Source organism: Paraburkholderia largidicola (assembly GCF_013426895.1).
Lineage (GTDB): Bacteria > Pseudomonadota > Gammaproteobacteria > Burkholderiales > Burkholderiaceae > Paraburkholderia > Paraburkholderia largidicola.
Genome location: NZ_AP023175.1, coordinates 1428527 through 1484887, shown reverse-complemented (window position 1 = coordinate 1484887; position 56361 = coordinate 1428527). Strand labels below are relative to the sequence as shown.

Genomic DNA, 56361 nt, shown 5'->3' with positions numbered 1-56361 from the left:
CTGGGATAAGACCTGGGCGTTCCTCAAGCAGCTGAACGACTGCATTCCTTATTATCCGGGCGGCACGTCGGCGGTGATGAAGGAACTCGGCGAAGGCACGCGCGACATGACCGTCACCGTGACGGGCTGGGACATCAACCCGCGTGCGCTCGGCATCGTGCCGGCTGAGTTCAAGGTGCAGGCGTTCGACAACATGACGTGGGTCAACGACGCGCACTTCATGGTGATCCCGAAAGGCGTGCCCAAAGAAAAGCTCGACACGCTCTACAAGCTGATGAATTTCATGCTTGAGCCGGCGCAGCAAGCCCTGACCTATGACGACGGCTACTTCTATCCGGGCCCGGCCATCAAGGGCGTGACGGAAGCACAAGCGCCCGAGCACAGCCAGGACGTGCTGAAGAAGTTCGGCCGTCCGGAATACGCGAAACTGCTTGCCGATCGTCCGCACGTTCAGCCGTTGAGCGCGGCAGCGATGGTCGCAGCGTTCCAGAAGTGGGACCGCGAAGTGGGCGCGCAAAAGACCAAGTAAGTTCATACCAACGCGTACCCATCACCGCGCAAAGCGGAGCAGCCGATGCCGCGCAGGGCCTGCATGACGCCTTGCGCACATCGGCGATATGTGTCGGCGCGTCTTATGAAGTGTCGTCTTATGAAGCGTCATAAGGCGCGGCCATGCAACATCGTAGGGAAGCGATCATGAAGCATCACTTTGAACAGTTGCGCCTCGAGTCCGTCAGCCGCAGTTTCGTGAATGCCGAAGGGCAGTCGGTGGCCGCGTTGCAGGGTCTCGATCTGAATATCCGACGCGGAGAATTCATCGCATTGCTCGGGCCGTCGGGTTGTGGCAAGTCGACGGCGCTCAACTGCATCGCGGGCTTGCAGCCATTGTCCGGCGGCGGCATCTGGCTCGACGACAAACGCATCGATGTGTTGCCGCCCGAAAAGCGCGGCTTCGGCATGGTGTTTCAGAACTACGCGCTGTTTCCGCATATGTCGGTGCTCGACAACGTCGGCTTCGGCCTGAAGATGCGCGGCATGGCGAAGGCGGAAACGGTGAAGCGCGCGCGCGAAGCGCTGCAACTCGTGCAACTGGTCGGCCATGAGAGGAAGCTGCCGGGACAGTTGTCGGGCGGTCAGCAGCAGCGTGTGGCGATTGCGCGCGCCATTGTGATCGAGCCACCACTGATCCTGATGGACGAACCGCTGTCGAATCTCGACACGAAGCTGCGCATCGAAATGCGCGCCGAGATTCGCCGCATTCATAGCCAGCTGGATCGCGCGACCATCTATGTGACGCACGATCAGGACGAAGCGCTGTCGATGGCCGACCGCATCGTCGTGATGAAAGAGGGTGTCGTGCAGCAGGTCGCGACGCCGAAGGAAGTCTACGGGCGGCCGAAAAATCTGCACGTCGCGCGGTTCATGGGTTATCGCAATGTGCTGCCGTTCACGCTCGAAGGCACGCAGGGCGAAGGCGTGGCAGTCGAATCGAACGGCGTGCGCCTGATCGGTATGGCCATGGACGGCTTCAATAGCAAACGTGTTTCCGTCGCATTGCGACCGGAGGACATGGAGCGCGCCGCGCCCGGTGCAGAAAACGCGTTCGACGCACAGGTCACGACGGTCGAATACGGCGGCCGCGATTCGCTGATTCGTGTGAAGAGCGCGTTCGGCGAGTTGTGGGCGCGCGTCGCGGGCGACTTTGCCGAAGGCGAGCGCATCACGCTGCGCGTGCCGTCGTCGCGCACGCTGGTCTACGACGGAGAGCCGTCATGAGCACGCTGACGCCCGCGTCCGCAGCGACACCCGCCGCGCAACGGGACGGCAAGGCGTGGCTCGTATCGCCTGCCTTGCTGTTCATCCTCGCGCTGTTCGTCTATCCGTTCGTCTATGGCCTCGCGCTGTCCTTCAGCCCGATGGAAGGCGGCGGCATGTGGGCGAACTACGCGAAGTTCTTCAGCGACACGTCGATGTGGCCGACCATCCTCGTCACGCTGAAGCTCGCCGTGCCTGCCACATTGATCAACGTCGGCGTATCGGTGCCCGTCGCGTTCGCGCTGCGCCGTCCGTCGCCGTATCAGAAGTTCATCACGACGCTGCTGGTGATTCCCGTCACGCTCGGCACCGTGCTGATCGCGGACGGCATGCTCACGTACTTCGGTCCGAACGGCTGGTTTCCGCAAGCGCTTCAAGGGCTGCATCTCTATACCGACGAAGTGCGTCTCACGCACAATTTCTGGGGTGTGCTGATCTCGCTGGTGGTGTCGGGTTTCCCGTTCGCGTTTCTGTTGACGCTCTCGTACGTGACGGGCATCGATCCGACGCTCGCGAGCGCCGCCGCAACGCTCGGCGCGAACCCGTGGCAGCAGTTCCGACAGATCTATTTGCCGCTGCTCGTGCCGGGGCTGACGATGGCCGCGTGTCTGTCGTTCGTACAGGCGTTTTCGGTGTTTCCATCGGCGGTGCTGCTTGGCGCGCCTGCGGGGCCGACACGCGTGATGTCGATTGCAGCGGCGGAAGCCGCGTTCGAGAGCTACGATTACTCGCTGGCATCGGCGATCGCGATCGTGATGGGTTTCGTGCAACTGGTGATCGTCGCCGCGATGCTCGGCGCGCGCCGCTTCTTCTACAGTGGACCGGCGACGGGAGGTAAAGGCTGATGGCAACCGATCATCAAGTCGCGCATCCGTGGCCCGCTGAGCCGCAAGGGCAAACGGTGAAATCGATGAAACCGCATGTCAGTTTGCGCGACCGCATCTACAAGGCGCTCGTCTGGGGCGCGATGATTTTCTTCCTGCTGAACATCGTGCTGCTGATCGCCACCGTGGCGGTTAATTCGATCGCGACGCGCTGGTTCGGGACGCTGCTGCCGCAGGGCTTCACGCTGCACTGGTATGCGCAGGCGTGGAGCGACTTCCAGCTTGCGGCGGTGCTGTGGGTGACGGTCGAAGTGGTCGGCGCGGTGGTGCTGCTGTCCATCCTGCTCGGCGTGCCCGCCGCGTATGCGCTCGCGCGCGTGCAGTTTCGCGGCAAGCGTTTCGCGATGCTCGTGTTCCTGCTGCCGTTGATGGTGCCGCCCGTGACATACGGCATTCCGATGGCGACCGTGATGTACAAGATCGGGCTGGCGGGTACGCTGTCCGGCGTGATTCTCGCGAACCTGGTGCCCGCGCTGCCGTTCGTCATTCTCGTGATGACACCGTTTATCGAGCAGATCGATCCGAACCTTGAATCGGCGGCGCGCATCTTCGGCGCGAATACGTTCCGCTATTTCCGCTATATTCTGCTGCCCTTGCTGGTGCCCGGCATGCTTGCGGCCGGTCTGCTGGTGCTGGTCCGTACCATCGGCATGTTCGAACTGACGTTCTTTACAGCGGGGCCGGCGACGCAAACGCTCGTCGTCGCGTTGTACTACGCTGTATTTTCAACGGGCGTGCGCGCGCCGCAGTCGATCGACGCAATGGCGATGATCTACATGGCGATCACGCTGATCTGGGTATTGATTGCGCTGCAGTTCGTCAGCCCGACACAGATCGTGTCGCGGGTGAAGGAGCAGCGCCGGTAGGAGTCGAAGTGTCGAACGATCAGACGAAGAAACGTAAGTCCCCCGACGAACTGCGCAGCCACCGCTGGTATGGCGTGAACGATCTGCGCTCGTTCGGCCACCGCTCGCGCACGGCGCAAATGGGCTACAGCCGCGAGGAGTATGCGGGCAAGCCCGTTATCGCGATCCTCAACACGTGGAGCGAGATGAACCCGTGCCACACGCACTTCAAGCAGCGTGTGGAAGAGGTCAAGCGCGGCATCTGGCAGGCGGGTGGCTTTCCGATCGAGTTGCCGGTGCAGACCTTGTCGGAGCCGTTCCAGAAGCCCACGACGATGCTCTACCGCAACTTCCTCGCGATGGAAGCGGAAGAGACGCTACGCTCGTATCCCGCCGACGGCGTCGTGCTGATGGGCGGCTGCGACAAGACCACGCCCGCGCTGCTGATGGGCGCGATCAGCATGGACCTGCCAACCATCTTCCTGCCCGCCGGCCCGATGCTGCGCGGCAACTGGAACGGCGCGACGCTCGGCTCCGGCTCTGACACGTGGAAGTACTGGGCCGACCTGCGCGCAGGCAAGATCACGGAAGAAGACTGGCAGGGCGTCGAAGGCGGCATTGCGCGCTCGCCCGGCCACTGCATGACGATGGGCACGGCGTCCACCATGACGAGCGCCGCCGAAGCACTCGGCTTCACGCTGCCGGGCTTCGCGTCAATCCCCGCGCCGGATTCTCGCCATGCGCAGATGTCCGCGAAAACGGGCATGCGGATCGTCGAGATGGTGTGGGAAGACCTGAAGCCGTCGGACATCCTCACGGTGAAATCGATCGACAACGCGGTCACGACCTGTCTCGCGCTGTCGGGCTCGACCAACGCAATCGTTCACATGATCGCGCTCGCGCGCCGCGCCGGGATCGAACTGACACTCGACCGCTACGACAGCATTTCGCGCAAGACGCCGGTGCTCGCGAACATCCGGCCGACGGGCGCGTATCTGATGGAAGACTTCTATTACGCGGGCGGACTGCAGGCGATGCTCGCGGAACTGGGTGATATGATCGACCGCTCGCAGAAGACGGTGAACGGCAAGACGCTCGGTGAGAACCTCGAAGGCGCGCAGATCTTCAATGACGACGTGATCCGCCGCCGCAGCAAGCCGCTGATGCCGGACAACGGTCTGGCCGTCCTGCGCGGCAACATCGCGCCCGATGGCGCCGTCATCAAGCCGGGCGCAGCCGAGCCGCATCTGCTGGTGCACACGGGCCGCGCGGTGGTGTTCAAGGACTACAACGACATGGCGGCGCGCATCGACGACGATGCGCTCGACATCGACGAGCACTGCGTGATCGTGCTGCAGCACGCGGGGCCTGTGGGCGCGCCGGGCATGCCCGAGTGGGGCCAGTTGCCGCTGCCGAAGAAGGTGCTGCAAAAGGGCGTGCGCGACATGCTGCGCATTTCCGACGCGCGCATGAGCGGCACGAGCTATGGCGCATGCGTGCTGCACGTCGCGCCGGAGTCGTTTATCGGCGGGCCGTTTGCGCTGGTGCGCGACGGCGACATGATCGAACTCGATGTGCCGCAGCGCAAGCTGAATGTGCTGGTATCGGATGAAGAACTCGCGCGCCGCAAGGCCGAGTGGGTCGCGCCAACACCGCGCTTCTCGCGCGGCTACGGCGCGATGCATCAGGTGCATGTGCTGCAGGCCGACAAGGGCTGCGACTTCGACTTCCTGCAACGCGACGGCGCAAGCGCGGCAACGGGAGAGCCGGAGATTCATTGAGCGACAGGCGCCGCGCAATGAAAAACGAGCGCACGACAACGTGCGCTCGCGAACAGACGTCAATTGAACGTTTTAGTAACCGACGCGATACACGCGTCCCGTCTGCGCGCCTTCGACGCTGCGCAGATACGCCTGCGCCGCTTTCTTCGCATCGACAGGCTCGAAGCCGCGGAAGAACGGCGCGTAGCTTTCCATCGATTCCGTCAGCACAGTCGGGCTCACCAGATTGATCCGAATATGGCGCGGCAGTTCGATCGCGGCGCCGCGCACGAAGCCTTCGAGCGCAAGATTCACCGTCGTCGCGCTGACGCCCAGGTTGATCGGCTCGTCGGCGAGAATGCCGCTCGTCAGCGTGAACGAGCCGCCGTCGCTTACATACTTCTGCGCGGCGAGCACGACGTTGATCTGTCCCATCAGCTTGTCGCGCAGGCCAACCCAGAACTGCTCGACGGTCATCTCGGGCAACGGGCCGAAGTGGACCTTGCCCGTCGTCGTGACGACGCCGTCCACCTTGCCGATGGTTTGAAACAGCCGTTCGACGCTCGCCGGGTCCGTGCTGTCGACCTGATGCGCGCCACGCGTCGCGCCGACTTCGATCACTTCATGCCGCGCTTTCAGTTCGGCGGCGACGGCCTGGCCGAGTGTGCCCGTTGCGCCGATCACGACGATTCTGCTCATCTGCTGCTCCGTGGGTGAGATTGCGCCGATTGTGCTGATCGTTTCACACGCGAACAAGATGTGCATGCGACGAAGTCATGAAACCAGCAGTTTCGAATCGCAGCTGCATGCATACGAACGCAAGCTCGCACGACGCGCCATGCAACGACGCGTCGTGCGACGAGGACATCGCGTTCACTTGACGCGTTCGAGCTCGATCACGCGCATCGGCCGCTGATGATTCAGCGCGAAATGCACGCGCCCGCGCGTGCGTTGGCCCGCTTGTGTGCTGGCCTCATGAAAGCGGTCGTCGAAGTGTTCGACGGGCTCGGGCATGGTCATGCCCTTGTCGATCACGCGATAGCCCGGTTCCAGCGCGAGCAGCAGATGATTTCCGCCGATGCGGCTGTCGAATCCCGCCAGCTCCGCATACGGGTTGTCGGGCACGCTATTGACGAGCGATGCGTTGCTCGTCGTGATCTCATCGGGGCCGATCGGCGCGTGGCCTGCGATGCGCGCGGCTTCGTGATTCTTGCTGTCGGTATCCACCGTGCTGTCGTGCGTGCGGTCGTTGTGCATCTCGGCGCTGCGCGCGACGTCGGTTCCCGATTGTGTCGCGGGTATCTTGCGGGTGTTGAGGCTCATTTTTACGCCCTCCTTGACTCGTGCCTTCGAAGCATTAGGAGCGAGCAAAACTCGTTCCGCGTGAGCGCCCAATCACGTTGGAATCCACGCGCGACGGCGCTTAGGGCAACCCGCGAATTTTTACTATTTTTTTTGGTGGACGCCCTTTTCCTACAGAGTATGATTCTGGTTCGAGTGCAGCAACGCACACAAGAGCATGACCGCCGCAGTCCTACGGACTGCCTCGACACACGGCATCGCACTCGCACAAGGACCATCTATGAGGCAGTCAGGGGCGGGTGACTCATGCACGTTGATGCTGCATTCACACATCGTGGCTACTTGCTTAACTGCGCGCCAGCGCGCGCGGGCGATGGGACTTGGCAACCGTATGTGGTTGTGTCGCGCTCCAGCGATGGCGAACTCGTCGCCAACCGTTTCTTCCCCACCGACCTCCGCTTCACTGACGAAGCAGCTGCTATCGCGCATGCCCGCGACTGGGCCGTGCGCTGGATCGATGCAAGCAGTATGACCGTATAGCACGTCATTTGCTACGCACTCCCGCACATGCAACGGCCTGCACTGCATGAGCCGTTCCTTATGCGTTCGTTATGCAATCCGCACCGGCGCCCGGCGGCGCGCGCCGAAACGCGGTAATCTCTGGGGACAATTCACTTTCGTCGCGCTTCACGCGCGACTGCCGTCCTCGCCATGTCAAATGTTTCCTCCCACAACTGGGGCCTCGAACAGATCGTCGCCGAACTGCGCGCGTCGCGTGAAGAACTGCATCGCACGCGCCATCCGCGCGGCATCCGCGAGCTGCCTTCGCGCGACGGCGTGATCAACATCGTCGCAGGATTGCGCGCCGCGCTTTTCCCGACGCACTATGGCGCGCCCGATCTGACCGACGAGAGCGTCGATTATTACGTAGGCCATACGCTCGAAAGCACGCTACGGCTGCTGGCCGAGCAGATCCGCCGCGCGTTGCGCTTCCTGCCGGAGCATGCGGAGACCTCGGATGCCGATCTGGGCACGCTGGCATTCGATGTCGCGCGCCAGTTCGGCAAGCAGTTGCCGGGCATACGCGCGTTGCTGGTCAGCGATATCCAGGCGGCGTACGTCGGCGATCCCGCCGCGCAGCACATTACCGAAATCCTGCTCTGCTATCCGGGCGTATGGGCGATGACGCATCACCGGCTCGCGCATGCGTTGCACCGGCTCGGCGTGCCGCTGCTCGCGCGCTTCATCAACGAGATTGCGCACTCGGCGACGGGTATCGACATTCACCCGGGCGCGCAGATCGGCCCGAGTTTCTTCATCGATCACGGCACGGGTGTCGTGATTGGCGAGACGGCCATCATCGGCGAGCGCGTGCGCGTCTATCAGGCGGTGACGCTCGGCGCGAAGAGCTTTGCCGCGGATGAAGACGGCACGCTCGTGAAGGGCAACGCGCGTCACCCGATCGTCGAAGACGATGTCGTGATCTACGCAGGCGCGACCATTCTGGGCCGTGTGACGATCGGGCGCGGCTCGGTGATCGGCGGCAATGTGTGGCTCACGCATAGCGTGCCGCCGGGCAGCAGCGTGTCGCAGGGCAAGATCCGCGAAGGCGAGCGCGGGCGCAACGACGAAGGGCGCCGTTGATGTGCGACGGCCGCCTCGTCTGCGAGAGGACGTGAGACGATGAAGCCGCGTGGGCGCGTCCAGATGTTGCGTTGCGCGCTCGACGGCGTCGAAGCGACCGTCGCGCATACGACGCACGCGTTCGCGCGTCATTCGCACGATCGCTTCGGCATCGGTATCGTGGTCGCTGGCGGACAGCGATCGGCTAGCGGGCGCGGCCCGGTCGAAGCGCGCGCGAGCGATGTCATCACCGTCAATCCCGGCGAAGTGCATGACGGCAGTCCCCTCGACGAACGCGGACGCGCGTGGCGGATGCTGTATTTCGAGCCTTCGCTGGTGATCGGCACGGTCGCCGAATGCGCGGGTACGCCGTTGCGGGAAGTTGAACTGACGCGCCCCGTGTTGAACGACACGCAACTGTCGCTGCGTTTTGCGCGGCTCTTCTCGGTCGCGGCGGACGAGGCAAACGAAGGTGTACCGCCCGACAATCTCGCTTGCGAAGAAGCATTGATCGCGTTGTTTTCGTATGTGAGCCAATACCACGCGACGCCATTGCAGCGCGGACCCGAGCGCATGGGTCCCGTCGCGCGCGCGAGATCTCGCATCGACGACGATCCCGCGTCGGCATCGACACTCGCCGATCTCGCCGCCGAAGCCGGCATGAGCCGCTTTCGACTGCTGCGCAGTTTCGCGCATGAAGTCGGCTTGCCGCCGCATGCGTACCGGATGCAGCGCCGCGTCGCGCTCGCGCGCCATCTGATCGCCAGCGGGTCTGCACTTGCGGATGCGGCGGTCTCGGCGGGCTTTTCGGATCAAAGCCATATGACGCGCGCTTTCGTGCGGCTGCTCGGTGTCACGCCCGCGAGCTACGCGGCCGCCATCCGCTGATACCTCATCTGCAATAACGTTCAAGACCGCGCGTGTGCGCGGCCCGTACGCTCGCCTCATCATTCGATACGAGGAGGCAGCGCATGAACGCGCGTTACGTCGGTTATTCCTTTTGCGCGCTGGCGATGATCGGCGTGGGCAGCACAGTCGTCGTCAGCAAGGCGATTGCGGGCGGCTTGCCGCCGTTCGCGGCGACAGCGTTGCGCTTTGCGATTGCGTTTCCCGTCTTCATCGCGATGATGCGCGTGCGCAGGGTCCGCTGGCCGAAGCTCGACACGCACGATGTGTTGCTCGTGGTCGCGCAGGCGGGAGCGGGCAGCGTCGGCTATACGGTTTGCCTGATCGGCGGGATGCGCCTCGCGTCGGCGGCCGATGCGGGCGTGATCGCGGGCACCTTGCCGGCTGTGTCGGCGGGTTTCGCGGCGCTCGCACTCGGTGAACGTCTGTCGCCTGCGTTGCTCGGCGCGATTGCGCTTGCGACGCTCGGCGTGCTGGCCTGCACAGTGCGCCTCGACGACACGGTGGCTGCGGGCGGCGCGCATTCTCTCGCGGGCAATGCGCTGATATTCGCCGCGATTGTCTGCGAAGCGCTCTTTATCTTGCTCAACCGCAAATTGCATAAGCCTGTCGCGGCGTTGCCGCTGTCGGCGCTGATGAGCGGAATCGGCCTGCTCGTCGCGATCGTGCCCGCGTGCTTCGAGCAACCGTGGCGACTGCCGTTCGACGCGAACCTCGTTGCCGCGCTCGCGGGCGTCGTCTATTACGCGCTCGTGCCGACGGTGCTCGGCTTCGTGCTCTGGTACGCGGGCGCTTCGCGCGTGAGTGGTGCGGAAGCGGGCCTCGTGACGGCACTCGTGCCCGTGTCGACGCTCGCGCTGGCGGCGGGCGTGTTGCACGAGCCGATCAGCCGCGCGCAGATGGCGGGTGTCGTGTGCGTGCTTGCGGCGGTGCTACTGGCGACCTTCGGACGGTTTCGATCGGTCGAAGCGCGCGCAGAAGCCTGATTAACCCACGCTGAGCTTTGCTCAGACCACTCAAATGTCTGAATGTGTCATTTCCGTCAGAACCACTAAGCTTGTTCTGAGATGATCTGTGCGGCATTGGCAGCACGCGCCGCGAGGCGCGTGGCCGGAGCAGGGCGGAAACGCTGCCCGCTCTCGACAGATCAGGTATTCGCCACGCTGACGGAAGTCGGGCCGTGGACGATCGACAGAAACTCGCGACGCGTCGACGGGTCGGTGCGGAACGTCCCGAGCATGCGCGACGTCACCATCTCGACGCCGGCCTTGTGCACGCCGCGCGTCGACATGCATTGATGCGAGGCTTCGAGAATCACGCCGACCCCCTTCGGCTGCAATACTTCGTTGAGCGTATCGGCGATCTGGACGGTCATCTTTTCCTGGATCTGCAGACGCTTGGCGAATGCATCGACGAGCCGCGCGAGCTTCGAGATGCCCACCACGCGATGCTCAGGCAGATAAGCGACGTGCGCGCGCCCGATGATGGGCACCATATGATGTTCGCAATAGCTTTCGAAGCGGATGTCCTTCAGCACGATCATTTCGTCGTAGCCGTCCACTTCGGAGAACGTGCGGGCCAGAATCTCGCGCGGATCGACCTCATAGCCCGCAAAAAATTCTTCATACGCCCGGACGACACGCGCGGGCGTGTCGAGCAGACCTTCACGCTGAGGATTATCGCCGGCCCAGCGCAGCAATACGCGCACGGCTTCTTCGGCCTCATCGCGGGACGGCCGGCCGGGTGCGTCGGCGGACGTCGTTTTCTTCGTATTCATCCTTCGCTCCAGTTCCAGTAAAACGCGCATCGCACGTTGCGGCATTGTTCCATGTTTCCCGGCCCTACGCCGAACAGGGATATGCGCCGCAAGCGCGTGCAGGCGTTACTTCGGCCACTCGTCCTTCGCATCGTTGAACAGTTCTGCAACAACGCTGCGCAGCCAGCTCGCGCGCGGATCGTTGTGGAACTTGCGATGCCAGTGCTGGCGCAAGTCGAAGCGGGGCAACGGCAAAGGCGGTTCGACGAGCGTGATCGACGCGTGTTCCGACACATACGCGAAGCCGATCGCGTGCGGCACGGTTGCGATCAGATCGGTGCGTGCGAGGATGAACGGCAGGCTCATGAAGTGCGGCGTTTCCAGCACGGCGCGCCGGCGGATGCGCTTCTTTTCCAGATACTGCTCGAGCACTTCCTGGCTACGTCCTTCGGCGCGTACGACGGCGTGACCGAGTCCGATGAACTGATCGAGCGTGAGCGGCGCGCCCGCGAGCGGATGATCGCTGCGCATCAGACAGATGAACCGATGCGTGAACAGACGCTGCTGAAAGAAGTTGTTGCCGGAAAGATCGGGAAAGTAGCCGACGGCGAGATCGACATCGCCCGATTCCAGCCCGCGTTCGACATGCGCGGGCGGCAGCGACACCGAACGCAGGTTCGCGTGCGGCGCGCGCTCGGCGAAGAGCTGCAGCAGGCGCGGCAGAAACACGATCTCGCCGACGTCGGACAACGCCAGCGAGAACGTATGCGTCGACGTCGTAGGATCGAAATCCTGTGAGTCGAGCATGCCCTTTTCGATGCGCGCTAGCGCCTCGCGGGCCGCGGGAATCAGCGCGAGCGCGCGCGGCGTCGGTTCCATGCCGCGCGACGTGCGCACGAACAGCGGGTCGTTGAAATACTCGCGCAAGCGGCCAAGCGCGGTGCTCACGCGCGGCTGGCTCACGCCGAGACGTTCGGCGGCGCGGCTCACGTTGCGCATGTCTTCGAGCGCGACGAGGTAGGGAATCAGGTTGAGATCGAGTTCGGCCATGCTTTGGTGCGCGGGCGTCGGGAAGCCCCTGTGCAGTATCGGTTATGCGTATACAACCTATCCTAAAAATCGCGTTGTCGCATATTCGGGAAAGCGCCGAGAATCGTTTGAATACTCGAACAAAAACTCGGAGACGAACGATGCGCACTCAGGTTGCCATTATTGGCGCGGGTCCCGCCGGTCTGCTGCTGTCGCATCTGCTGCGGCTGGCGGGCGTCGAAGCGGTGGTGCTGGAAAGCCGGTCGCGCGAACATTGCGAGCATCGGATACGCGCGGGCGTGCTCGAACAGGGCACCGTCGATACGCTCAACGAAGCCGGCCTCGGCGCGCGGATGCAGCGCGAAGGGCTCGTGCATCACGGCATCGAATTGCTGTTCGGCCGCAAGCGGCATCGGATCGATCTGACGGCACTGACGGGCGGCCGCGCGATCACCGTGTATGGCCAGCATGAGGTGGTGTGCGACATGATCGCCGCCGCTGTCGAGTACCAGCAACCGTTGTATTTCGACGTGTCCGAGGTGTCGCTGCACGATCTGACGAGCGACACACCTTGGGTTCAGTTTTCGCACGATGGCGCGGTGCAGCGCATCGATTGTGATTACGTGGCGGGCTGCGACGGCTTTCACGGCATTGCGCGCGAGTCGATTCCCGCCGACGCGATACAAACCTTCGAACGTATCTACCCCTATGCATGGCTCGGCATCCTCGCGAACGCCGCGCCGACCTGCGACGAACTGGTGTACGCGCATCACGAGCGCGGTTTCGCGCTTTTCAGCATGCGTTCGCCGGAGGTGACGCGTCTTTATCTGCAATGCCGTCCCGACGAAGACCTTGCGCAATGGCCCGACGAGCGCATCTGGGCCGAACTCCACACGCGCTTCGAGAACGACGATGGCTGGCTGCCCGCTGTCGGCGACATCACGCAGAAGGGCGTCACGCCGATGCGCAGCTTCGTGTGCGAGCCGATGCAGTACGGGCGCCTCTATCTTGCCGGCGACGCCGCGCACATCGTTCCGCCGACGGGCGCAAAAGGCATGAACCTCGCCGTCGCCGACGTAGGCATGCTGTCGAAGGCGCTCGCCGCGCGCTATCGCGAAGGCCGCGACGATCTGCTCGCCGCTTATTCGGCGACCTGCCTGGAACGCGTCTGGCGCGCCGAGCATTTCTCGTATTTCATGACGAACATGCTGCATCCGTCGTTCGACGACACGCCGTTCGTCAACCGGCTGAAGATGGCCGAGCTACGGTACGTCGCGCATTCCGATGCGGCGGCACGGATGCTGGCAGAGAATTACGTGGGGCTGCCGTTTCGCGATTGATTTGCGGGCGCGGCGGCAGGCGGAGCGGCATAGGGCAAACCACGAAACCGTTGCCTTGACAAGAGATGCGGGCGCAAACCATAATGCGCCAGTACGTTCGCTAAACGAAACTGTGTTCGCATAAAGAACTTTTCGCAAGTTCGACGGGCGATAGGGATTGAAGGGCGAGCCAAACACATGCGGCCTGCAGCGGGTCTGCATGCCGTCGTCAGCAAGGCTATGAAGGACGAAAGCGGACGTGGAGACCGTCCGGCGCGCGTTTCGCCAGTGAATGGCGGATCGCGCGGCGCGGATCGACGCGTTTTAGAGGATATTCGACATGATCAACAAGATTTTCGAGTCACTCCAGTCGGCGGTCGCCGACGTGCATGACGGCGCGACCGTCATGATCGGCGGCTTCGGCACGGCGGGCATGCCTTCCGAGCTGATCGACGCGCTCATCGAACAGGGCGCGAAAGAACTTACCATCGTCAACAACAACGCCGGTAACGGCGACACCGGCCTCGCGGCGCTGCTCAAGGCGAAGCGCGTGCGCAAGATCATCTGCTCGTTCCCGCGTCAGACCGATTCATACGTGTTCGACGCGCTCTATCGCGCCGGTGAAATCGAACTGGAACTCGTGCCGCAGGGCAATCTGGCCGAGCGCATCCGCGCAGCAGGCGCGGGCATCGGCGGCTTCTTCACGCCGACGGGCTACGGCACGAAGCTCGCCGAAGGCAAGGAAACGCGCGAGATCGACGGCAAGCATTACGTGCTGGAAGCGCCGCTGCACGCGGACTTCGCGCTGATCAAGGCGTACAAGGGCGACCGCTGGGGCAATCTGGTGTATCGCAAGACGGCGCGCAACTTCGGCCCGATCATGGCGAGCGCAGCGAAGACGGCGATCGTGCAGGTGTCGGAAGTGGTGCCGCTCGGCGCGCTCGACCCGGAAGTGATCGTCACGCCAGGCATCTTCGTGCAGCGTATCGTCGAAGTGCCGCAGGCGGCCCACGCCGCGCAACGTCCCGAACAAGCCGCCTGAAGGAGACCCGACATGAAACGACTGACCCGCGATGAAATGGCGAAGCGCGTCGCGCAGGACATTCCTGAAGGCGCTTACGTGAACCTCGGCATCGGCGTGCCGACCCTGGTGGCGAATCACCTCGACGCGAACAAGGAAATTTTCCTGCACAGCGAAAACGGCCTGCTCGGCATGGGCCCCGCGCCCGCCGAAGGCGAGGAAGACGACGAACTGATCAACGCCGGCAAGCAGCATGTCACGCTGCTGACGGGCGGCGCGTTCTTCCACCATTCCGATTCGTTCGCGATGATGCGCGGCGGCCATCTCGACTACTGCGTGCTCGGCGCGTTCCAGGTCTCGTCGAAGGGCGATCTGGCGAACTGGCACACGGGCGCGCCCGATGCGATTCCCGCCGTCGGCGGCGCGATGGATCTGGCGATCGGCGCGAAGCAGGTGTTCGTGATGATGGAGCATCAGACCAAGCAGGGCGAAAGCAAGATCGTCGCCGAATGCTCGTACCCGGTGACGGGCGTCGGTTGCGTGGATCGCATCTACACCGACCTCGCGATGATCGACGTGACGAAGGACGGCCTCGTCGTGCGCGAAATCTTCTCGGATATCGACTTCGCGGAACTGGAGAAGCTGACGGGCGTCGCGCTGATCGACGGCACGCAGCAGGCTCGCGCGGCTTGAGCCTTGCTCGGCCTGGAGAGATAGCCAGCACGCGCGCGCAAATGCGCGCGTGACCTCGGCGCGGCGTTCGGCGACAATGAAGCCGAACGCCGCGCGCTTTCAGGCGCGACCCAACGCGCATTCATCCCAACGCACAGAACATCATGCTAGAAGCTAGCGCTCGCTTGACTGGCCTGATCTGCGGCACGCAGCCGATGAACGACATCTGGTCGCCGCGCGCGACGCTGCAACGGATGCTCGACGTCGAAGCCGCGCTGGCGCGCGCCTCGGCGGCACATGGCGTAATTCCGCAGTCGGCCGTTGCCGCCATCGAGGCCACCTGTCACGCCGACAAGCTGGATGCCGACGCGCTCGGCCGCGACGCCGCGCTCGGCGGCAATCTCGCGATTCCCCTCGTCAAACAACTGACTGCGCGCGTCAAGGACGCCGACGCAGAGGCGTCGAAATTCGTTCATTGGGGCGCGACGAGCCAGGACATCATCGATACAGCGACCGTGCTGCAACTGCGCGATGCGTTCGATCTCCTCGACGGCGCGCTGTCGTCCACTTGCGATGCGATTGCCGCGCTCGCACGGCAGCATCGCGCGACGCCGATGATCGGCCGCACGTGGCTGCAACAGGCGCTGCCCATCACGCTCGGTTTGAAATTCGCGCAATGGCTCGATGCGCTGCTGCGCCATCGCGAGCGGCTCGACACGTTGCGTGAGCGCGTGCTGGTGCTGCAATTCGGCGGCGCGGCAGGCACGCTCGCGAGTTTGCGCGACAAGGGCGGCGTGGTTGCCGCAGCATTGGCGAAAGAACTGAGTCTTCAATTGCCCGCTGTGCCGTGGCACACGCAGCGCGACCGCATCGCCGAGACGGCGTCGTTCTTCGGCATGCTGATCGGCACGCTCGGCAAGATTGCGCGCGATATCTCGCTGCAAATGCAGACCGAACTCGGCGAACTCGGCGAGCCGGTTGCCGCTGGCAAAGGCGGTTCGTCGACGATGCCGCACAAGCGCAACCCGGTTGGCTGCGCAGCTGTGCTGACGGCGGCGGCGCGCGCACCGGGCCTTATCGCGACGGTATTCGGCGGCATGGTGCAGGAACATGAGCGCGCGCTCGGCGGCTGGCAGGCCGAATGGGACGCGTTGCCCGATCTCGCGCGCCTCGCGGGCGGCGCGCTGGCGAACATCGAACAGATCGCGCAGGGACTCGAAGTGAACGTCGCGCGTCTCGCGGCGAATCTCGATGTGACGCATGGCCTGATTCTCGGCGAAGCGGTGATGCTCGCGCTCGGCGACAAGATTGGCCGGATGGATGCGCATCATCTCGTCGAGCATGCATCGAAAGAGGCGGTGAAGACTGGCAAAACGCTCTTCGACGTGCTCGCCGCCGATGCGTCCGTCACTCAACATCTGCCCGTCGAGCAACTCAGACGTCTGCTCGATCCGGCGCATTACGTCGGCAGCGCGCACGCTTTCGTGGATGCCGTGCTGGCGCTTCATACCGCGCGCAAGGCGCGCGTGAACCAACATCAGGAGTAAAGGAATGCCTTACGCCGCAGTCAATGGCATCGAGCTTCACTACCGCATCGACGGCGACCGGCACGGCAACGCGCCGTGGCTGGTGCTGTCGAATTCACTCGGCACCGATCTGTCGATGTGGACGCCGCAGGTTGCCGAATTCGCGAAGCATTTTCGCGTGTTGCGTTACGACACGCGCGGTCACGGTCATTCGGAAGCGCCGAAGGGACCGTATTCGATCGAGCAATTGACGGGCGACGTGATCGGCCTGCTCGATTCGTTGAAGATTGCGCGGGCGAATTTCTGCGGCATTTCGATGGGCGGTTTGACGGGCGTCGGCCTCGCGGCGCGCCACGCGGACCGCATCGATCGCGTCGTGCTGTGCAATACGGCGGCGCGCATCGGCTCGCCGGAAGTCTGGGTGCCGCGCGCGGCGCGGGCGCGCACGGAAGGCATGCTGGCGTTGTCGGATGCCGTGCTGCCGCGCTGGTTCACGGCGGAGTTCATTGCGCGTGAGCCGCTCGTGTTCAACTATGTTCGCGACGTTTTCGTGCATACCGACAAGGAAGGCTACGCGCTGAATTGCGAAGCGATCAACGCGACGGATCTGCGCCCGGAAGCGCCTGGCATCAAGGCACCTGCGCTGGTGATTTCTGGCACGCACGATCTCGCTGCGACGCCGGCGCAGGGCCGTGAACTGGCGGCGGCGATTCCGGGTGCGCGGTATGTCGAACTGGATGCGTCGCATATCTCGAACATCGAGGTGTCCGATATGTTCACGAAGACCGTGCTTGATTTCCTGAAGGGACAGCGATGAACGACGATCAACGATACGAAGCGGGAATGGGTGTGCGCCGCGCGGTGCTGGGCGATGCGCATGTGGACCGGTCGCTGGTGAATCGCACGGAAGTGACGGAAGAGTTTCAGAACTTCATCACGCGGTATGCGTGGGGTGAGATCTGGACCCGCGAGGGGTTGCCGCGGCATACGCGGAGCTTGCTGACTATCGCGATGATGGTCGCGTTGAATCGCAGCGAGGAGCTTGCGCTGCATTTGCGTGCCGCAAGGAATAATGGGGTGACGCGGGAGCAGGTGAAAGAGGTTTTGTTGCAGACGGCTATCTATTGTGGTGTGCCTGCGGCGAATTCTGCTTTTCATCTGGCTGATAAGGTTTTTAAGGAGCAGGATGAGGTGGATGCCGGGAAGGGTTAAATCCGGGTAGTGGTTTGGTTTTTTTTTGGCGAAGCCGTTGTGATTTTGGGTCACGCGGCTTTTGTTTTTTTGTCGTGGTTGTGGTGCAAGGTTTTGGGTTTTGGGTTGTGTGCTTGTGTTTGCGCTGGCATCCGCGCTTTGCCTTCGTGCTTCATGCGTTGCCCCTGTGCGGGGCGGCACCTACTTTTCTTTGCCGCCGCAAAGAAAAGTAGGCAAAAGAAAGCGGCTCACACCGCCAGTTCTAGTACTTGCCTGAGGGCCCCCACAGGTTCTTACGCTTCACGCGGCAATCATGTGACTGACGTCCGTTGCCAGCGTTCTTGCAGTGCGCCTCACCTGCTTCACGCTCCCGCACTTCAGCATGCCGCGCCAGATAGTCCGCCGCCGCCCAGGTGGCAAACTGTGTGTAGGCCCTTTGTGCTCCACACGCCTCACTTCGGACCCATGGCGCACGCGTTCCACGCTGTAAGAGCACCACGCTATACGACGCGACAACCTGCACACAGTTTGCCACCTGGGCGGCACATGCCATTCACTGTCGCGTGCTTGAGTACGGGTGTTTGAAGCGGGTGAGGCATTTATTCAAAGCGTTGGCAACGCACGCAGATAAAGACGTTGCTGTGTGAAGCATGGGGACGTTGGGGGCCCGTGGATAGGAACATGGGCTGGCGGTGTGAGCCGCTTTCTTTTGCCTACTTTTCTTTGCGGCGGCAAAGAAAAGTAGGTGCCGCCCCGCACAGGGGCAACGCTCGCGAACCAATAACAAAACGCGGATGCCAACCCAAAAGCAAGCAATCCGCAGGCAATACACGGATGCCAGCGCAAAGGCAAACCAACATCAAAGCCCGGCGAATGCCAACAAAAAACCCAAACCGCAGATCAAAAACCCCTGCAAACCAAAAACATTTCCGGTATACCTGTCGCCCAAACACCGAATCAAACCCAAACCGACCCCCCGCCGCCAGGCAAAAATGCTCCCCAACCTGCTGGTCCAATTGATAAACGGACTCGCCGACGCTTCGGCGCTCTTTCTCGTTGCTGCGGGCCTGTCGCTGATCTTCGGCGTCACGCGCATCGTCAACTTCGCGCATGGCTCGTTCTACATGCTAGGCATCTACGTCGCCTACAGCATCGCGAGCCGTTTCGGCAGCAGCAGCATCTTGGGCTTCTGGCTGTCGATGCTCGCATCGGCGCTCGTGATCGGCCTGCTCGGCGCGCTCGTCGAGTTCATCGTCCTGAGGCGCATCTACAAAGCCCCCGAGTTGTTCCATCTGCTCGCGACATTTGCGCTGGTCCTGATCTTCCGCGACGCCGCCCTCGCGATCTGGGGACCGCAAGACCTGTTCGGCCCGCGCGCGCCGCATCTGTCCGGCGCCGTCGAACTGCTCGGCCATCAGCTGCCCACGTGGGACATCGCGCTGATCGTGATCGGGCCGCTCGTGCTCCTGTTGCTCTGGTATGCGTTGACGCGCACGCGCTGGGGCACGCTGGTGCGCGCGGCGACGCAGGATCGAGAGATGCTCGGCGCGCTCGGCATCAACCAGGCGTGGCTGTTCACGGGCGTGTTCTTCGTCGGCGCGTTTCTCGCGGGGCTTGGCGGTGCACTGCAGGGGCCGCGCATGTCGGCGAATCTGTCGCTCGATCTCGAAACAATCGGCAATGCGTTCGTCGTCGTAGTAGTAGGAGGGATGGGCTCGATTCCCGGCGCGTTCATCGCGGCATTGCTGATTGCGGAGATCAAGGCGCTGTGCATCGGCATCGGACATGTGTCGCTGTTCGGCGTCGATATTTCGTTGAGCCGCTTCACGCTCGTCGCGGAGTTCGTCGTGATGGCCGTGGTGCTCGTGGTGCGGCCATGGGGCCTGCTGGGACGCCCGACGTCGACGGTTCGCGCGGCGGCGCCCGCCGACATGCCCTTGAAGCCCGCAGGCAAGCCGCTCAAGTGGCTCGCGGCATGCGTGCTGGCCGTGCTCGTGCTTGCGCCGCTCGCCGCCAGCGCGTTTCCGTACATGCCCGTGCTGCTCGTCGAAATTTTGATTGCCGTGCTGTTCGCGGCGAGCCTGCACTTCATCATGGGGCCGGGCGGCATGCATTCGTTCGGTCATGCCGCGTACTTCGGGCTCGGTGCATACGGCGCGGCGCTCTTTCTGAAAGTGCTCGATCTGCCGATGGAAGTCGCGCTCGTTCTCGGCCCGTTACTCGCCGTGCTCGGCGCGCTGGTGTTCGGCTGGTTCTGCGTGCGCCTGTCGGGCGTGTATCTGGCGATGCTCACGCTCGCGTTTGCGCAGATCGTCTGGTCGGTCGTGTATCAATGGGATGACGTGACGGGCGGCAGCAACGGCATTCTCGGGCTATGGCCGTCGAACTGGCTGTCGTCGCCCGTCGCTTATTACTATCTGACGCTGGCATTCGCCGTGCTCGGCGTGTGGCTGCTGCGCCGCATGCTGTTCTCGCCGCTTGGATTCGCCATGCGCGCGTCCCGCGATTCGATGTTGCGCGCGGAAGCGATCGGCATCGATACGAAGCGCGTGCAGTGGGCCGCATTCGTGATCGCGTCGCTGTTCTGCGGGCTCGCTGGTTCGCTGTACGCGTTTTCCAAAGGCACGATTTCGCCGGAAGTGATCAGCGTGAGCCGTTCCGTCGACGGACTCGTGATGGTGCTGCTCGGCGGCATCCAGACGTTGACGGGGCCTGTGGCGGGCGCGGCGTTATTCACGTGGCTGCAGGACACAGTCGCGCGTCAGACCGATTACTGGCAGGCGCTGCTCGGCATCGCGATTCTGCTGCTCGTGATCGCTTTTCCGCAAGGCATCGTAGGGTTCGTGCGCGAGCGCTTCGAGCGCGACGATGCACGAGCGGGAGGCCGACAATGAGCCTTCTACGAGTATCGAATCTGTCGATGTCGTTCGGCGGCGTGAAAGCCGTCGACGACGTTTCGTTCGACGTAAAACCCGGCGAACTATTGGCCTTGATCGGCCCGAACGGCGCGGGTAAATCGACGTGTTTCAACATCGTCAACGGACAGCTACGTCCGACGCATGGCTCGGTGATGCTCGACGGACACGAGCTCGTCGGCATGCGGCCGCGCGATATCTGGCGGCGCGGCGTCGGCCGGACGTTCCAGGTCGCGGCGACCTTCAACTCGATGACCGTGCTCGAGAACGTGCAGATGGCGCTCGTATCGCGCGAACAGCGTCTGTACGGCTTGTGGAAACCGGCGGCGTCGCACTTCGAGGATGAAGCGCTTGCGCTGCTCGATCAGGTCGGCATGACGGCGCATGCGTATCGCGCGTGCAGCGTGCTCGCCTATGGCGACGTGAAGCGTGTCGAGATGGCCATTGCGCTCGCGAACTGTCCAAAGCTTCTACTGATGGACGAACCGACGGCGGGCATGGCGCCGCAGGAACGCACCGATCTGATGGCGCTGACGAAGCGTCTTTCAGCCGAGCGTAATATCGGCGTGCTGTTCACCGAGCACAGCATGGACGTCGTATTTTCCAGCGCGGACCGGATCATCGTGCTGGCACGCGGCAAGCTGATTGCGCAGGGCGACGCGGACACGATACGCAACGACGCCAACGTGCAGGCCGTCTACTTCGGCACGGGCAAGACGTTCCAGCCGCGCGCGGCGTTATCGGGCGATCGCGGCGAGTCACACACGGAGCCGCGCGCATGAATGCACCGCTGCTGAAAGTCGATGGACTGAACGCGTTCTACGGACGCGCGCAAATCCTCTTCGACGTGAGCCTCGAAGTGGGGCGCGGCGAAGTCGTCGCGCTGATGGGCCGCAACGGCGCGGGCAAATCGACGACGATGAAGTCGATCATGGGATTGATGGCGCGGCGCGAAGGCGCGATTCAATTCGACGGGGCGGATATCTCCGCGTTGCCGACGCATCGGATTGCGCGGATGGGGCTCGGTTACGTGCCCGAAGATCGTCGAGTGTTTTCTGGTCTTACCGTGATGGAGAACCTCGACACGGGGCGTCAGCCGGCGCGAGCGGGTGCGCCCTCCTGGACGCCTGACAAGCTCTTCAAGCTGTTTCCGAATCTCGGGGAAATGCCGCAGCGTCCTGGTGGGCAGATGAGCGGCGGCGAGCAGCAGATGCTGACTGTGGCGCGGACGCTGATGGGGAATCCGTATCTGGTGTTGCTCGACGAGCCGTCGGAAGGCGTCGCGCCTGTGATCGTCGAGCAGATAGCTAATATGATTCTTGAGCTGAAGCGTGAAGGGCTCTCTATTCTCCTTTCGGAGCAGAATGTGCATTTCGCTGAGCTGGTGAGTGATCGCGCTTACGTGCTTGAGAAAGGGCAGATTCGGTATGGGGGTGCGATGCGCGAACTTGTTAAGGATGATGCCGTGCGGCGGGCGTATCTTGGGGTTTGATTTTGATTTTGATTTTGGTTTTTGCTGCGCAAGCGGTGCGGTTTGCTTGTGTTTGCGCTGGCGTCCGCGTTTTGTCGTTGGTGCTTCAAGCGTTGCCCCTGTGCGGGGCGGCACCTACTTTTCTTTGCCGCCGCAAAGAAAAGTAGGCAAAAGAAAGCGGCTCACACCGCCAGTTCTTGTGTTTGCTTGAGGGCCCCCACAGGTTCTTACGCTTCACGCGGCAATCACGTCATACATGCTCGTTGCCAGCGCTCTTAATTGACGCCTCACCCGCTTCATGTGTCCGCGTCGCGGCACGCTGTGCCAGATAGTCCACGGCCGCCCAGGCGGCAAACTCTGTGTCGGCCCAGGTACTGCACGCGTCTGACTTCGGACCGATAGCGCACGCGGCCCACGCTGTAAGAGCCCCAGGCTAAACGACGCGACAACCTACACACCGTTTGCCACCTTGGCGGCACAAACCATTTGCTGCCGCTCGCCCGTGTGCGGGTGTCTGAAGCGGGTGAGGCTTCCATTCAAAGCGTTGGCAACGCACGCGAACAAAATCGCTGCCGTGTGAAATGTGGGGACGTTGGGGGCCCGTGGATAAGAATACGTGCTGGCGGTGTGAGCCGCTTTCTTTTGCCTACTTTTCTTTGCGGCGGCAAAGAAAAGTAGGTGCCGCCCCGCACAGGGGCAACGCTAGCGAACCGATAACGTCACGCGGATGCCAGCGCAGACCCAAAACCAAACCAACACCAACACCAACACCAACACCAAACGACAACCCCGCACCGCAAAAACCAAAGACCCGGTACGATTCACACTTCGCACCTCCACCCGGAACGGACAAATAACACGGAGCCACCCGCATGACCTCGCGCGCAGCATGGACCTCCCGCATCGCGGCTTCCCTGGCCGTCTCACTGACGGCCTTCAGCGCTTCCGCACAACAGACCATCAAAATCGGCGAAATCAACAGCTACAAGGCGCAGCCGGCCTTCCTGATGCCCTATAAAAACGGCTGGAACCTCGCGCTCGATCAGGTGAACGCAGCCGGCGGCGTGCTAGGCAAAAAACTCGAAGTTGTCTCCCGCGACGACAACGCGAACCCCGGCGACACGATCCGCGTCGCGCAAGAACTCATTGCCCGCGAACAGGTGCAACTGCTATTCGGCGGCTATCTGTCGAACACCGGTCTCGCGCTGACGGACTTCGCAAAACAGAAGCGCATGTTCTTCCTCGCCGCCGAGCCGCTCACCGACAAGATCGTCTGGGCCGACGGCAACAAGTACACGTACCGCCTGCGTCCTTCCACGTATATGCAGGTCGCGATGCTCGTCCCCGAAGCGGCAAAGCTGAAGAAAAAGCGCTGGGCACTCGTCTACCCGAACTATGAATACGGTCAGTCAGCGGCGGCGACGTTCAAGAAGCTGCTGAAGGCCGCGCAACCCGATGTCGAGTTCGTCACCGAACAGGCCACGCCGCTCGGCAATCTGGACGCCGGCTCGACGGTGCAGGCGCTCGCCGACGCGAAACCCGACGCGATCTTCAACGTGTTGTTCAGCGCCGACCTCGGCAAGTTCGTTCGCGAAGGCAACACGCGAGGGCTATTCAAGGACCGCAGCGTCGTGTCGCTGCTGACAGGCGAGCCGGACTATCTCGACACGCTCGGCGCGGAAGCCCCCGTCGGCTGGATCGTGACGGGCTACCCGTGGTATTCCATCGATACCGCCGCCAACAAGAAGTTCGTCGCGGACTACGAGGCGAAGTATCACGACTATCCGCGCCTCGGTTCGGTGGTCGGCTATACGGCGCTGATGTCGATTGCGAATGGCATCAAGAAGGCCGGCTCGACCGATCCCGACAAGCTCGCGGCCGCGTTCAAAGGCTTGAATGTCGATACGCCGTTCGGGCCGATCATCTATCGCCCGCAGGACAACCAGTCGACGATGGGCGCGTTCGTCGGCGTGACCGCGTTGAAAGACGGCAAGGGTGTGATGACGTCGTATCGCTATATCGACGGCGCGAGCGTGCAGCCGTCCGACGCCGAAGTGAAGAAACTGCGTCCCGCGGACTGATTCGCGAACAGGTAAGGCGCGTTTCAAAGGCCAGCCGCGCGGCTGGCCTTTTTCATGGGGCCGCCGTCATTCCTCGGCGTCGTGCTCGGCCACGAAATGACGCAGATACGCGAGTACGGCTGCTTCCGCCGCGCGATGGTCCGCGCAGCTTTTCGAACCCGCGTTCTCTTCGTCGCCGAAAAGCGTCGATGGCGCATTGTGCACGTCCACTTCCTGGCCTTCGCGGAAAATGCGGATCTCGTGCATCGTCTCCGCGTATTCCGCCACCCAGTGAATCCCTTCGATATGGGCGCCTGCCCTGACTGTCTGTGTATTCATGAGGCGTCTCCTGACGGTTGCATCGCCGCCTTTGACGTAAACCATAGACGCTATCGGCCCATTGCGCAGCCCTCGTTGCGCATCGAGGCCGCCTGCGTCGCGATTGCCAGGCAGCGCGAAGCGAAACGCCCGTTGCGTGGCAAGCGGCCGAAGGACCGCAAAAGTCGCGGGTTTCGAGCCGGTGCGGGCCTCAGCGAGGACAAGGCACACCCGTTGCTGCATATGAATGGCCACCATTCAACGGGAGCACTGTCATGCCTGATAAAGCAACCCTCAAGCGTGCCGCCGCCGACAAGCGCGCCGGCAAGTCGTCGAGCACTCAAGCCGGCGAATTCGTGAAGGAAGAAATCGACCACGTGCGCGAAGGCAAGCACGGCGTCAAATCGGCGAAGCAGGCAATTGCAATCGGCCTGTCGAAGGCTCGCCGCGCGGGTGTCGCACTGAAGCAGCCGAAGGCGGGAACCACGAGCGAAGCGACGCGCAAGAAAGCCGCGAAGGACACGGCTGCGGGACAGCACAAGACGCCTGCCGTTAAGCACTCAGCCGCGAAGAAGGCCTCGAAGACCACGGCTGCGCGCCGTCCGGGCAGCGAATCGACGGCGAAGCGCTCGCGCGTTGCCGAAGCCGTGCTGAAACGCGAAAGCGGACAGGGCGCATCGAAAGAAGCATTGTCGAAGCAGACCATGGCAGCGGCAGCGCGTCGTCCAGCAGCAAGCCGTTCGGCTGCGGCGAAGAAGGCGGCTGAAACGAAGGGCGCGGCAGGCCGGTCGGCGGCCGCGAAGAAGGCTGCGCATACGCGGGCCACGCGTGCGCATCACTGAAGGCTAGCGGGAGAACCGCTGCCGCGCTCGCCGACGGTTAAACAGTCGGCGAGCGGCGGCAGCGTGCAAGACGCTTACTGGATCGAAGCCAGCGCGTTGCGGACGGTCTGGAAGACCTGGTCGATCTGCGCTTCGTCGATGATCAGCGGCGGCGAGAAAGCCAGAATGTCGCCCGTGAAGCGGATCAGCACGCCTGCTTCGAAGCACTTGACGAACGCCTCGTAAGCGCGCGCGCCCGGCGCGCCGTCGCGCGGCTCCAGTTCGACGCCCGCGACCATGCCGAGGTTGCGGATGTCCTTCACGTGCTTCGCGTCGCGCAGCGCGTGAGCGGCGGCCTCGAACTTCGGCGCCATCGATGCCGCGCGCTCGAACAGCCCTTCGCTGCGATACAGGTCGAGCGTTGCCACACAGGCCGCTGCGGCCAACGGGTGCGCCGAGTACGTATAGCCGTGGAACAGCTCGATCGCGCCTTGTGCGCCGGCGTTGACGATCGTGTCGTGCACCGTGCGGCTTGCCGCGACCGCGCCCATCGGCACGGAGGCGTTGTTGATCGCCTTGGCCATCGTCAGCAGATCGGGCTTCACGCCGAAATATTCGCTGGCCGTTGCCGCGCCCAGACGGCCAAAGCCCGTAATCACTTCGTCGAAAATCAGCAGGATGCCGTGCTTCGTGCAGATGTCGCGCAGCTTTTGCAGATAGCCTTGCGGCGGGATCAGCACGCCCGTCGAGCCCGCGACGGGTTCGACGATCACCGCGGCGATCGTGGACGCGTCGTGCAGCGTGACGATGCGCTCCAGTTCGTCGGCGAGATGCGCGCCCCAGGCCGGCTGGCCTTTCGAGAACGCGTTGTGTTCGAGGTTGTGCGTGTGCGGCAGGTGATCGATGGACGGCAGGAGCGCGCCCGAGAACGTCTTGCGGTTCGGCGCAATGCCGCCAACCGAAATGCCGCCGAAGCCGACGCCGTGATAACCGCGCTCGCGGCCAATCAGGCGCGTGCGCTGTCCTTCGCCGCGCGCGCGGTGATAGGCGAGCGCGATCTTCAGCGCGGTATCGACCGACTCCGAGCCGGAATTCGTGAAGAACACGCGGTCGAGCCCTTCGGGCATCAACTCAGCGACTTTCGACGCCGCTTCGAACGCGAGCGGGTGGCCCATCTGGAAAGTCGGCGCGAAATCGAGCGTCGCGGCCTGCTTCTGGACGGCGGCAACGATCTCGTCGCGGCCGTGACCCGCGTTCACGCACCACAGGCCCGCGCACGCGTCGAGCACGTCGCGCCCGTCGGTCGAACGGTAGTACATGCCTTTTGCCGATTCCAGCAGGCGCGGCGCCGACTTGAACTGGCGGTTGGCAGTGAACGGCATCCAGAAGTTCGACAGATCGTCGATCACGGGGCGCGAAGTCATGGGTTTCTCCTCGAATGGGTAGCGAAACTGTAGCGTCCGAGGTTAAATGGCGGACATAAACAGTTGACTCACTGCGCTGCTAACTGTGCTGGTCGAATCAGCTCAACTGTGCTGGATATTGCGCTGCATCTGTCGTCTGTCTTGATAATCCTAATCCGTTGATGATCGAACTCGAACTGGATCGTGACCGCCGTTTAGCGCCGACGCTCGTCGAGCAGGTCGTGCAAGGCTTCGCGCAGGCGATCGACAGCCAGGCGCTGCGCGCCGGCGCGCTGTTGCCGTCGGTGCGTCAGCTGGCGCAATCGCATTCACTGAGTACCTTCACCGTGACGGAGGCGTACAGCCGGCTCGTGTCGATGGGCCTCGTGACCTCGCGGCGCGGCTCCGGTTATCGCGTCGCGCCGCGTGCGCGGGCCGCGCAGGCAAATACCGTCGACTGGCAGCCGCCCAGCCTCACGGCGACCTGGCTGCTGTCCGACGTGTTCGCCGACCATTCCATGCCGATCAAGGCGGGCGGCGGCTGGCTGCCGAACGAGTGGATCAACGAAACGGGCATGCAGCACGCGTTCCGCGCGATGAGCCGCGTGCCCGCCGCGCGCCTCGGCGACTACGGGCATCCGTATGGCTTCGCGCCGCTGCGCGCGAAGATCGCTGAGCAGATGGACCGGCGCGGCCTGCCCGTCGAGGTGTCGAACGTGCTGCTGACGCAGGGCGCGACCCAGGCGCTCGATCTGATCGTGCGCACGCTGCTGCGCGCGGGCGATACCGTCGTCGTCGAAGATCCGGGCTACTGCAATCTGCTGCAAATCCTGAAGCTTGCCGGGCTGAACGTGATCGGCGTGCCGCGCACGCCGGCGGGGATCGATACGGACGCGCTGGAGCAAGTCGTCGACGCGCATCATCCGAAGGCGATTTTCGTCAACACGACCTTGCAGAATCCGACGGGCGCGACCTACGGCATGGCGTCAGCGTTCCGCCTGCTGCAGATCGCCGAGCGCAATCGCATGTGGGTGATCGAGGACGACGTGAGCCGCGAACTCGGCTCGCCGGGCGCGCCGATTTTTGCCGCCATGGAAGGGCTGCGCCGCGTGCTGTATATCAGCGGCTTTTCGAAGACGGTGACGCCGGCGTTGCGTTGCGGCTATGTCGTCGCCGAGCGCGACGTGCTGCGCGAACTGGCGCGCACGAAGATGGCGGTGGGGCTGACGTCGTCGGAGGCGATCGAGCGGATCGTCGACAAGGTGTTGCATGAGGGCCGTTATGCGCGCCATGTCGAGCAGGTCAACGAGCGGTTGCGGGCCGCGCATGCGATCGTCGAGGAACGGCTGGATGCGCTGGGGCTGGAAGCGTTTCACCGGCCGCGCGCGGGGCTGTTCCTGTTTGCACGCTTGCCCGTGGAGCCGGAGCGCGCGGGCGAGATTGCGACGGCGGCGTTGTCGGACGGCATCTGGCTCGCGCCTGGTTCCTATTTCCGTCCCGACGATGCGCCGAGCGCGTGGTTCCGCTTCAACGTCCCGCATTCGACGGATGACGCGTTGTGGCGCTTCATCGAACGCGTTGGCCGGGGCTGAGCCGCGAAACGCGGGGACAAAGCTTCAGGGTCGGGCGAGCGAGTCGATCAGTTCGCCGATGTTTGCCGCGCCGACATTGTCTTCCAGCAGCCCGATGAACACGCGGCTGTAGAGTTGATCCCGCTGCACTTCGGGCAGATCCGAGCGGGCGTTCGCGATCGCTTCCGCCGCGCGGTGCGCCGAACTGACGATGCGTTGTGCGAGTTTCTTTTCCATACACTTCGCTAACGACAGCAAGCCGCAAAGCTTGAGCCGTTTTCCCCTGGTTTAGAGCATTCGTTGCGCCGCGATCAAACTGTGGGCCGAATGCGTTGTATTGGTTCTTTCCTGAGTCGTCCACGTACTACGCAACGAGCGCATTTTTTGCCCTTGGCGCGAGGTTTGCGCGGCTGCGCTCCTTCGCGTCGTACATCACCCGGTCCGCGCTTTTCACCAGATCCGCCGCGCGTTCGCCCGGTTGCAGCACCGCGATGCCGAGGCTCGCGCACACGCGGTAGTCATTGCCGTGCACGCTGACGGGCGCCTCGAGCGCCGCCGTGATCGCGGCGGCGACGTCGGGTGCCAGCGCCGCGTCGTCCTCGATGACGACCAGGAACTCATCGCCGCCCAGCCGTCCGACCTGCGCGCGGTCCTGCGCGACGTCCGTGAGGCGCCGCGCGATCTCGGCAAGAATCGTGTCGCCCAGATGGTGGCCAAACGTATCGTTGAGTTCCTTGAAGCGGTCCAGGTCGACGAAAATCACGGCCACGCGGCCGGCGGCATCCGGCGCGGCGACGGCTTCCTCGAGCCGATCCATGATGCAGCCGCGATTGGACAGGCCCGTCAGGCGGTCGGTATGCGCGAGCCGGTGCAACTGCTCCCGGCCTTTCAGCAGTTTCAGGATCAGCGCGGCGATCCACGTGGACAGTCCGACCAGAATCACCGAGATCACGCTCGCCATCGTCACGTAGACGCGGCGCATCCGGTAGTAATCGTCGAGCGTCTCGGCGACGGAGAGGCCCGCCATCACCGTGAGTCCGTACCGCTTCACCTCGCGGCGCGCGACGATGCGCTCCACGCGGTCGATCGGGTCGGTGAACATTTCGTTGGTCCCGCGCGGATCGATGTAGCCCGTCGGCAGCGTATCGCCCGTACGGCTCGGCGCGTCGCCTGCGCGGCGCGACAGCATCGAACCGCCGCCCGACAGCACCGCGATCATGCCGTGCTCGCCGAGCGCGGCGCTCGTATAAAAGCCATCGGTGAGCCAGGCGGGATTCTCCGACACGATCACCACGCCGCCGAAGCTACCGTCCGGACGGTTGATGCGCCGCGTCGCCTGGATCGACCATTGCCGCGAGATGCGGCCAATCAGCGGTTCGCTGAGGAACAGCCCGACATCGTCTCGCTCGCGATGCACGCGAAAGTGCTTGCGGTCGCTCAGATCGATCGCGCCCGAAAACGGAATCGTCGACGCGATCACATGGCCGTCCGCGCCCGCCAATGTGACTTGCAGCGCGGTATCCGCGGTGATAAGGCCGTAGGCCTGGTATTTCTTGAGGTCGAAGGTGTCGGGCGAGCTTTCGTAGCCGTATTTGACCAGCAGCGCGATTGCGTCGACGTCGTGAATCGTTTTCAGCGTGTGCGTGTCGAGCGCGCCCGCGACGGTGCGGGCGGCGACGCGCGCATCGTGCAGCACGGCAGCTTTCTCGACGCGCAGCCGCATCAGGATCGTGACCCACAAAACAGCGAGGATCAGCACGGTCAGCGCGGGCAGCAGAATGAACGCGCGGTGCGGCGCGTTGCCATGGCTGCGCGGCTGGAAGCGCGGGACGAAGGTGCGAAGTCTGCCTGTCAACGACCTCATTACGGACGCGGTGTTCTTCACTGGCTGATGGCTGACGCGTGAGGCACTTCAATTCGACCGTTCATGAACGACGGCGCACGCTGCCGCCGCCTTGCTGAACCCTTATAACGGCAGCAGCGGGCGGAAGTTGATTGCGGTTCTCAGATTCGTTTGAAACAGCATGGACGTGCTGAACTGACGGCGTTGATCGCGGGAATCGACTCGATGGAAGCGGTGCCGCGCGTCGAAATCATGCGGGCGGAATGGGACTGATGGCGAACGCATAGCCGTTCTTGCCGTGGCGCTTGACTTCGTACATCGCGCCGTCGGCGGCGGCGACGAGCAGCCGGTGATCGGCGACGCGATCGGGATAGGTCGCGATGCCGACGCTCGCGCGCACGAAGCCGAGGCCCATTTGCGTATCGGTTTCGCCGACGCAGTTCATCAGCCGCGTGGCGATGCCCGTGAGCTCCGTGTCGTTGCCGAAGCCGGAGACGAGCGCCGCGAATTCGTCGCCACCCATGCGCGCGACGAGATCGCCGGGGCGCAGCGACTGGCGAAAGCGCTGCGCGAGGGCGATCAGAAATTCGTCGCCGATCGCGTGGCCCAGCGTGTCGTTGACCTGCTTGAAGCCGTCGAGATCGACATACAGCACCGCGCAATTACCGGGCACGCGTTCGGCCGCGATGCGGTCGAGCCGCGCGAGCAGTTGCTGGCGGTTGGGCAGGCCCGTCATCGCGTCGTGCTGGGCGGCGTGGCGGAACTGATGCGTGAGACCCGCGAGCCGCCGATGCCGCCGCGCGAACACCACGAGTGCCGCGCACAGCGCGCCCGTCACCACGACGGTCAGCACCGCGAGCACGCTCGCGACGCGCAGCGTGCGCCGGCGGACATCGTTGCCGACGGCGTCGCGGCGCGCGTGCCAGTCGTTCGCCGTGGCTGCGAGCGACTGCTTCAGTTCGTCGAGGCTCCTGGCCGTCGCATTGGCTTGCGGCAAGCGTGGCGCGGGAACGGGACTGGAGCCGATCAGCGCGTCGAGTTCGGTCACCCGTGCGCCCAGTTCACCGAGCGCCTGCTGGTAGGTTGGGTTAGCCGCGCTCGAAGGCGCGCTGCGCTTCAGCAGGCTTGCGACGTTGAGCGCGTTGTCGGCGCGCCCGACGGCTTCCAGCACGAGCGTGGCGTATTGCTGCTGGAAGTGATCGGAGAATAGCGCCTTGAGCTGCACGGCGACGTAGAGCAGCCCGACCACGAGGCACGCGAGAGCGATCGCGCCGACCACGATGGGTTGCGGGCGCCATCGCGGGCTGAGCGGGCGGATCGGCGTGACGGTTTGCTTCACGCCGGCGGGTTAGGGATGCGAATACGGATCGGGGTTGTTGCCGGGATCTCGGGTGCGACGGTGATAGTCGACTTTGCGGAACATCGCGGTCAGCCGCGAGACGAAGGTTTCCTTCGGTTTCGCCCGTTGCGCATGGCGCGCGGCGTTGCCAGGCTGCTTGCCGCGGTCGGCGCGAGCGGCGGCGGCATTGTTTGGCCCGGGCGCGGTGCGCGCGGTTTGCGGCGGGTCGCTCGCGTCTGCGTCCGTTTCGTCGTCGGCTGTCTGGGCTGCCGCGAGCGAGTCGGCGGGCGCGGGCTTTTGCGTCGGCGCGGCCGGTATCACGCGGCCCGACACTGAACTCGTCGGCACGGCCGCATGGCTCGGGATGCGCAGGTCGGCGCTCGTGCTGGTTGCCGTCGTGGCAAGCGGGCGCCGGGCCGATTCGACCGCTTCGGCGTACGCCACCTGGTCACGGTTGAACCAGATCACATACGCAGCCGCGCCCATCACGCCAACGGCGAGACCCATCGCCGAGATCAGGCAAATCTGCACCCAGCTGTAATGCCGTGCCTGCGGATCGTCGCTATCGGATAGAAATGCGCTCTCGTACTGCTGCTCCCGGCCGCCGCGCGCGCGGTCCGGAGATTCCTGTGCGTCCATGTGTGCAACGCCTCCGACCCTTGCGGTCTGCGTCTGTCAATGGCGGGACTGGCGCGTCGGGTACGCGCCGGTGAAATCTGCTCGGAGATAACCGTGGTCTTGGAGCAATTATTGAGCCCGTCGCGTGTCGCAATCCGGCGATGGTGCCGGTGAGGACAGCGCGGAACCCGCTCGCGAGGACAGGGTTATGTGTTGGCTATTCTACTGTCAATTCGCGAGACGGGACGTGGCGGAAAACGCACGTTTGAAGCGTAGCGAGGCTGGCCAAAAAGGCGTGTAGGGAGGGAAAAATTTCCAGCCTCTTGGCGTGTCACGCAAGCAGGCGCAACACGATGGGATAAAGCGTCGCGACGAGCATCAGCGCCATCGCGATGTTGAACGTGCGCAGCCACACGGGGTTCGACAGGGCGCGGCGCATCGCGGTGCCGAACGCGGCCCACAGGCAGATGCACGGCAAGCCGATCACGTAGAACAGCACGGCCATCAACAGCGCGTTGATGCCGAAGTCGGCGCTCAGATGAATCGTCGTCGCGGCGGTGAGCACCATCATCCATGCCTTCGGATTGACCCATTGGAAGGCGATCGCTTCATGAAAGCGCATGGGGCGGCGCTCGCCTTTCTTGACCTGCATTTCACCCGACGTGCCGATTTTCCACGCGAGATACAGCAGATACACGACGCTCAGCACTTCGAGCACCGTGTACAGCACCTCGAAGCGGCGGAACGCTTCGCCAAGCCCAAAACCGACCGACAGCATCAGCAGCGCGACGCCCGCGCTGATGCCGAGAATATGCGGCAGCGTGCGGCGAAAACCGAAATTGACGCCGGATGCGAGCAGCATCGTGTTGTTCGGTCCAGGTGTGATGGTCGTGACGAGCGCGAACAGGATGCCGGCGGGCAGGGCGCTGGCGCTCAGGGTGTCGAGGGTCATGGGCGGCTCCGCAAAGAATTTTCGAGACTGGCGACAGTGTACCGAGCGAGGCCGGTACAGTACCGGTACAGATGGGTGAATGATTTCCGGTACGGCGCTCGATTGCCGAGGTTCCTTGCCACAGCGCAAGCATTCAGGGCAGGATGCGTAGATAGCACTCCAACGCACCCCAGCATGCACAACCCAAAAGAAAAATCGTCAGCATCCCTGAGCCTTCTGAAGGGCATCCTCCCGATCAGCCGCTCGACGGCGCTGCGCGACGTGTTCTCCGGCATCTCGCTCGCGTCGATGGACATACCGCAGGTGCTCGGTTATGCGCGCATCGCCGGCATGCCCGCGGTGACGGGGCTTTACACCGTATTTCTGCCGCTCGTCGCGTTCGCATTCTTCGGCGCGTCGCGCCACCTCGTGGTCGCCGCCGACTCGGCCACCGCGACCATCTTCGCCAGCCGCGCGTCGACCATTGCGCCGATGGGCAGCGCCGAGTATGTCGCGCTGGCGGGTATGGTCGCATTGCTGACGGCAGCGCTCCTGCTGCTTGCCCGCATCTTCAGGCTCGGCTTTCTCGCCGATTTCCTTTCGCGCACCGTGCTGGTCGGCTTCCTGACGGGCGTCGGCATACAGGTATCGATTGCGATGCTGGGCGACATGTTCGGCATGACCGTGCCGTATCCTTCGTCGCGAAGTCTGGCGCAACTGGTGTATGTGGTCGGGCATGTCGTGCATGCGCATCTGCCGACACTCATGCTCACCGTGCTGGTGGTGGGCGCGATTCTCGTCGGCAAGCGCTTCCTGCCGCGCGTGCCGATACCGCTCATTGCCGTGATCGGCAGCATCGCCGCGAGCAAGACCTACGATTTCGCCGGGCACGGCATCACGATCCTCGGCCCGATCAGCGGCGGTCTGCCGCCGTTCGCGTTTCCGGCTGTCACATGGCAACAGTTTCTCGACCTCGTGCCGGTGGCGGCGTCGTGCTTCGTGATGATCATTGCGCAGAGCGCCGCCGCGGCTCGCGTGTTCGCGCAGCAGTATCACGAAGAAGTGGACACCAACGCGGACATCCTCGGGCTGGCCGCGGCCAACGCCGCTGCCGCATTCAGCGGCACGTTCGTCGTCAACGGCAGCCCGACGCAGACCGCGATGGCGGAACGCGCGGGCACGCGCAGCCAGATCGGGCAACTGGCGTTCGCGGGTGTCGTAGTCATCGTGCTGCTGTTTCTGAGTTCGTATCTGCAATATCTGCCGCATTGCGTGCTTGCCGGGATCGTGTTCACGATCGCAGTCGGTCTCGTCAACGTGCCGAGCCTCGTGGCGATCCGCGCCGAAAGCCCCGGCGAGTTCACGCTCGCGCTCATCACGGCGGCAGCCGTCGTGATGGTCGGCGTCGAGCATGGCATTCTGCTCGCCGTCGCGTTGTCGCTGCTGCGGCATGTGCGGCACAGCTATCGTCCGCATACGATGGTGATGGAACCGTCGCCGCTCAACGGAAGATGGCAGCCCGTGCCCACGAAGCCGGGGATCATGACCGCGCCGGGACTCATCGTGTACCGCTTCGGCTCCGATCTGTTCTTCGCGAACGATCATGTCTTCACGGCGGAAGTGATCGAACTCGTCGATGCGGCATCCGGCGATCTGCATTCGCTCGTGATCGATGCGGGCGCGATCACGGCACTCGACTATTCAGCGGCCCTCACGCTGAGCGATCTGATTACGGATCTGCAAGAGCGCAAGGTGGCTGTCATTTTCGGGCGTGTGAATCCTTATCTGCGCGCCGATATGGACCGGCATCGCATTACGCAGATCGTCGGCGAGTCGAACATATTCGACACGCTGCATGAAGCGCTCGCGCATGCGGGCATCAGCCCGCCGCGCGAGGTGAATGCGCTATAAGCGTACGGGCCACGTCGCCCAGCCGATGGCGCATCGCAGCAGCCACGCTGCGGCATTCGCATGGGCCTATCGCTTTCCCTGGATCGCGCGTCGGACAGCAGCATGCGCCGTGCGCGCATGCTGCGCCGCACTCCGTTGTCCGGCGGCGCATCGCATCGTCTTCACACTCGAAGACACCTCCCCGTCCCATCGCACCCGCACGCATCTGCAACATAGGGCAAGTCCCTAAGCGCATTTAGCCCTGCATTACCACGTCGCACATCGCCCTTCTACACTCAGCATCAAATGGAGGAGGGACGACATGGCCAAGATGATCCACACGATGGTCCGCATTCAGGATCTCGACCGCTCGCTGAGCTTCTATCAACGCGCGTTCGGGCTCGAGCCTTCGCATCGGCTCGATTTTCCTGACTTCTCGCTGGTCTATCTACGCAACGACGAATCCGACAACGAGATCGAACTCACCTGGAACAAGGGACGCGAAGACGCGTACTCGCATGGCGATGGCTACGGACACGTCGCGTTCGTCGTCGACGACGTGAAGCGCGAACGCGAGCGTCTGATTCAACTCGGCATGACGCCGAACGACGTGCGCGAATTCAAGAACGACGACGGCACCTTGCTCGCGCGTTACTTCTTCATTCAGGACCCGGACGGCTACAAGATCGAAGTGCTCGAACGACACGGACATTACCAATAGAAAGCCGCGCACGACACGGTACCCCCACAACACAACCATCAAGGAGACAGGCATGAGTCACAGAGTGATTCCAATCGCCGCAACGTCTGGCACGGCTCATGAGCCCGATGCGCCACATGCGCCGCGCTCGCTGGCGAGGCGCGAGTGGCTCAAGGGTACGGGCGTGCTGGTCGGCACGCTCGCGTTCCCGTCGATACTCGCGACACTCGCGCCCAGCCGCGTATGGGCGCTCGAAATGCAGGCGCTCGATACGCACCAGGGCGCGGTGCTGCTTGCCTTCGTCAAGCAGCAGTACCCGCACAAGACGCTCGACGACGCGGTCTATGCGCTCGTCGTCAAGGACCTCGACGCGAAGGCGCAGAAAGATCCCGCCGCGCGCCAGACACTCGTCGATGGCGTGAAGCAGCTCGACGCGCTCAACGGCTCGGACTGGACCAAACGCTCACCCGCCGACCAGGCGCGCGATGTCGCCGCGATGCAGAAGACGCCGTTCTTCACGACCGTGCGCACGACGGCCATCGTCTCGCTGTACAGCAACGACATGGCCTACGCGCACTTCGGCTATGGCGCCGCGCAAGGCGACGGCGGCTATCTGACCAAGGGCTTCAACGATCTGGCGTGGCTGCCGAATCCGCCCGCCGCCGCGAGCGGTCCGATTCCCACCGACAGCTGAGCAACGGAGACCTGACATGGACGACAACAACAAGGTGCATTTCTCGCACAACGATGCGCGCGCCGTGGTCATCATCGGCTCCGGCGCGGGCGGTGGCACGCTGGCGAACGAGCTGGCGCAAAAGGGCATCGACGTGATCGTGCTCGAAGCCGGCAAGATGCATACGCAAGGCGATTTCACTACCGACGAATGGGGCTCGTTCTCGATGCTGTCGTGGCTCGACAAGCGCACCACATCCGGCAGCTGGCGCATCGCCACCGACTTCCCGAATCTGCCCGCGTGGATCTGCAAGACCGTCGGCGGCACGACGACGCACTGGGCGGGCGCGAGCCTGCGCTTTCAGCCGCACGAGTTCAAGGCCAAAACGAACTACGGCACGATCAAGGATGCGAACCTGCTCGACTGGCCTGTCACGAGCGAGGAAATGGCGCCGTGGTACGACCGCGCCGAGAAGAAAATGGGTGTGACGCGCACCAACGGCTTGCCGGGCCTGCCCGGCAACAACAACTTCAAGGTGATGTACAACGGCGCGACGAAGGTCGGCTACAAGGAATGCAACACCGGCCACATGGCGACCAACAGCGTCGTGCGCGACGACCGCGCGCATTGCTTCCAGCGCGGCTTCTGCTTCCAGGGCTGCCGCACGGGCGCGAAATGGTCGACGCTCTACACCGAGATTCCGCGCGCGCAGGCCACGGGCCATATGGAATTGCGCACTCAGGCGCAGGTCGTGAAGATCGAAACGGATGCGAAGGGCAAGGCGAGCGCCGTCGTCTATTACGACGCCGCGGGCAAGCTGCAACGTCAGAAGGCGCGTATCGTCGCGGTGGCGGGCAATGCGATCGAAACGCCGCGTCTCTTGCTGAATTCGCATTCGAGCCGCTTCCCTGACGGACTTGCCAATTCATCGGGACAGGTGGGGCGCAACTACATGCGTCACACGACGGGCTCCGTCTACGCCGTGTTCAACGACAAGGTCGACATGTACAAGGGCACGACGATGGCGGGCATCATCGAAGACGAAGCGCGCTTCGATACGTCGCGCGGTTTCGCGGGTGGCTATCACATGGAGACGGTGTCGCTCGGGCTGCCTTTCTATGCGGCGTTTCTCGATCCCGGCGCATGGGGCTCTGACTTCACGCAGGCGATGGACGCGTATCCGTACACGGCGGGCATGTGGATCGTCGGCGAAGACATGCCGCGCGAGACCAACCGCATCACGCTGAATAACGACGTGAAGGACCAGTACGGCCTGCCCGTGCCGAACGTGCATTTCGACGATCACCCGAACGACGAAGCGATGCGCGAGCACGGTTTCAAGCAGGGCAGCGCCGTGTATCAGGCGGCGGGCGCGAAGACCGTGTACAAGGTGCCACCTTATCCGTCGACGCACAACCTAGGCACCGCGCGCATGAGCGCGAAGCCGCAGGACGGCGTATGCAACCGTTTCGGCCAGACGCATGACGTGCCGAACCTGTTCATCTCCGACGGCAGCCAGTTCACGACGGGCGCCGCGGAAAACCCGACGCTGACCATCGTGACGCTGGCGATCCGTCAGGCCGACTACATCGCGAACCAGATGAACAGGCGCACAATCTGATCGAGGCGCGTGAACGAACGAGCTGCGGCGGGCAGGCGCGATGCGAGCCGCCGCACTCGCCGCCGCACTCATACGAACAATGGAGACACACCATGTGCAACGTGTACGTCAACGCGGACCCGATCCTGTACGAATCGCGCACGCGTTCGCTGCGCATCCACGGCGTGATCACGACCGTGCGGCTGGAGAATCTCTTCTGGGACGTGCTGCATGAAATCGCGTCGCGCGAGAACATGACGACCACGCAATTCGCCGTCAAGCTCTACGACGAACTCATCGCGCTGCGCGGCGAAGTGCCGAGCAACTTCGCGTCGTTCCTGCGCGTGTGTTGCCTGAGGTATCTGTCGATCGTTGCGGGCAAAAGCGAATTAACCAGCTTTCCCGTTCCCATCCCCGAGGTGAAACCGCGTGTGCTGAAGACGGTTTGATCCGTCGCGGCGTTTCACTCGGATTCAGCTTGCCCGCGAGCGCGCGTTATCGCGAGTGCGTACGGAACGCCTCGCCGCCCAGGCCCGCGCGATCGACGGCGACGATGCGGTTGCGGCCGTTGTCCTTCGCCTGATACAGCTGCGCGTCGATCAGATTGATGAACGCGGTCGTGTCCATGCTGCCGTTGGGAACGATCGTGCCCACGCCGAAGCTCGCCGTCACGCGCTGCTGATGCGGCGAGCGCACATGCGCGATCGCCTCGGCATCGATCAGATCGCGGCAGCGTTCGGCCATTTTCACGGCGGTATCCGCATCCGTGTCCGGCAGCACCAGCACGAATTCCTCGCCGCCGAAACGTCCGAGAAAGTCGCTGGAACGCGCGGCTTGCGCGAGCACGCCCGCGACGCGCTTCAGGCATTCGTCGCCCTGGAGGTGGCCGTAGTAATCGTTGTAGGCCTTGAAGAAGTCGATGTCGATCATGATCAGGGACAGCGGCTTGCCGCTTTCGTGACCAGCAGCCCACTCGCGCTGCATCACGGCGTCGAACATGCGGCGGTTGCCCGCGCCCGTCAGTCCGTCCTTGAACGACAGGTCTTCGAGTTCCTTCTGCAGACGCGCGAGTTTTTCTTCCGTACGCTTGCGTTCGCTGATATCGAACATGAAGCCGATCAGCGAATCGACGCCGCCATCGGGTTTGCGCACCACATGCACGACGTCGCGTAGCCACACGTAGCCGCCGTCTTTCGTCAGCGCGCGATAGTCCGCTTCGTGGTCGGTGCCCGCCTGCGACTGCGCGACGCAAAACTCGACCACTTTCTGGCGGTCGTCGGGATGCATCCGTTCGGCCCAGTCGTTGACCGTTTTCCACGACGACGGCGCCCAGCCGAGCAGCGCCTCGATCTGCGGGCCGATGTAGGTGAAGGCCATCGTCGCCCAGTCGATCTTCCACGGAATCGCTTTCGTCGATTCGAGCAGCGTGCGATACACCGCGCCGTCGTGTTCGAGCCGCTCGCCTTCGGCGCGCATGCTGGCGCTGGCATCGTCATGGCGCAGAAACGCGGCGCCGAGCATGTCTTGCGTGTCGTCGATGTTTTTCATGGTCGCTTCGTGTTTGTCGATGGCGCCCGATGGCGCGTCTCGCCATGTCAACGGCACGGCGGCATCGTTTCTTGATCGGCTGAAACCCGGACGGACAATTCTACTGATGGAGTGGCGCCGCGTCGCGCGCAAGATAGGCTCTGAACGTCTCGATCAGCGCGCGAACCTTCGGCGGCGTGTGCTGCGTCGGCGGAAAGACGGCCTGGATGCCCGCGGGCTCCGTCGACCATTCGGGCAGCAGCCGGACGAGGCGCCCGGCCGCGACGTCGGCGCCGATCGAAAAGTCCGTCAACAGCCCCAGCCCACCGCCCGCGAGCGTCGCCGCGCGCGCGGCTTCCGCCGTGTTCACGAGAAACACGTTCTCGCAGCGCACGTTTTCCGCGGCGCCGTTCGTGTGGCGCAAGTCGAGCGTTTGCGGGCGCGGCAGGACCGTCAGCGCGACGAAAGGCAGCGCGGGGAGATCGGCGGGCGTTTGCGGCGCGCCCCACGTCTCGATGAACTCAGGGCTCGCCACGACCCACTTCTCGAAGCGGCCGAGCGTGACCGCGCGATAGTTCGAATCCGCGAGACGCCCGAGCCGGATCGCGACGTCGATGCCGTCCGCGATCAGATCGACGACGTGGTCGCTGCACAGCAGTTCGATATCGAGCCGCGGATGCGCGCGGCGCAATTCGACCAGCACGGGCGCGACCACGAGCGTGCCGTAGTCGATCGGGCAACTCACGCGCAGCGTGCCGCGCACGGGCGCTTCCTCGCCGCCGATTTCAGCCAGCGCTTCCTCCGCGGCGCGCAGGATCTTCACGCTTGCGTCATAGAACGCGCGGCCTGCCTCGGTAACGCCGAGACGGCGCGTGGTGCGCACAAGCAGGCTCGCGCCCACTTCCGCTTCGAGCCGCTGCATGTGCGTGCTGACCATCGTTTTCGCGAGCCCGAGCCGTGCGGCGGCTGCCGTCAGCGAGCCCGCTTCGACCACGGCGACGAAGACGGCCAGCCGGTTCAGGTTCACGTCACGCACGTCGGCCATGTCGATTGTCCACTTTCAGAGGATTGTGTTTTCAAGGTTATCAGGCTTCTGCGGCCGCGCGGCGCGCATTAACCTTCGTATTGTCCAACATGACTGAACCTGGAGAGACGAATGCCCGCAGCCAAGCCCGCCCAGCCAATCCGCCTGTACACGACCCTGCTGTCGGGTCATGGGCATCGCGTGAAGCTGTTCCTGACTTTGCTCGACCTGCCGTTCGAAGTGATCGAACTGGACATGCGCGCGGGTGACAACCGCAAGCCCGAGTATCTGACGCTGAATCCGTTCGGCCAGGTGCCGACCATTCAGGACGGCGACGTCACGCTGTTCGATTCGAACGCGATTCTGGTGTACCTGGCCAGGCGCTACGGCGACGCGTCGTGGCTGCCGGAAGATCCGCTTGGCGCGGCGGCCGTGCAGCGCTGGCTGTCGCTGGCGGCGGGGCAGATTGCCTTCGGTCCGTGCTCGGCGCGGCTCGTCACCGTGTTCGGCGCGCCGCTGAATCATGAAACGGCGAAGGGCATCGCGGTGAAGCTGTTCGACGTGATCGAGCGCGAGCTGGGCACGAAGCCATTCGCAGCCGGCGAGCATGTGACGATCGCCGACATCGCCGCGCACACGTATATCGCGCACGCGCCGGAAGGCGGCGTGTCGCTGGAGCCGTATCCGAACATTCGCGCGTGGCTGCGTCGCGTGGAGGCGCTGCCGCACTTCATCGCGATGCCGGCGACGAAGGCGGGGCTGCTCGCCGGGTAACAGCGACGAGCGGTTCCGTACGACGCAACACGCTGACGTATTGCCTGCAGGAGCCTGACATGTCCGATTTCATTCCTCTGAACGGCTGGGGTCTCGATACCTCGCCGTTTCACGCCGACGAACTCGCCGCGCAGCGGCTCGCGGGCGTGGACAGTCAGGCGAACGCGTCGGGCCGCCGCAGCATCCGGCGCTACATGCCGGATCAGCACCGCGAGTTCTTCGCGCAGCAGCCGTTCATGGTGTTCGGCGGCGTCGATGCGAGCGGGCAGCCCTGGGCGACGATGCGCACGGGCGAACCGGGATTCGTGTCGTCGCCGGATGCGCGCACGCTGCGCATCGACAGCCGCGCGCTGCCCGGCGATCCGCTCGGTCCGCGCTGGCAGACAGGCGCGATGATCGGCGGCCTCGGCATTCAGCCGCATACGCGGCGGCGCAACCGGATCAACGGCGTCGTGACGGGCGTGGAAGGCGATACGGTGACGCTCGAAGTGACGCAGAGTTTCGGCAACTGCGCGAAGTACATTCAGGGGCGCGTGCCGACCTTCATCGACCGTGCTGTCGGCGGCGGCCCGGTGCCGCAGGAAATCTCGACGCACCTGAGCGACGCGGATCGCGCGTTCCTCGCGCGCGCCGACACCTTCTTCATCGCGAGCGCGAATATGGCGGATGAAGCGGGCCTGGCGCGCGGCGTCGACGTGTCGCATCGCGGCGGCGCGCCGGGCTTCGTGCGCATCGACGACGCAGCCACGCTCACCACACCCGACTTCACCGGCAACAAGTTCTTCAACACGATCGGCAACCTGCTGCACGCTCCGCGCGCGGGTTTGTTGTTCATCGACTTCGCGAGCGGCGATCTGCTGTATCTGGCCGTGCGCGCCGAGATCATCTGGCAGGGTGCCGAACTCGCCGCTTTCGAAGGCGCGGAGAGGCTGATGCGCTTTCACGTGCAGGAGGTGCGGCGCAGTAAAGGCGTGCTGCCGTTTCGCTGGTCCGACGTCGAATACGCGCCGCAGTTCGCGGCGGCGATTCGCAAGGCGGCGGCCCCGTCGCCGTGGCACAAGCTGAAGGTGGCGCACGTCGTCGAAGAGACGCCTTCGATTCGCTCGTTCTATTTCGAAGCCACCGATGGCGCGCCGTTGCCTGCGTATCAGCCAGGCCAGTATCTGCCGATTCGCGTACCCGTCGAAGGACGCGATGCGCCGTTGACGCGCACCTATACGCTGTCGGATGCGCATGATCCCCATCATTACCGGATCAGCGTGAAGCGCGAGGGCATCGCGTCGAACTGGCTGCACGATCATCTCGCGGCGGGCACGGAAATCGAGGCGATGGCGCCGCGCGGCGCATTTGCCTTCGACGCGCAGAGCTCGCGGCCGGCGGTGTTCATTTCCGCCGGCATCGGCATCACACCGATGGTCGCGATGCTGCATCACGCATTGAACGCGCGCGTTGCCGACGAGGGTCAGCCAAAACGTCTGTTCTTCTTTCATGGCGCGCGCAGCGATCGCGAGCGACCGTTCAGCGCGCATCTTAAGGACGTGGCGGCGCGGTATCCGTCGGTGTCGATGCATCTGTTCGACAGCGCAGCGAGCGAGCCTGTCGAGGGCATCACGCAAGGGCGCGTGGACGTCGCCGCGTTGAAACGCGCGCTGCCGTTCGACGACTACGACTTCTATCTGTGCGGCCCCGAGCGGTTCATGCGCGATCTGTATGAAGGTTTGCGTGCATTGAATGTCGCCGATGAACGCATCCGTTTCGAAGCGTTCGGCCCCGCCAGCGTGAAGCGCACGCCGACGCTGGCCGAACCCGTCGCTGAAGAAAAGACCGAAGCAGGCGGCGCGCAGGTGACGTTCGCGAGCTCGCAACGCACGATTCAATGGCTGCCGAAGCATGGCAGCCTGCTCGAACTCGCGGAAAAACTCGGTATCGAAGCGCAATCGAGTTGCCGTTCAGGGATGTGCGGCACCTGTTCGACGAAAGTGTTGTCGGGACATGTCGCTTACGATGGCGAGATCGAAGCGGAAGTCGCGGAAGGTTGCGCGTTGATCTGCATGGCGCATCCTGTTGTCGAAGGGGAGAGTGTGAGTTTGACGCTGGATCTTTGAGCTTTGTTGTTCAGGTCACTTGCCCGCGCCCGTCGAAGGCACGCATGTGAGGATCAGCGAACTGCCGTTGCCTGCTTCGGCGCTCAACATCGCGCGATGAAACTCACGGTGGTCGCACGACCATTCGGCTGTGAAATCGCGCGCACATGCCGCGCGTTGCGTTGCACCGAGCCGCGTGTTCACGATGTAGCGGCAAGTTGCGTGCTCGTTGCAGCGCTTCGCGAGGTCGCGTGTGGCGTTGCCCGATGCTGCGCCGCAATTCGCGCCGTACGTGCCTGATTCGATGTGGATGCGTTGCGCTTGCGCCGCGATGCTGAGCAGGGAGGCAGCGCAAGTGAGGATCACGAGCAAGCCGAGTCTGCACGCCATGATGTTTCTCCCGCTACTCGTCGCGCAATCGCGTCAGCACCGAAGCGACGATGCGGTCGCAATGTGCGCCGCCGAACTCGAATAGCTCCGGGCCTAACCTTTCCACTTCGTCCGCAAGCGATTCGCGCAACAGCACTTTCGCCCTGAAGTGACGACTGCGCACCGTGGCTTCGGGAATATCGAGGCATTGCGCCGTTTCTTCGACGCTCATCTCTTCGACCGAACGCAGCACGAATACCGTGCGAAAGCCGGAAGGCAGCGCATCGAGTTTTCGTTCGAGCAGCGCGCGAATTTCCGCGCGTGACGCCGCCTGGTCGGGCGTGTGACGGTCGTGGGCGTTCAGCGTGTCCATGATGGATGACAGGTGCTCGTCGTCGGGGCAATCGTGCAGCATCGGCAGCACATTCTGGCGCCGCGCTTCGCGGCGCATCCGCGCGAAGCATTCGTTCAGCACGAGACGCGAGAGCCATGTGAAGAGCCGTGCATCGCCGCGAAACTGCGCGATGGACCGATATGCGTTCAGATACGCGTCCTGCAATGCGTCTTCCGCTTCGGCGTCGTTGCGCAGCGTGGCACGCGCAAGTCGATAGAGGCGCCGGTTGTGGCGGCGCATCAGCAATTCGAATGCGGTGCGGTCGCCCGCGACGATGCGGCGCACGATTTCGGCATCGTCGTCGAAACGTGGCGTGGAAGCGGCTTGCGCCGTCATGCCGTTCATCGTGTCGCTCTTCATAATGTCATGGTGCCGGTTCGACGATCAGTGTGCCATGCATCGTCGGATGAAAGATGCAGCGGTACGTATAGCGTCCAGGCGTGCCGACCCGAAAGCGCCATGATGCGTCGGGCGCGATGCTGCGGGAGTCGAAGCCTTGTGCGTCGGTACTCGCCGTGTGCGCGACGAAATCCTTGTTGACCCACACGACTTCGTCGCCGCGATGCACGGTCAGCGTGGGTGGATTGAAGCGCATCTGTTCGATCGTGACGACATAGGCCCCGGCAAACGCGGGCGCTGCGAACACGTACGACGCCATTGCGATGCCGCGCAGCACCGCGTTGCGTACGCGGCTCATTGCGTTTGCGGCAGCGAGGCCTGCACCATCTTCGCGTGTTCGAGATGCGCAACGAACGCGGGCCTGACCTTCACCAGCAGCGCTTTCAGTTCGGCATTCTGCGCGGACGGTATCAGCGTCTTGTCGAGCGCATCGATCACGTTCTGGTGATACGTGACTTCATGATCGATATACGCGCGATCGAATTTCACGCCTTGCAGCGGCTTCAGATTCGCAATGTTCGCGTCGCCGCCCTGTTTGAGGCTGTCGCTGGTTGGATTCGTTTCGGGTTTGACGCCGAGCTTGTGAACGAGATCGACAGCCGCCTTGTTGACACCCGTGTGATCCGTGACCATTTGTTGCGCGAACGCTTTCACGTCCTTCGATTGCGTCTTCGATTCGGCGAGCTTGCCCGCGTCGATATCGGCCTGATTCGCGGCGACGACGATCGCGGCGATTTGCGGATCGGTTGGACCTGAGCCCTGGGACCAGGCGGGAGCGCCTGCAAGTGCAAGCGCGGTGAGCAGGAACCAGCGTGCGGATTTCATCTGATGCCTCCACGAAGATGTGCGGTCTGTCCTCTTCTGCAAGGGCAGGCGCTCGGGCACGATTCGAGGAGTTAGATGTCACGAGCCGGAAGGCTGTTCCGGCTCGCTGGGTTCACTGATGTTGCTATAGACCTTTGTTCGTCATTCAGCCGTGCGGGCGCGAGTTGCGCACGGGCGGAAAATGCTTTTTGCCCGACGTGAAGCTCAGACGCCGAAAGCGCTCGCGCTTGTGCTCCTCTTCGAAGTGCGCGACGGAAGGCTTCACGAGATCGCTGCGAGACACGACGCCGAGCAGTTGCATCGAATCGCGATCGACGACGACAGGCAGCCGTTCAAGATCGTGCACGGCCAGACGCGTCGCGACGAGGCGGCAGGTTTCGTCGGGCAGCGCGACGACCAGCGAAATGTCTTTCAGCACCTCAGCGAGCGGCGTATCGAGCGTGTGCGGCGTCGCCCCTTCGCGCACCGCATCGAGCATCGCGCGGTCGACGATGCCGAGCACCGCGCCGTTTGCGCGCACGACAGGATACGCACGCCGCTTCTGCGTCGCGCCGAAATACTCAGTGAGCGTGTCGCGCACGCTGAGCGCGCCGCTGACCGAATCGACCTTTTGCGTCATTACTTCGTCCACATAATGCCGTTCGAGCGGATCGACGCCGTACTCGCGATAAATGTGATAACCGCGCCGCGCGATCTTCTCGGTCATGATCGAGCGCTTCATCACGACGGTTGCGAAGCCGTGCGCGACCAGCGTCGCAGCGAGCAGCGGCAATAGCGCGTTGCTGTCGTGCGTGAGGCCGAACGCGAATACGATCGCCGTCAGCGGCGCGCCGAGCGTGGCGCCGAGCGTCGCGGCCATGCACACGAGCGGCCACAGCGCGGGCTCGTTGCCGGGCAGCACGTGGCCGAGCACGGTGCCGAGCCCCGCGCCGAGCATCAGCAGCGGCGCGAGCACGCCGCCCGACGTGCCGGAGCCGAGCGCGATCACCCAGATCACCGCCTTCACGACGAGAATCGCTACCGCGACCTGCAACGCGATATGTTGATGCAGCAGATCGCCGATCACGTCATAGCCGACGCCGAGCGCACGCGGCTCGATGAATCCGCCGATACCCACCGCCAGCCCGCCGATAGCCGGCCACCACATCCAGTGCAGCGGCAGCTTGTGAAAGAGGTCTTCCGTCTTGTAGAGCGCAGCGGACAGACCCGAAGCCAGTGCGCCCGACAACAGCCCCGCGATCACGCACGAGAACAGCGAAATCGCCGTCGGCGGCGCGGTCTGGAGCGCAAACAGGGGATCGGTGCCGAAGAAGATCGCGCGCGCGAAACCGGCCACTGCGCAGGCCAACGCGACAGGCAAGAAGCTGCGCGGCCGCCATTCGAACAGCAGCAGTTCGACGGCGAGCAGCACGGCGGCGACGGGCGTGCCGAACACAGCCGTCATGCCCGCGGCGGCGCCCGCGACGAGCAGCGTCTTGCGCTCCGCCGACGTCACCTTCACGCACTGCGCGATCAGCGAGCCGAGCGCGCCGCCCGTCATGATGATGGGGCCTTCCGCGCCGAACGGGCCGCCGCTGCCGATCACGATGCCCGACGACAGCGGCTTGAGCACGGCGACCTTCGGCGACATGCGGCTCTTGCCGAACAGAATGGCTTCGATCGCTTCGGGAATGCCGTGTCCGCGGATTTTCTCCGAGCCGAAGCGCGCCATCATGCCGACGATCAGGCCGCCGACCACGGGAATCACGATCACCCACGCGCCTAGCGTATTCGTCGAAGGCGAACGGTCAGCGAACGAAAAGCTGCCGAAGAAAAACAGGTTCGTGAACAGATGAATCAGACTCAGCAGCACGAACGCGGCCAGCGTGCTGAGTAAGCCGATGCCCGCCGCCAGCGCGGAAATGCCCGGCAAGCGCGCGTTGCTGGAAAAGTCCCGCTTGTGAGAGTTGTCGCTCATGAATGGTGTGTCGAATACGGTGTCGCTTGCTAACTGGAGGCCGGAATCAGAGATCGATTTGCGGAATCGTGAATGCGCCCTTGAGCGAGCGCAACTCCGCGCGATGCAGTTCCGCAAGCCGCGCCAGCACCTTTTCTCCCGCTTTCAGCAGATGCACTTCGACCTGGCGGCGGTCGGTCTCGCTGATCTTGCGCTTGACCAGTTCGAGCGCTTCGCAGCGCGACACCAGCGCGACAACGCCGTGATGCTGCGCCTGCAGCCGTTCGGCCAGTTCGCCGATGGTGGCCCATTCGCGATCGGGATAGCCCTTGATGTGCAGCAGCAACAGGTACTGCAGCGGCGTAATGCCCTCGCCCTGCGCGGCCTGCTCGGAGAAGCGCTCGAAGCGCCGCATCTGATAGCGAAACTCAGAGAGCTGTTCGTAGTCGGCCTTGTTCAACGTGCGTGTGAGAACTTTCATGTCGGTAGTCGCGCAAGGGAAAGCAAAAAATCTATCACAAAATGATATAAATGGCGATGCCTGCGCCTCGCCATGCGGAATTTTCAGGATTGTTGATTCAGCGGCGCGCGATGGTTGCGCTCACGCCGCGGGGCGCTGTTGTGCCTGAGCCTGTGCTTGAACTTGAGCTTGCATCTGCGTCTGCCGGTACAGACCCGCGATCAGATCGGATTGCGTGATGATGCCGACCAGCCTGTCGTGCGAATCGACCACGGGAATGTGATGGTGGCCGTCGTCGGCGAAGAGCGGCACGAGTTCGACAATTGGCGTGCTGGTCGAGACGGTGCGCACGTGCGTCGTCATGACGGTGCTGACGAGTCGTCCGCGTGTCGCGTCGCGCTTGAAGAGACGCGCCGACAGCGCTTCCATCAGACGCAGGTCCGCGCTTTTCGGCTTGTTCGCGAGATCGGCGCGCGTGACGATGCCGGCCACGTGCTGACGTTTGTCGACGACGGGCAGCGCCTTGATCGAGTGGCGTTGCAGCAGGTCCGCTGCGGCGCGCAGTGTGGTGTCGGGCGTGATGCTGACGACGGGGGCCGACATCACGTCGCGGCACGACAGTTCGCTGAAGGTGCGCGCGTAAGCCTGCAACTGCGTTTCACGAAACAGTGTTTCGAGGTCTTCAGGGTCGATGTCGAGCAGTTCGCCGCGCCGGTTCAGCACGGCTTCGAGGTCGGCGCGCGTGATGCTGTTACCGGATGCGGGCGCTTGCGGCACGGACGGCGCGGCGCGCACCGCGTGCGGGTAGCGGTGGCCCGTCACCGCGTGATAGACGAGCGCCGCGCCGAGCAGCGCCGCCGACTGGATCAAAATCGGCTCGAGCACGAAGCGAAAGCCGAGCGCGTGAATGGCCGGTCCGCCGACCACGGCAGTCAACGCCACGGCGCCCGACGGCGGATGCACGCAGCGCAGCGCGAACATCGCGGCGATCGCCACGCCTACCGCGAGCGCGGCTGCCGCGACAGGGTCGGAGATCAGCATCGCGCAGGCCACGCCCACGGTCGCCGACACCAGATTGCCGCCGATGATCGACCACGGCTGCGCGAGCGGACTGGCGGGTACGCCGAACAGCAGAACGGCCGAGGCCCCCATCGGCGCCACCAGCAGCGGAATGTTCACGTTCGGCCCGAGCAGCAGATGCATGCTGCCGCCCGTGAAGGCAATGCCGATCAACGCGCCGAGCGCCGAGCGCATGCGCTCGGGCCATTTGACGTTCATCGCGGCGGGATAAAAGCGCGCCAGCCACTGGGAAAAAGGGGAACGGGTCAAGATATTGTTCTGTTGTGAGGGAAACGGGCAGGCGTAAGTTAAGGGAAAAGCTGTCAGAAAGGAAACAACTTGTCGTCATGGATATATGCTAACGTGATATAAATCCCGCGCAACGCCCGCCGCGTGGACGCCCGCGGAGCCTGTAAATGCAGGGAAAACCCGTATGATCCACCTCGTTGCACTGCATCATGACGTGATATGAATCCGGCATGAAGCGGTGGCTGTCGCTGCTGGCGTCGTCTTTGCTCGCTGGCGCATTGCCGCATTAACGGGCATGATCGTGCCATGTGCCTGCGTCAAGCCTTCGAGGCACATGCCCAACCCACCGAAGCACCTTGTGGAGATCAAGCATGGAACCCTTTGACGCCGCCAATCCGTTCGCCGAGTTCAACAAGCTGTTCGAACAGTTCAAGCTGCCCGGATTCGACGTGCCCGCCGTGATGGAAGCGCGTCGCAAGGACGTCGAGGCCTTGATTGCCGCCAATCAGACGGCCGTGCAGGGCATCCAGGCGCTTGCGCAGAAGCAGGCCGAAATGCTGCGTTCGACGCTCTCCGAACTGCAGGAAGTCGCGCAGAAGCAGGCAGCCACGGGCGGCGTGCCGTCGGCGCAGACAGCGGAGCTCGTCCAGCAGACGCTGCACAAGGCGCTCGCGGACATGCAGCAGCTCACCCAGGCCGCGTATCGCACGCAGGCCGATTCGTATGCGGTGATCGCCAAACGAGTCGAAGAGAACGTCGAAGAACTGAAGACGCTGCTGCAGAAGAAGTAACGCGCGTTCGGCGCAAGCTACATACATCAAGACCGGCCGCGCATGCGCGGCTACTTGTGCGTCGACGCCTGCGCAATCACGCGATGCACGAAACGCAGCTTGTCGACGACAGGCGGCGCCAGCGCGAACGGATAACCGTCCGGCATGCCGAGACTGCGGTTCAGGCTGTTCAGCACGTCCGTCAGCGGAAACCAGCGCTTCATCAGGTTATCGAAGCTCGCTTCCTCGACGGGCGTCTGGTCGGTGAGGGACGGCTCGTTCGGCGCGGGCGGCAGCAGCGCAAGCCCGTAGGCCGTCGACGTATCGAGCACGTCGACGATCATCAGGTAATGCGCCCACGTCTCGGCCCAGTCTTCCCACGCATGCATCGTCGCGTACGCGCTGATGAAGCGGCTTTCCCAGTCGGCTGGCGCGCCGTTGCGATAGTAGGCGGCGAGCGCCTCGCCATAGTCGGCCTGATCGTCGCCGAAGCGCTCGCGAAACGGCTTGAGCCAGTGCGTGCCCGCAACCAGTTTCTCGAAGTAGTAATGGCCCGACTCGTGGCGGAAATGCCCGAGCAGCGTTCGATACGGCTCGCGCATGTCGTTGCGGACTTTCTCGCGATGCGCGTCGTCGGCTTCGGCCACGTTCAGCGTAATGCGGCCGTTGTCATGGCCCGTCATCACCGTCTCGCCGTCGCCCGTGTTCTCGCGGAAGTCGAATTCGAGGCCGTTGTCGGGATCGACCTGGCGCGAGTCGATCGCGAGGCCCAGCGCATCGAGCGTATAGAGGAGGCGGCGCTTCGCCGTCTCCAGCCGATACCAGTAGAGCCGGTTGTTCGGTTCCGCGAGATTCGGAATGGTGTGCGTGAGACGGCACGAGCGGCACAGGGTCTCGGGATCGTCGGCGGGCAGCATCCAGTTGCAGATGTTCTCGACCGCGTAGTTGTGACACTGACGGTACAGCTTGCCTTTGACGTCGGGATGCAGGCTGCGCCACTGGCCGTCGCCGGCATCTTCGAACGCGCTGATTTCGGCCAGTTCCGGCACGTAGCCGAGTAACGCCTCGCAGCGCTCGCACAGCACGTTCTCGAAGAACACGCGCTGGTCGCATCGGTTGCAATGGAAGGCTTTCATCGCTTCAATCCGTTTTACGTTTAGGTCGTCATGCTGTGAATGAGGTGTGTGTCCGTCGGCCGTGCCGCGCGCCGTCGATGTGCGGCGGCGGCTGTGGCAACCTCGACGCGCGTGGATTCCCGCAATCTTCATGCCGCTTCGCTATAACGTCGTGGGTCTTGCGCACATTGCGTGCGCGAACGACCCGCCGCATGCGCCGCTTTGGTGCGCGCGGGCCGTCGCGCAGCATGCATGCTTTGACATTCGAAGACCTTCGAAGCATGAAGCCGCCGCGTGACAATGCGATAGATGCAAACGCAGCGCCCACAGCCTCGTCACGCTCAACGGCATAGAGCTTGCTTTTCGCGTCTGCCCCCTTATCGGCCTTTTCCGCCCAGGAGTCCGGAGTGTCCATACGTGTCGCGTTGAACCATGTCACGCATTACCGCTATGACCGTCTCGTCGGATTGTCGCCGCAGGTCGTGCGGCTGCGCCCGGCGCCGCACTGCCGCACGCCGATCCTGTCGTACTCGATGCGCGTCGAGCCGGAACTGCACTTCATCAACTGGCAGCAGGACGCCTTCGCGAACTATCAGGCGCGGCTCGTGTTTCCCGAGCGCACGCCCGAGTTCAAGATCACGGTCGATCTCGTCGCGGAAATGGCTGTCTACAATCCGTTCGATTTCTTCCTGGAGCCGTCGGCCGAGCAGTTTCCGTTCGAATACGCACCCGAGCTTGCGGCGGAACTGGCGCCGTATCTCGTCAAGCGCGAGATGACGCCGCGCTTCAAGGAGTTCGTCGGCAGCATCGACCTTACGCCGCGCGGCACCGCAGATTTCCTCGTCGAACTCAACCAGCGCCTGCAGCACGATATCCGCTATCTGATCCGGATGGAGCCGGGCGTGCAGACGCCCGAGGAAACGCTCGTCAATGCGTCGGGCTCATGCCGCGATTCGGGCTGGCTGCTGGTCGAAACCCTGCGCCAGCTGGGGCTGGCGGCGCGCTTCGTGTCGGGCTATTTGCTACAGCTTGCGCCCGATACCAAGTCGCTCGATGGCCCGAGCGGCACGGAGTACGATTTCACCGACCTGCACGCGTGGTGCGAAGTGTTCCTGCCCGGCGCGGGCTGGATCGGCCTCGACCCGACCTCGGGCCTGCTCGCGGGCGAGGGCCATATTCCCGTCGCGTGCACGCCGGAGCCGGGCAGCGCTGCGCCGATTTCGGGCGCCGTCGACGAGTCCGAAGTCGAGTTCGAGCACGCGATGTCGATCACGCGGGTGCTCGAAACGCCCCGCGTGACGAAGCCCTATACGGAAGCCGCGTGGGACCGCGTGCTCACGATGGGCGAGCATGTCGACAGCCAGCTCGCCGCGATGGATGTGCGCCTGACGATGGGCGGCGAGCCGACTTTCGTGTCGGTGCGCGACCGCGACGCCGCGGAATGGAACACCGACGCGCTCGGCCCGACCAAGCGCGGCTATGCCGTCGCGCTGATGGACAAGCTGCGCGCGCACTACGGCGCGAACGGCTTTCTGCATATCGGCCAGGGCAAGTGGTATCCGGGCGAGCAGTTGCCGCGCTGGGCGCTGTCGCTGTACTGGCGCGCGGACGGCGAGCGGTGCTGGAACGACCCGGCGCTGTTCGCCGACGAGCGCAGCCCTGGCCGCTATACGTCCGACGATGCGCAGCGCTTCATCACGCGGCTCGCCGACAAGCTGTCCGTCGACAGCCAGCACGCGCAGCCCGGCTACGAGGACACGTGGTACTACCTGTGGCGCGAGCGCCGCTTGCCCGTCAACGTCGATCCGTTCGATTCGCGGCTCGACGACGAAATGGAGCGCGTGCGGCTGCGCCGCGTGTTCGAGGCGGGGCTGTCGGGCGTAACGGGTTACGTGCTGCCGCTGGCGCGCTCGACGGCCGGCCCGGGCTGGACGAGCGGCGCATGGTTCTTCCGCGACGAACACATGTATCTGATTCCCGGCGACTCGCCGATGGGCTTGCGCCTGCCGCTCGATTCGCTGCCGTGGGTCTCGAAGGGGGATTACCCGTATCAGCACCCGCACGATCCTTTCGCGGCACCCGCGCCGCTGCGCACGTCGGCGCAATTGCGGATGCAGTATGAAGGCGCATCGTACGACGCTCGCGGCGATGCTGAACCCGTCGGCGGACGAGGGACTGGTGTTGGCGGAACCGGCAGCGGCCCGGCCACGCGGCCGCAGGACCGCTTCCCCGAGCGTGGCGAATCGGCGGCATCGCTGATCCGCACGGCGCTGTGCGTCGAAGCGCGCAATCCGGCGCGCGCAGCGGGCCCGAAAGTGGAAGCCGACGCGCTGGGCGACGGCCGTGCGCTGCTGCACGTCTTCATGCCGCCGCTCACCGAACTCGACGACTATCTCGACCTGCTTGCCGCGATCGAAGCGACGGCCGCGGAGTTGAAGATGCCCGTCGTGATCGAAGGCTATCCGCCGCCGCGCGATCCGCGTCTGCATGTGCTGCAGGTCACGCCCGACCCCGGCGTGATCGAAGTCAACATTCATCCGGCGAAGAACTGGAACGAACTCGTCGATCACACCGAGTACCTCTACAACGCTGCGCACGAAACCTATCTGAGCACCGAGAAGTTCATGCTCGACGGCCGCCACGCGGGCACGGGCGGCGGCAACCACTTCGTATTGGGCGGCGCGACGCCTGCCGACAGCCCGTTCCTGCGCCGCCCCGATCTGCTCGCGAGCCTCGTCGCGTACTGGCACAACCATCCGTCGCTGTCATATCTGTTCTCGGGGCTGTTCATCGGGCCGACCAGCCAGGCGCCGCGCGTCGACGAAGCGCGCAACGACCAGGTCTACGAGCTCGAACTGGCGTTCAGCGAACTGCAACGGCAGATCGATCTGCTCGGCGGCCAGGGCAGCGCACAACTGCCGTCGTGGATGATCGACCGCGCTCTGCGCAACATCCTGATCGACGTGACGGGCAACACGCACCGCGCCGAGTTCTGCATCGACAAGCTCTACTCGCCCGATGGCCCGACGGGCCGTCTCGGCCTGCTCGAACTGCGCGGCTTCGAAATGCCGCCTCATGCGCGTATGAGTCTCGTGCAGCAACTGCTGCTGCGCGCGCTGGTCGCGAAGTTCTGGCAGACGCCGTACACGGCGCGTCTCACGCGCTGGGGCACCGGCTTGCACGACCGCTTCCTGCTCGGCACGTTCGTGCAGATGGATTTCGACGACGTGCTCGCCGATCTGCGCGGCGCGGGCTACCTATTCGAGAGCGAATGGTTCGCGCCGCACTTCGCGTTCCGCTTCCCAGCCATCGGCGAGATGCACGCGAACGGCCTGTCGCTGACGATCAGCGGCGCGCTGGAGCCGTGGCACGTGATGGGCGAAGAGGGCGCGGCGGGCGGCACGGTGCGGTATGTCGATTCGTCGGTGGAGCGGCTCGAGGTGAAGGTGCTTGGGCTGAACGACAACCGTCACGTCGTGAGCGTCAATGGCGTGTCCCTGCCGCTGCAGCCGACCGGCCGCATCAGCGAATTCGTCGCGGGCGTGCGCTTCCGCGCATGGGCGCAGTCGTCGTCGCTGCATCCTACGATAGGCGTGCACGCGCCGCTGACATTCGATGTCGTCGATACCTGGACGGGGCGCTCGATCGGCGGATGCCAGTATCATGTCGCTCATCCGGGCGGACGCAACTATCAGACCTTCCCGGTGAACGCGTACGAAGCGGAAAGCCGGCGACGCGCGCGCTTCTTCACGACAGGCCACACGCCCGGACCGCTCGTGACGGAAACGCCGCCGCGCAGCCTGGAGTTCCCGTTCACGCTGGATTTGCGGCACTGGTAAGCCGCTGCTACACCCCTAAACCCATAACGACAGACTCGCGACGACATCTTGGCCTTTCAATCGACCTTTCCGTTCGAAGCGGCAGCAGGCCATCCTGACGCGCTGGCGCTGCTGCGCTCGCTGCCGCTGGTCGACGTGCGCGAAGGCCACTGGGACGAACTGCGCGATGCTGCGGGGCCGCTGCGCGAGCCCTGGCAGCGCTTTTTCGAGCTGCTCGGCGAGGAAGGCATCGCGGGTCTGGAGCCGGGGCGCGCATCGATCGCCCAGCAGGTGCGCGACAACGACATCACCTACAACGTCTACGCGGACAAGGGCGAGCCGCGTCCGTGGGCGCTCGACCTGCTGCCGTTCATCATCGCGGAAGACGAGTGGGCGCTTATCGAGCGCGGCGTGCAGCAGCGCGCGCAGTTGCTCAACGCGATCGTCGCCGATGTGTACGGTCCGCAGAAGCTGTTGGAGCAATGCAAGCTGCCCCCGGCGCTCGTCTATGGGCACCCTGGCTATCTGCGCGCCGTGAAGGGTTTCACGCCGCCAGGAGGCCAGTTCCTGCAAGTGGTCGGCGTCGATCTGGCGCGCGCGCCCAGCGGCGAGTGGACGGTCGTGTCGCATCGCACGGAAGTGCCTTCCGGCCTCGGCTATGCGCTGGAAAACCGCATGATCGTGTCGAGCGTATTCGCCGATGCGTTCCGCGAAATGCGCGTGAGCCGCCTTGCGCCGACGTTTTCCACGCTGATCGCGACGCTCGCCGAATGGGCGCGCGCGACGATGCGCGACGGCAAGACGGACAGCGCGCCGCATATCGCGCTGCTCACGCCGGGGCCGTTCGCGGAGACGTATTTCGAACACGCGTTCCTGGCGCGCTATCTGGGCGTGACGCTCGTCGAAGGCAAAGACCTGACGGTGCGCAACGACATGCTGTATCTGAAGACGCTCACGGGCCTCGAGCGCGTGCACGTCGTGCTGCGGCGTCTCGACGACGCCTTCTGCGACCCCGTCGAACTGCGTGCCGATTCGACGATCGGCGTGCCGGGGCTGTTGCAGGTGATGCGCGCGGGCAATGTGATCGTGTCGAATGTGCCGGGTTCGGGCTTTCTCGAATCCCCGGCGATGCACGGCTTCTTGCCGGGCATCGCGCAGACCTTGCTGAACGAGCCGCTGTTGCTGGGCGGCGTGTCGACGTGGTGGTGCGGCGAGGACGCCGCGCGCGAGCATGCATTCGCGAACATGGACGACGCTTTCCTGCAACCGACATGGCCCACGCGCACAGCGGACGGGCCGCCTGGCATCGCGCCGGGCGTGCAGCGGCTCGACGCGTGGAAGAGCCGTATCGAGCGCGCGCCCGATGCGTTCACGATCCAGCAGCCGCTGCCGTATTCGTGCACGCCGCGCTACGAAGACGGCACGCTCGGCAACCGGCCGTGCGTGCTGCGCGCCATCGCCGTCGCCGATGCGAGCGGCAGCTGGCATGTGCTGCCCGGCGGCTTCACGCGTCTCGCGGGGGAACGGCAGTCGTCCGTGTCGATGCAGTTCGGCGGCAGCAGCGTCGATACGTGGGTGCTGTCGAGCCATCCGAATTCGACCTTCACGCTGTTGCCGTCGCCTTTGAAACCTGCGGATCTCGCGCGCAAGCATCGCACGGTGTCGAGCCGCGCGGCGGAGAACCTGTTCTGGAGCGGCCGCTACGGCGAGCGCGCGGAGAACAACGTACGGCTGTTGCGGCTGATTATCGGCTCGC

At 64.0% G+C, this 56361-nt stretch carries 52 protein-coding genes (2 of these 52 only partly in view); 31 read left to right on the top strand and 21 right to left on the bottom strand.

Going from position 1 to position 56361, the window contains the following annotated elements:
* The 5 genes from PPGU16_RS23295 to araD form a co-directional block, all read left to right on the top strand.
* On the top strand, positions 1-529 hold the final stretch of the coding sequence (locus PPGU16_RS23295; protein WP_180722774.1) for an extracellular solute-binding protein. The gene continues 662 nt to the left of window position 1, outside the view; 529 of the gene's 1191 nt are visible here — the last part of the coding sequence; its start codon lies beyond the left edge, outside the window; the stop codon is at positions 527-529.
* Positions 530-696: 167 nt separating this feature from the next.
* Positions 697-1776, top strand: coding sequence for an ABC transporter ATP-binding protein (locus tag PPGU16_RS23290; protein WP_180722773.1), 1080 nt, complete (start codon positions 697-699; stop codon positions 1774-1776).
* Entirely contained in the window at positions 1773-2660 is an 888-nt protein-coding gene (locus PPGU16_RS23285; RefSeq protein WP_180722772.1) for an ABC transporter permease, read from the top strand. The genes PPGU16_RS23290 and PPGU16_RS23285 overlap by 4 nt, the downstream gene beginning before the upstream one ends.
* A complete protein-coding gene (locus tag PPGU16_RS23280) occupies positions 2660-3565 on the top strand; it encodes an ABC transporter permease (protein WP_180722771.1) in 906 nt (301 codons plus the stop codon). The genes PPGU16_RS23285 and PPGU16_RS23280 overlap by 1 nt, the downstream gene beginning before the upstream one ends.
* Before the next feature lie 8 nt (positions 3566-3573).
* A complete protein-coding gene (gene araD, locus PPGU16_RS23275; RefSeq protein ID WP_180722770.1) occupies positions 3574-5325 on the top strand; it encodes an L-arabinonate dehydratase in 1752 nt (583 codons plus the stop codon).
* Between the two features lie 72 nt (positions 5326-5397).
* Here araD and PPGU16_RS23270 read toward each other — a convergent pair whose 3' ends face one another.
* Together PPGU16_RS23270 and PPGU16_RS23265 are read right to left on the bottom strand one after the other, a co-directional pair.
* Entirely contained in the window at positions 5398-6003 is a 606-nt protein-coding gene (locus tag PPGU16_RS23270) for a short chain dehydrogenase (RefSeq protein WP_180722769.1), read from the bottom strand.
* Between the two features lie 174 nt (positions 6004-6177).
* On the bottom strand, positions 6178-6627 hold the full coding sequence (locus PPGU16_RS23265; protein ID WP_180722768.1) for a DUF3005 domain-containing protein: 450 nt from the start codon (positions 6625-6627) through the stop codon (positions 6178-6180).
* Positions 6628-6912: 285 nt separating this feature from the next.
* On the opposite strand from PPGU16_RS23265, the gene PPGU16_RS23260 reads away from it, so the two are divergent.
* The 4 genes from PPGU16_RS23260 to PPGU16_RS23245 all read left to right on the top strand — a co-directional run bounded on the left by PPGU16_RS23260 (position 6913) and on the right by PPGU16_RS23245 (position 10121).
* Complete coding sequence (locus PPGU16_RS23260) at positions 6913-7146, top strand: hypothetical protein (protein WP_007586604.1); 234 nt, start codon at positions 6913-6915, stop codon at positions 7144-7146.
* A gap of 171 nt (positions 7147-7317) precedes the next feature.
* Entirely contained in the window at positions 7318-8250 is a 933-nt protein-coding gene (gene epsC / locus PPGU16_RS23255) for a serine O-acetyltransferase EpsC (protein WP_180722767.1), read from the top strand.
* A gap of 39 nt (positions 8251-8289) precedes the next feature.
* Complete coding sequence (locus tag PPGU16_RS23250; RefSeq protein WP_180722766.1) at positions 8290-9117, top strand: AraC family transcriptional regulator; 828 nt, start codon at positions 8290-8292, stop codon at positions 9115-9117.
* Positions 9118-9200: 83 nt separating this feature from the next.
* Entirely contained in the window at positions 9201-10121 is a 921-nt protein-coding gene (locus PPGU16_RS23245; RefSeq protein WP_180722765.1) for a DMT family transporter, read from the top strand.
* 161 nt (positions 10122-10282) lie between these two features.
* On the opposite strand, the gene folE is transcribed toward PPGU16_RS23245, so the two are convergent.
* Together folE and PPGU16_RS23235 are read right to left on the bottom strand one after the other, a co-directional pair.
* On the bottom strand, positions 10283-10912 hold the full coding sequence (folE, locus tag PPGU16_RS23240) for a GTP cyclohydrolase I FolE (RefSeq protein ID WP_180722764.1): 630 nt from the start codon (positions 10910-10912) through the stop codon (positions 10283-10285).
* A 105-nt stretch (positions 10913-11017) separates the two neighbouring features.
* On the bottom strand, positions 11018-11941 hold the full coding sequence (locus PPGU16_RS23235; RefSeq protein ID WP_180722763.1) for a LysR family transcriptional regulator: 924 nt from the start codon (positions 11939-11941) through the stop codon (positions 11018-11020).
* 140 nt (positions 11942-12081) lie between these two features.
* On the opposite strand from PPGU16_RS23235, the gene PPGU16_RS23230 reads away from it, so the two are divergent.
* From PPGU16_RS23230 to PPGU16_RS23185, 10 genes are all read left to right on the top strand, one after another.
* Positions 12082-13260 (top strand): 4-hydroxybenzoate 3-monooxygenase, encoded by a 1179-nt coding sequence (locus PPGU16_RS23230; RefSeq protein WP_180722762.1) that lies wholly within the window; start codon positions 12082-12084, stop codon positions 13258-13260.
* A gap of 319 nt (positions 13261-13579) precedes the next feature.
* Entirely contained in the window at positions 13580-14281 is a 702-nt protein-coding gene (locus PPGU16_RS23225) for a 3-oxoacid CoA-transferase subunit A (protein ID WP_180722761.1), read from the top strand.
* Between the two features lie 12 nt (positions 14282-14293).
* Entirely contained in the window at positions 14294-14953 is a 660-nt protein-coding gene (locus tag PPGU16_RS23220) for a 3-oxoacid CoA-transferase subunit B (protein WP_180722760.1), read from the top strand.
* Between the two features lie 143 nt (positions 14954-15096).
* Positions 15097-16479, top strand: a complete 1383-nt coding sequence (locus PPGU16_RS23215) for a 3-carboxy-cis,cis-muconate cycloisomerase (RefSeq protein WP_180722759.1) — start codon at positions 15097-15099, stop codon at positions 16477-16479.
* A gap of 4 nt (positions 16480-16483) precedes the next feature.
* A complete protein-coding gene (gene pcaD, locus PPGU16_RS23210) occupies positions 16484-17275 on the top strand; it encodes a 3-oxoadipate enol-lactonase (protein WP_180722758.1) in 792 nt (263 codons plus the stop codon).
* Positions 17272-17670 (top strand): 4-carboxymuconolactone decarboxylase, encoded by a 399-nt coding sequence (gene pcaC, locus PPGU16_RS23205; RefSeq protein WP_180722757.1) that lies wholly within the window; start codon positions 17272-17274, stop codon positions 17668-17670. The genes pcaD and pcaC overlap by 4 nt, the downstream gene beginning before the upstream one ends.
* Positions 17671-18641: 971 nt before the next feature.
* Positions 18642-20543 (top strand): ABC transporter permease, encoded by a 1902-nt coding sequence (locus tag PPGU16_RS23200; RefSeq protein ID WP_180722756.1) that lies wholly within the window; start codon positions 18642-18644, stop codon positions 20541-20543.
* A complete protein-coding gene (locus PPGU16_RS23195) occupies positions 20540-21346 on the top strand; it encodes an ABC transporter ATP-binding protein (RefSeq protein WP_180722755.1) in 807 nt (268 codons plus the stop codon). The genes PPGU16_RS23200 and PPGU16_RS23195 overlap by 4 nt, the downstream gene beginning before the upstream one ends.
* Entirely contained in the window at positions 21343-22056 is a 714-nt protein-coding gene (locus PPGU16_RS23190) for an ABC transporter ATP-binding protein (RefSeq protein ID WP_180722754.1), read from the top strand. The genes PPGU16_RS23195 and PPGU16_RS23190 overlap by 4 nt, the downstream gene beginning before the upstream one ends.
* 851 nt (positions 22057-22907) lie before the next feature.
* On the top strand, positions 22908-24116 hold the full coding sequence (locus PPGU16_RS23185; RefSeq protein WP_180722753.1) for an ABC transporter substrate-binding protein: 1209 nt from the start codon (positions 22908-22910) through the stop codon (positions 24114-24116).
* Positions 24117-24182: 66 nt separating this feature from the next.
* Here the strand turns inward: PPGU16_RS23185 and PPGU16_RS23180 are convergent, their stop codons facing one another.
* A complete protein-coding gene (locus tag PPGU16_RS23180) occupies positions 24183-24434 on the bottom strand; it encodes a hypothetical protein (RefSeq protein ID WP_007748721.1) in 252 nt (83 codons plus the stop codon).
* A 254-nt stretch (positions 24435-24688) separates the two neighbouring features.
* Here PPGU16_RS23180 and PPGU16_RS23175 point away from each other — a divergent pair, with 254 nt between their 5' ends.
* On the top strand, positions 24689-25255 hold the full coding sequence (locus tag PPGU16_RS23175; RefSeq protein ID WP_180722752.1) for a DUF6496 domain-containing protein: 567 nt from the start codon (positions 24689-24691) through the stop codon (positions 25253-25255).
* Between the two features lie 74 nt (positions 25256-25329).
* On the opposite strand, the gene aptA is transcribed toward PPGU16_RS23175, so the two are convergent.
* On the bottom strand, positions 25330-26658 hold the full coding sequence (gene aptA, locus PPGU16_RS23170; protein WP_180722751.1) for an omega-aminotransferase AptA: 1329 nt from the start codon (positions 26656-26658) through the stop codon (positions 25330-25332).
* A 161-nt stretch (positions 26659-26819) separates the two neighbouring features.
* Between aptA and PPGU16_RS23165 the strand changes: the two genes are divergently transcribed.
* Positions 26820-28229, top strand: coding sequence for an aminotransferase-like domain-containing protein (locus tag PPGU16_RS23165; protein WP_180722750.1), 1410 nt, complete (start codon positions 26820-26822; stop codon positions 28227-28229).
* A gap of 24 nt (positions 28230-28253) precedes the next feature.
* Here the strand turns inward: PPGU16_RS23165 and PPGU16_RS23160 are convergent, their stop codons facing one another.
* The 5 genes from PPGU16_RS23160 to PPGU16_RS23140 all read right to left on the bottom strand — a co-directional run bounded on the left by PPGU16_RS23160 (position 28254) and on the right by PPGU16_RS23140 (position 32960).
* Entirely contained in the window at positions 28254-28445 is a 192-nt protein-coding gene (locus PPGU16_RS23160) for a hypothetical protein (RefSeq protein ID WP_180722749.1), read from the bottom strand.
* A gap of 127 nt (positions 28446-28572) precedes the next feature.
* Positions 28573-30072 carry a diguanylate cyclase domain-containing protein gene (locus PPGU16_RS23155; protein ID WP_180722748.1) on the bottom strand — a complete coding sequence of 500 codons (1500 nt, stop codon included), beginning with the start codon at positions 30070-30072 and terminating at the stop codon, positions 28573-28575.
* A 229-nt stretch (positions 30073-30301) separates the two neighbouring features.
* A complete protein-coding gene (locus PPGU16_RS23150) occupies positions 30302-31390 on the bottom strand; it encodes a GGDEF domain-containing protein (protein WP_180722747.1) in 1089 nt (362 codons plus the stop codon).
* Between the two features lie 9 nt (positions 31391-31399).
* Positions 31400-32029 carry a hypothetical protein gene (locus tag PPGU16_RS23145; protein ID WP_180722746.1) on the bottom strand — a complete coding sequence of 210 codons (630 nt, stop codon included), beginning with the start codon at positions 32027-32029 and terminating at the stop codon, positions 31400-31402.
* Between the two features lie 310 nt (positions 32030-32339).
* Positions 32340-32960 (bottom strand): LysE family translocator, encoded by a 621-nt coding sequence (locus tag PPGU16_RS23140; RefSeq protein ID WP_180722745.1) that lies wholly within the window; start codon positions 32958-32960, stop codon positions 32340-32342.
* Between the two features lie 174 nt (positions 32961-33134).
* Between PPGU16_RS23140 and PPGU16_RS23135 the strand changes: the two genes are divergently transcribed.
* From PPGU16_RS23135 to PPGU16_RS23115, 5 genes are all read left to right on the top strand, one after another.
* Positions 33135-34850: a SulP family inorganic anion transporter gene (locus PPGU16_RS23135; protein ID WP_180722744.1), complete on the top strand. Its 1716-nt coding sequence runs from the start codon at positions 33135-33137 to the stop codon at positions 34848-34850.
* A 301-nt stretch (positions 34851-35151) separates the two neighbouring features.
* Positions 35152-35550, top strand: coding sequence for a VOC family protein (locus PPGU16_RS23130; protein WP_180722743.1), 399 nt, complete (start codon positions 35152-35154; stop codon positions 35548-35550).
* 52 nt (positions 35551-35602) lie between these two features.
* Positions 35603-36223: a tat (twin-arginine translocation) pathway signal sequence gene (locus PPGU16_RS23125; RefSeq protein WP_180722742.1), complete on the top strand. Its 621-nt coding sequence runs from the start codon at positions 35603-35605 to the stop codon at positions 36221-36223.
* A gap of 16 nt (positions 36224-36239) precedes the next feature.
* On the top strand, positions 36240-37823 hold the full coding sequence (locus PPGU16_RS23120; RefSeq protein ID WP_180722741.1) for a GMC family oxidoreductase: 1584 nt from the start codon (positions 36240-36242) through the stop codon (positions 37821-37823).
* A gap of 92 nt (positions 37824-37915) precedes the next feature.
* The gene (locus tag PPGU16_RS23115) at positions 37916-38251 is read left to right on the top strand and encodes a ribbon-helix-helix domain-containing protein (RefSeq protein ID WP_180722740.1); all 336 of its coding nucleotides are present in this window, start codon (positions 37916-37918) and stop codon (positions 38249-38251) included.
* A gap of 46 nt (positions 38252-38297) precedes the next feature.
* Here PPGU16_RS23115 and PPGU16_RS23110 read toward each other — a convergent pair whose 3' ends face one another.
* Together PPGU16_RS23110 and PPGU16_RS23105 are read right to left on the bottom strand one after the other, a co-directional pair.
* Positions 38298-39350, bottom strand: coding sequence for a sensor domain-containing diguanylate cyclase (locus tag PPGU16_RS23110; RefSeq protein ID WP_180722739.1), 1053 nt, complete (start codon positions 39348-39350; stop codon positions 38298-38300).
* Positions 39351-39450: 100 nt separating this feature from the next.
* Positions 39451-40374, bottom strand: a complete 924-nt coding sequence (locus tag PPGU16_RS23105; RefSeq protein ID WP_180722738.1) for a LysR family transcriptional regulator — start codon at positions 40372-40374, stop codon at positions 39451-39453.
* A 111-nt stretch (positions 40375-40485) separates the two neighbouring features.
* On the opposite strand from PPGU16_RS23105, the gene PPGU16_RS23100 reads away from it, so the two are divergent.
* On the top strand, positions 40486-41127 hold the full coding sequence (locus PPGU16_RS23100) for a glutathione S-transferase family protein (RefSeq protein WP_180722737.1): 642 nt from the start codon (positions 40486-40488) through the stop codon (positions 41125-41127).
* Positions 41128-41186: 59 nt separating this feature from the next.
* Positions 41187-43232 (top strand): 2Fe-2S iron-sulfur cluster-binding protein, encoded by a 2046-nt coding sequence (locus tag PPGU16_RS23095; RefSeq protein WP_180722736.1) that lies wholly within the window; start codon positions 41187-41189, stop codon positions 43230-43232.
* Between the two features lie 15 nt (positions 43233-43247).
* Here the strand turns inward: PPGU16_RS23095 and PPGU16_RS23090 are convergent, their stop codons facing one another.
* The 7 genes from PPGU16_RS23090 to PPGU16_RS23060 form a co-directional block, all read right to left on the bottom strand.
* On the bottom strand, positions 43248-43601 hold the full coding sequence (locus PPGU16_RS23090; RefSeq protein ID WP_180722735.1) for a hypothetical protein: 354 nt from the start codon (positions 43599-43601) through the stop codon (positions 43248-43250).
* 13 nt (positions 43602-43614) lie between these two features.
* On the bottom strand, positions 43615-44334 hold the full coding sequence (locus tag PPGU16_RS23085; RefSeq protein ID WP_180722734.1) for an RNA polymerase sigma factor: 720 nt from the start codon (positions 44332-44334) through the stop codon (positions 43615-43617).
* Between the two features lie 4 nt (positions 44335-44338).
* Positions 44339-44671 carry a cupredoxin domain-containing protein gene (locus PPGU16_RS23080; protein ID WP_180722733.1) on the bottom strand — a complete coding sequence of 111 codons (333 nt, stop codon included), beginning with the start codon at positions 44669-44671 and terminating at the stop codon, positions 44339-44341.
* Complete coding sequence (locus PPGU16_RS23075) at positions 44668-45198, bottom strand: DUF4142 domain-containing protein (protein WP_180722732.1); 531 nt, start codon at positions 45196-45198, stop codon at positions 44668-44670. The genes PPGU16_RS23080 and PPGU16_RS23075 overlap by 4 nt, the downstream gene beginning before the upstream one ends.
* A 145-nt stretch (positions 45199-45343) precedes the next feature.
* On the bottom strand, positions 45344-47155 hold the full coding sequence (locus tag PPGU16_RS23070) for a chloride channel protein (RefSeq protein WP_180722731.1): 1812 nt from the start codon (positions 47153-47155) through the stop codon (positions 45344-45346).
* A gap of 46 nt (positions 47156-47201) precedes the next feature.
* Positions 47202-47615: a MarR family winged helix-turn-helix transcriptional regulator gene (locus PPGU16_RS23065; protein WP_036000194.1), complete on the bottom strand. Its 414-nt coding sequence runs from the start codon at positions 47613-47615 to the stop codon at positions 47202-47204.
* Positions 47616-47735: 120 nt separating this feature from the next.
* Positions 47736-48872: an HPP family protein gene (locus PPGU16_RS23060; protein WP_180725187.1), complete on the bottom strand. Its 1137-nt coding sequence runs from the start codon at positions 48870-48872 to the stop codon at positions 47736-47738.
* A gap of 401 nt (positions 48873-49273) precedes the next feature.
* Here PPGU16_RS23060 and phaP point away from each other — a divergent pair, with 401 nt between their 5' ends.
* Positions 49274-49693 (top strand): phasin family protein, encoded by a 420-nt coding sequence (phaP, locus tag PPGU16_RS23055; RefSeq protein WP_180722730.1) that lies wholly within the window; start codon positions 49274-49276, stop codon positions 49691-49693.
* Positions 49694-49743: 50 nt separating this feature from the next.
* Here phaP and PPGU16_RS23050 read toward each other — a convergent pair whose 3' ends face one another.
* Entirely contained in the window at positions 49744-50808 is a 1065-nt protein-coding gene (locus PPGU16_RS23050) for a zinc-binding metallopeptidase family protein (protein WP_180722729.1), read from the bottom strand.
* A 386-nt stretch (positions 50809-51194) separates the two neighbouring features.
* Between PPGU16_RS23050 and PPGU16_RS23045 the strand changes: the two genes are divergently transcribed.
* The gene (locus PPGU16_RS23045) at positions 51195-54626 is read left to right on the top strand and encodes a transglutaminase family protein (protein ID WP_180722728.1); all 3432 of its coding nucleotides are present in this window, start codon (positions 51195-51197) and stop codon (positions 54624-54626) included.
* A gap of 48 nt (positions 54627-54674) precedes the next feature.
* Positions 54675-56361 carry the 5' portion of a circularly permuted type 2 ATP-grasp protein gene (locus PPGU16_RS23040; protein WP_180722727.1) on the top strand. It continues 926 nt past the right edge of the window, so the window shows 1687 of its 2613 coding nt (coding positions 1-1687); the start codon lies at positions 54675-54677; the stop codon falls past the right edge of the window.

Bases quoted from the DNA above. Each gene is read 5' to 3' on its own strand.
- PPGU16_RS23175 (WP_180722752.1), top strand. From the start codon at position 24,689: ATGCCTGATAAAGCAACCCTCAAGCGTGCCGCCGCCGACAAGCGCGCC.
- PPGU16_RS23230 (WP_180722762.1), top strand. From the start codon at position 12,082: ATGCGCACTCAGGTTGCCATTATTGGCGCGGGTCCCGCCGGTCTGCTG.
- PPGU16_RS23235 (WP_180722763.1), bottom strand. From the start codon at position 11,941: ATGGCCGAACTCGATCTCAACCTGATTCCCTACCTCGTCGCGCTCGAA.
- aptA (WP_180722751.1), bottom strand. From the start codon at position 26,658: ATGACTTCGCGCCCCGTGATCGACGATCTGTCGAACTTCTGGATGCCG.
- PPGU16_RS23260 (WP_007586604.1), top strand. From the start codon at position 6,913: ATGCACGTTGATGCTGCATTCACACATCGTGGCTACTTGCTTAACTGC.
- PPGU16_RS23190 (WP_180722754.1), top strand. From the start codon at position 21,343: ATGAATGCACCGCTGCTGAAAGTCGATGGACTGAACGCGTTCTACGGA.
- PPGU16_RS23285 (WP_180722772.1), top strand. From the start codon at position 1,773: ATGAGCACGCTGACGCCCGCGTCCGCAGCGACACCCGCCGCGCAACGG.
- PPGU16_RS23135 (WP_180722744.1), top strand. From the start codon at position 33,135: ATGCACAACCCAAAAGAAAAATCGTCAGCATCCCTGAGCCTTCTGAAG.
- PPGU16_RS23125 (WP_180722742.1), top strand. From the start codon at position 35,603: ATGAGTCACAGAGTGATTCCAATCGCCGCAACGTCTGGCACGGCTCAT.
- PPGU16_RS23095 (WP_180722736.1), top strand. From the start codon at position 41,187: ATGTCCGATTTCATTCCTCTGAACGGCTGGGGTCTCGATACCTCGCCG.
- PPGU16_RS23145 (WP_180722746.1), bottom strand. From the start codon at position 32,029: ATGGACGCACAGGAATCTCCGGACCGCGCGCGCGGCGGCCGGGAGCAG.
- PPGU16_RS23180 (WP_007748721.1), bottom strand. From the start codon at position 24,434: ATGAATACACAGACAGTCAGGGCAGGCGCCCATATCGAAGGGATTCAC.
- PPGU16_RS23110 (WP_180722739.1), bottom strand. From the start codon at position 39,350: ATGAAAAACATCGACGACACGCAAGACATGCTCGGCGCCGCGTTTCTG.
- PPGU16_RS23195 (WP_180722755.1), top strand. From the start codon at position 20,540: ATGAGCCTTCTACGAGTATCGAATCTGTCGATGTCGTTCGGCGGCGTG.
- phaP (WP_180722730.1), top strand. From the start codon at position 49,274: ATGGAACCCTTTGACGCCGCCAATCCGTTCGCCGAGTTCAACAAGCTG.
- PPGU16_RS23200 (WP_180722756.1), top strand. From the start codon at position 18,642: ATGCTCCCCAACCTGCTGGTCCAATTGATAAACGGACTCGCCGACGCT.
- PPGU16_RS23270 (WP_180722769.1), bottom strand. From the start codon at position 6,003: ATGAGCAGAATCGTCGTGATCGGCGCAACGGGCACACTCGGCCAGGCC.
- PPGU16_RS23115 (WP_180722740.1), top strand. From the start codon at position 37,916: ATGTGCAACGTGTACGTCAACGCGGACCCGATCCTGTACGAATCGCGC.
- PPGU16_RS23265 (WP_180722768.1), bottom strand. From the start codon at position 6,627: ATGAGCCTCAACACCCGCAAGATACCCGCGACACAATCGGGAACCGAC.
- pcaC (WP_180722757.1), top strand. From the start codon at position 17,272: ATGAACGACGATCAACGATACGAAGCGGGAATGGGTGTGCGCCGCGCG.
- PPGU16_RS23250 (WP_180722766.1), top strand. From the start codon at position 8,290: ATGAAGCCGCGTGGGCGCGTCCAGATGTTGCGTTGCGCGCTCGACGGC.
- PPGU16_RS23080 (WP_180722733.1), bottom strand. From the start codon at position 44,671: ATGAGCCGCGTACGCAACGCGGTGCTGCGCGGCATCGCAATGGCGTCG.
- PPGU16_RS23090 (WP_180722735.1), bottom strand. From the start codon at position 43,601: ATGGCGTGCAGACTCGGCTTGCTCGTGATCCTCACTTGCGCTGCCTCC.
- PPGU16_RS23130 (WP_180722743.1), top strand. From the start codon at position 35,152: ATGGCCAAGATGATCCACACGATGGTCCGCATTCAGGATCTCGACCGC.
- PPGU16_RS23165 (WP_180722750.1), top strand. From the start codon at position 26,820: ATGATCGAACTCGAACTGGATCGTGACCGCCGTTTAGCGCCGACGCTC.
- PPGU16_RS23160 (WP_180722749.1), bottom strand. From the start codon at position 28,445: ATGGAAAAGAAACTCGCACAACGCATCGTCAGTTCGGCGCACCGCGCG.
- PPGU16_RS23215 (WP_180722759.1), top strand. From the start codon at position 15,097: ATGCTAGAAGCTAGCGCTCGCTTGACTGGCCTGATCTGCGGCACGCAG.
- PPGU16_RS23155 (WP_180722748.1), bottom strand. From the start codon at position 30,072: ATGAGGTCGTTGACAGGCAGACTTCGCACCTTCGTCCCGCGCTTCCAG.
- folE (WP_180722764.1), bottom strand. From the start codon at position 10,912: ATGAATACGAAGAAAACGACGTCCGCCGACGCACCCGGCCGGCCGTCC.
- PPGU16_RS23140 (WP_180722745.1), bottom strand. From the start codon at position 32,960: ATGACCCTCGACACCCTGAGCGCCAGCGCCCTGCCCGCCGGCATCCTG.
- PPGU16_RS23050 (WP_180722729.1), bottom strand. From the start codon at position 50,808: ATGAAAGCCTTCCATTGCAACCGATGCGACCAGCGCGTGTTCTTCGAG.
- PPGU16_RS23085 (WP_180722734.1), bottom strand. From the start codon at position 44,334: ATGAAGAGCGACACGATGAACGGCATGACGGCGCAAGCCGCTTCCACG.
- PPGU16_RS23120 (WP_180722741.1), top strand. From the start codon at position 36,240: ATGGACGACAACAACAAGGTGCATTTCTCGCACAACGATGCGCGCGCC.
- PPGU16_RS23290 (WP_180722773.1), top strand. From the start codon at position 697: ATGAAGCATCACTTTGAACAGTTGCGCCTCGAGTCCGTCAGCCGCAGT.
- PPGU16_RS23220 (WP_180722760.1), top strand. From the start codon at position 14,294: ATGAAACGACTGACCCGCGATGAAATGGCGAAGCGCGTCGCGCAGGAC.
- PPGU16_RS23185 (WP_180722753.1), top strand. From the start codon at position 22,908: ATGACCTCGCGCGCAGCATGGACCTCCCGCATCGCGGCTTCCCTGGCC.
- PPGU16_RS23075 (WP_180722732.1), bottom strand. From the start codon at position 45,198: ATGAAATCCGCACGCTGGTTCCTGCTCACCGCGCTTGCACTTGCAGGC.
- epsC (WP_180722767.1), top strand. From the start codon at position 7,318: ATGTCAAATGTTTCCTCCCACAACTGGGGCCTCGAACAGATCGTCGCC.
- PPGU16_RS23225 (WP_180722761.1), top strand. From the start codon at position 13,580: ATGATCAACAAGATTTTCGAGTCACTCCAGTCGGCGGTCGCCGACGTG.
- PPGU16_RS23280 (WP_180722771.1), top strand. From the start codon at position 2,660: ATGGCAACCGATCATCAAGTCGCGCATCCGTGGCCCGCTGAGCCGCAA.
- pcaD (WP_180722758.1), top strand. From the start codon at position 16,484: ATGCCTTACGCCGCAGTCAATGGCATCGAGCTTCACTACCGCATCGAC.
- PPGU16_RS23060 (WP_180725187.1), bottom strand. From the start codon at position 48,872: ATGAACGTCAAATGGCCCGAGCGCATGCGCTCGGCGCTCGGCGCGTTG.
- PPGU16_RS23070 (WP_180722731.1), bottom strand. From the start codon at position 47,155: ATGAGCGACAACTCTCACAAGCGGGACTTTTCCAGCAACGCGCGCTTG.
- PPGU16_RS23065 (WP_036000194.1), bottom strand. From the start codon at position 47,615: ATGAAAGTTCTCACACGCACGTTGAACAAGGCCGACTACGAACAGCTC.
- PPGU16_RS23105 (WP_180722738.1), bottom strand. From the start codon at position 40,374: ATGGCCGACGTGCGTGACGTGAACCTGAACCGGCTGGCCGTCTTCGTC.
- PPGU16_RS23100 (WP_180722737.1), top strand. From the start codon at position 40,486: ATGCCCGCAGCCAAGCCCGCCCAGCCAATCCGCCTGTACACGACCCTG.
- PPGU16_RS23245 (WP_180722765.1), top strand. From the start codon at position 9,201: ATGAACGCGCGTTACGTCGGTTATTCCTTTTGCGCGCTGGCGATGATC.